A 56,372-nucleotide genomic window follows, 5' to 3' on the forward strand; every position below is an offset into this window, starting at 1 on the left:
CGCGAAAAGCGACATCGGAGCCCCATTTTTGAAAACCCGCTGGCAGCGAATCTCCGGTGTGGAAAAGGGTGGTCGTTCCCGCCCGGCAGGCATATTCCCACTCTGCCTCGGTAGGCAGACGATAGGGCCGTTTTTCCTTGGCAGAAAGCCAGTCGCAAAAGGCCACCGCTTCTTCCCAGCTTACCTGCGTGACGGCATCCTCCGCATTCCCCTTCCCTTTCAAATGCTCGGGTTTGAACTGGCGATACTGACCTAACGTGACCTCCGTTTCCCCCATGAGAAATCCCTGGCTAAGGGTGACCTTGTGGGCGGGTTTTTCATCGGCATCTGCATCGTCGAATTTCTCCGGATGCTTCAGCATCTGATGATCAGTCGCAGGTCCGTCTTGGCCCATGAGGAAAGTGCCTGCCTCAACCACCACAAGGCGCATGCCCAGCGAATTCACGAAACTCTCAGCCGCAGACAGTGAGACTGAGAAGAAAGTCACTCCGAGGAAGACCCCAACCCACCTTGAATGAAAAGCCCAATCCTGCATATCTTCTAAAGGCTGGTTTAATGAGAGTGTGGCGGTGTCCAAAACGTCCCTTCGATCGCACGATCATCTTCTTGGGGACCATTGTAATAATACACCGTGAAAAGCTTACCATCAGGTCGAACCAGTGCGCGGGGATAACCCAAGTCGCCATCGAAGCCATCGTCCCGAATGACGATTTCGGGCAACCAAGTTTTGCCTTCATCTGAACTGATGCGTGCGCGAATGCCAGCCGGTTGGTGACGGTAGCCGTAGGTCACACACACACGGCCATCCGGCAGCAACACCGTGGCAGGAGGATTGCCCCCGATGTTACCCGTCACCGCACTCACATGCGTCCAGTTTTGACCCAGGTCATCACTGCGCCAAAGTTCAATGCTAGCCTTCGGCTTGCCCATGCGAATGGTCGTTAGCAGAGTTCCATCTTTGGTCCGCACGGTGCTGGGCATGATCGCAAACCCACCGGGCTGAGGTTCTTCGCCGATGTAAGAAACAAACTTCCACGTTAGGCCGCCATCCGTGGTGCGAGCGCAGAAGACACGGCCTTCCTTACCATCGTTCTTTTTGCCGCAGCTCCCAAACATCAAGCAATCGCGAGGTCCTAAAACAATGAGATCCGTGCGAGTGCAGATGCCTTGGACACCCTCCACTTCAAAAGCATAAGGCCCATGCCAAGTCTTGCAGCGGTCCGCACTGGTGTAAAACCAAGAGGGCCCTGCATGCAGCCCACCGAAACAAAACTTGATGGCTGAATCCGGCGACGTGAAGTTCAGGGGTTCAGTCAATGGCGTCGGTTTCGCTTCTTTTTGACGATCTGCAAAAGGCACATTCTCCTCGGTCTTCCAAGTCTTGCCTCCATCCATGCTTCGGGCCTGGATTTCATAAGAAGGTTTCGTGCGGTCAATCCGGTGGTCTGTGGTGGTGGATTTATACCAAGTGGATGTGAATCCGACGACCATTTCATCTCCCCACTGCCACAGTCCATGATTAGCAGGCCAGCCGCCATAGCGACCTGGTTCTTTGTAGATGATCACATTCTCACGGGTAGCCGGGCTCAGAGCAGGTGCCTTTGATGTGGGTAAAACGGGCTTCAGAATTTCGAGTTTCGTATCGGCGAGAGTTATCGAGGCGATCGCCATCCAGGAGGCACTGAGAAGATATTTAATCATGAGTTGAAAGGGGGAAAGACCGTGAAGTACTTCATTGTTAGAAAGGGTTCGTGACGACGGAAACCCATCGGCACGCACGATGGTGAGCTTGCCGAGGCGAATTGAGCGATGTTGACACTTTTACTGCGGCCACTGGCCGTCCACGAGATCGCGGAGGACCAGCTTCGAAGGATCAATAACGGCGTGCTTCACCTTTTGACGTTTCCAGGTGTAGGTGACATGGACCAGACCGTCCTGCGTCTGAATGATGGAGGGGTAGCTGTATTCGCCGGGGTCGCTTTCCAGCACCAGGCCTGCCTGCCAGGTGCGCCCGTCCTTGGAACCGGAAATGTTCAGCGGGGTGCGCTTGCCACCCCATTTGCCGGGGGTGCCGCCGATGTGGTTGTAGATGATGAGGTGGGTGCCATCTTTCAGAGTCACGGCATCGGTGCCAGAGTTGTTGTTAGGCAGGGTGCCCAGACGCATCTCACTCCACGTTTTTCCATGGTCATCAGAAGTGACTTCAAAGACCTTGTCCTGACGGGAACGACCCAGGGCCATAAGCTTATCTCCCCCTAGAAAAAGAATGCTCGGCTGAATGGCCTGAATGGCCACGCCATCGTTCACTGGGCCGATGAGTTCCCATGTTTTTCCCAGATCACGGGTACGTTCAAAATGCACCGTCCACTTGCTGGGTTTTTCATGCGTTTCATTGCTGGTGGGGCAGAGGATGCTGCCATCAGGAAGCTGCACCGGCTTGTTCTTGATGGGGCCCAGGATGCCTTCGGGCAAGCGATGTGGCTGGTCCCACGTCTGGCCACCATCGGCAGAGGTGGTGAGCATGCCCCACCAGTTTTCAGGTGTGGGGCCGGCTTTATAAAAGAGCATCAGCGGTCCTTCCTTGGGCTGAAACAAAACGGGGTTCCAGGTGGGGTGGCGGACCACGGTGCCATCGGCCTTCGTGTATTGCACACCATTGGCCACCTCCACACTCGTCGTCCACTTGCCCTCGACAAGGCGGGACACCCAGATGCCAACGTCCGGATTCTTTTCATGGGTGCCGCCAAACCAGGCTGAAACTAGGCCCGTGGGGGTTTCCACAATCGTGGTGGCGTGGATCTGCGGATACGGCCCGGTGTCGTAGATGAACTCGGACTTAAGCAGGGCAGGCTGGTCGGCAGCAGAGAGGGACAACCACGGAAGACACAGCACACACGGAAGGAGGAGGAAGGATTTACGGAGCATGATTGGTTAGGGGATTTCGATGAACGTTTTGTTTCGGTCAAGTTGAGTAGATAAGCTCCAGGAGCAGACCTCGGGGCGTCCCGTGGTTTTACATGCCGGTCAGTGAATCAAGCCGAGGGCACTGAGTCTTTCACGGATCATCTCTCGTTCGGGTTCGCGAAAGCGCTGGAAGGGCTCCGCCATCTGGTCATCGCAGATACCCAGGAGAGAAAGACCACACTTGATGCCTTTGATGATGGCGCTCTTGTGACGACCTACGGTGTAGATGCTACCTGCCAGGCGCATGACCTCAGCATGGAGCTGGCGGGTGAGTGGAAGATCCTGCGCAGCGGCTGCTTCGTACATTTTCACATAGAGGCTGGGGTGCAAATTGGCCCCCCCATTGATGCCGCCATGCCCTCCCAGCAGCACGGCTTCAGCAGTGAGTTCTTCGGGACCGACGAGGATGCTCCACTCAGGCCGCTGACGGGCCACCTCGATAAGGCGGTGGAAGTAGATCATGTCGCAAGAGCTATCCTTCACCCCGCAGATGCCAGGCATGTCCAAGGCGCGACGGACGAGTTCGATGTCAAAGCTCACTTTGGTTAGGCCAGGCATGTTATAAAGAAACATGGGCAGCGGCATTTCAGCCACGAGGTCTTCGATGTACTGCTGGAGCTCTGGCGGCGCAGCGGGGAAATAATAGGGTGGTGCTGTGACCACGGCGCTCACGCCTTTTTCAGCGGAGTAACGGGCGAGGTTCACACTTTCGACAAAGGCCGTATCTGTGATGCCTACCAACACGGGGACGCGCCCTTTAACCAACTGGCAGGTGCGCTCGATCAACTCACGGCGCAGGCGATAGCTCAGACTGGGAGCCTCACCCGTGGTACCCAGGATGAAGAGGCCATGCACCCCGCCGGTGATGAGGTGCTCCACCAAACGTTCGAGACCGGCAATATCGAGGGTATCGCGACCAGACAAAGGAGTGACCAGGGGCGGGATGATACCGCGGAGAGGTTGGGGCAAGGACATGAGGGTTGTCTCACAGACTGGCGCAAAGGCCGCCTAAGAAGCAAGATTTTGCATGTGCCCATCTTTGGCAACCAAATGACGATTCTTGACTCTAGCCGCAAGAAGTCGTGAACTTCGGGCTTTGGTTTCCCTCTCCCATGTCCGCCACTGAACAAGCCGACTACTTTTCCACCCAGGTGATGCGCACCCGGCGCTTTTACCTGCCAGACTGGAAGGAAAGGCAGAAAGAACGCGGCGCTTTGTGCCTCACAGGAGGAGGTTGCGAATGGTGCGCCCCAGACTTTGTGGTGGATCGCCAGACCTTTCCATTTCTTGCTTTCGAGTTCGTTTCCCGAGGTCGAGGTCATGTTACCCTAGCAAACCGCATGCAGGAGCTAGGCACAGGCCATGCGTACTTTTTTGATCCTAACACCCCGCACGTTATCCGGTCGGATGCGGAAGATCCCCTGGTGAAATACTTCTTTAACTTCACCGGTCCACGGGCCGTGATATTGACGGAAGAACTGGGGCTCCATGCGGGGGCACTCATCCGGGTGCTGGATGCAAGCCGCGTCATCAGCCTGCTGGAGGAAGTCATCGACCACGCTCTGCGCGGGGGCCGACTCGGTCTGCGAGCTGCTAGCGCTGCCCTGGAACACGCACTCGTGCTGTGTGCAGACAGCCGCCAACCTGCGACGACGAAACTGGACCCCGCTTACGCCACCTACCTGCGCTGTCATGGCCACATTTTGAGGAACTACCCGGTGCTAGCGAACATCGAGGAAGCGGCCCGCCATTGTCATGTCTCCGCCGCGTATCTGACCCGTCTTTTTAAACGCTACAACGAAGAAACACCCCTGGCCTGCCTGACCCGACTGAAGATGTCTCAAGCAGCCATCAAGCTACGCCAGCCCGATGCCCAGGTGAAGGCAGTGGCCAGTGAACTGGGCTACAAAAGCGCTGCCCATTTTTCTCGGGCCTTCAAGGCCTGGAGTGGTCACCCACCCACTTCGCAGCCCGGCCGTTGAGAACAACAAGAGGGCAGCTTTTGCCGCATTCGGCGTGGTGTTTTACCTTTCGCTAAACGATGCTTCTAGACCATGATCAAAGTCGCCTTTTACGATACCAAATCTTACGACCATGAGGCCATCCTAGAGGCTGAAGGAGCTGCTGCCTTGCAGTGGACCTTTCATGACTACCGCCTCACCGCAGAGACGGCCTCCACCGCAGCAGGTGCAGATGCGGTGTGTGTCTTTGTGAATGACAAACTGGACCGTGCCTGCTTGGAAAAACTGGCGGCCACAGGGGTGAAGCTGGTGGCGCTGAGGTGCGCCGGATTTAACCAGGTGGATCTCTCTGCCGCCCGGGAAATGGGCATCGCCGTCACTCGTGTCCCGGCCTACTCTCCCCATGCCGTAGCGGAGCACGCCGTAGCTCTTTTGATGACACTGAATCGTAAGATCCACCGCGCCTACAACCGGGTGCGAGAGCATAATTTCTCGCTCGCTGGACTCGTTGGTTTTGATCTTTACGGAAAGACGGCGGGCATCGTGGGGACAGGCAAGATCGGGCGTTGCACAGCGGAGATCTTTCGCGGTTTTGGCATGCAGGTGGTGGCGCATGATCCCTTTCCCCAGGAGGCCTGGGCTACTGAACACAAAATACGTTATGCCTCACTGGGAGAGGTGCTGCAAGTGAGTGATGTGCTGTCCCTGCACCTGCCGCTGGTAGCGAGCACGCATCATTTATTGAATCAAGAAACACTAGCGCAAATGAAACCGGGAGCCTGCCTGATCAACACCAGTCGTGGCAAGCTGGTGGACAGTGCCGCGCTGATCGAAGCTCTGAAGTCTGGCCGCCTCGGCGGTGTAGCACTGGATGTGTATGAAGAGGAGGAAGGCATCTTTTTTGAAGACCACTCGGGCGCTGTTCTCCAGGACGATACCCTGGCCCTGCTGCTTTCACTTCCCAATGTGCTGGTCACTTCCCACCAGGCCTTTCTCACTCGCGAGGCGCTGAACGAAATCGCGCACGTGACAGTGACCAATCTAGGCATGGTGAATCAGGGCGTCTTTTTGCCGGAAACGTTGCTGACCTGAAGGTAGGCTTGGCAAAAGCCCATCACTGGGCAAGGTCCAGGCATGAATCTCAACGGACAAATTTGCGTCATCACCGGGGCTGCACGTGGCATCGGACTTGCCACCACCCAGGCCCTCATCGCCCATGGGGCTAAAGTGGCCCTGGTGGACCTTGACTTTGCGGCACTGACCCAGGCGCTGAATGGCCTGCCTGAAAGCCAAGCCCTGGCCATCACAGCCGACATCAGTCGGGGGGATGACGTGGCCCGCATCGTCACAGAAACGGTGGCCCGCTGGGGCAGCCCCACCGTGTGGATCAACAACGCTGGTCTAGCCCGCCATCGCTGGATCCCCGACTACACGGAAGGTGAGATTGACGTGATGCTGGACGTGAATCTAAAGGGCACGATTATGGGTTCTCAAGCCGCCTTACGTGCGATGATGCCCCAACGCAGCGGTCACATCGTCAACGTCATCTCCACCGCCAGCCTGCGCGGCATCCCCAGCGAGACGGTCTATTGCGCCGCCAAGTGGGGTGTGCGTGGTTTTACTCAGGGGCTGGCTGAAGAGGCCGCTGCCCACCGCATCCGCGTCACCGCCATCCTCCCCGGCGGGGTGGACACCGCCTTCTGGGACGATGCCTCCCAACGCGAAGCCCCCAAGCAACTCTTCCTCAAACCTGAGCACATCGCCGATGGCATCCTGCGCTGCCTGGAAATGGAAGATTTCTGCGTACCCCGCGAGCTGGTACTGCGCTCCCTGGATGATAGCGACTTTTCGGTGAAGCCGGAGTGAACCGGTTTGATGATGACGGCCTTTGCAAACCTACTCATCCAACCAATTTTCGAACCGCAGGCCTGGGACTTGAGCAAAGTCTCCCGTATTGCGAGTGAGCAAAACAGCATCATGGACGATGGCGATACTCGCGATCTTCAGATCCATTGTGCCAATTCTGATCCGTTGAGCTTTCATCCTCAAATAGACTTCAGCACTTTCAGCATCCCAGGGAAGAACAATCCAAGAAGCAAACAAATCGATACGATTGTTCAATTCCGAATACGCAGCAATCTGCTCGTGAGGATCCTGGAGACGATTGATCACTGCCATCCAGCCGCGCAATTGTTCTTCTACATTCACAATTGTCGTCGCAGTTTCTTGATTGGCTGCAAATAACCTGTTCCGCAAACGATCCCCTAGATCACCTGAATAACCAAGAGCAGTAATATGATTGGTATCGAGCACCAGCATTGGGCCAGATCAGTTATCCCGCATGGAACGACGATAATCTTCACCCAGCTTATCAGCTTCGCGAGAAACCGGGTTATCCTGAAATTTACCCACCGTGCGCTTCCAATCTTTTTTCTGAGGATTCAAGCGTAACAACTGCACAGTAAGTTGGGCAACTTGCTGTTCAAGTTGCTCCATCCGGTTTTCAAGTGCTTCCACCGTCATTTAATATAAATAATCTCAAATCTGGAATCTCTCAACTGCGAGATTCACCCCACCTTCCACTTCGCCATGCGCAGCACCGCGTGCTTCGGCTCCTGCATCTTTTCATACCACACGCTGAGGAAGCTGCCATCGGCCAGTTCCACAGTGCTGGGATAGCCTAAGTCACCTCCGATGCCATCGCCTGAGATGACCATGGCTTCACCCCAAGTCTGGCCGTTATCGCGACTTAAACGAGCTTGGTTGCCGAAGGGCTCGCGGCGGTGGCCGTAGGTCATCAGAAGGCCGCCATCGCGCAGGCGCAGGAGGTGGGAAGGCAGGCCCCAAACACCGATTGAGTGAGGCTCGCTCCAGGTCTGGCCGCCATCCTTGGACTCCGTCTGCAGCGTCTCCCCTTTGTTCGTGGCACTGTGATTTCGAATCTGCACGATGAGGGTGCCATCAGCCGCCTCCACGCCATGCAGTTCATGGTAGTCCTGCACGGCGGAGTCGCCTTTCCGGGTGGGTATTTCCGCCAGCCACTGCCAGGTGAGACCATCATCCTTGGATTCCGCCACACCGATCTTCTTCTCTCCCGTCCACAGTTGTTTGCCAGGGTAGAGCAGGCGGCCATCTTTGAGCTGGATGGGTCCGTGTGGGCTATTGACGACCGTGGGGATGGGTGCAGACCAGGAGATGCCGCCATCGGTAGAACGCAGCGCCCATTCACCCAATGCGGCTTTGCGTTGCTCGGGTGTCAGGAAATCCTGCGTGGCCTTCCACATGGCGTATTCACCCTCCGGCATCTTAGTGGTGCTCCAGCCTTTAGGGCCTAGCTCAGCAAACTTGCTCTGTTTTTCCAGGTAAGGCTCATAGGCCAGAGAGGTGAAGGTGGTGGCAATCAAGGAACCTTTGGCCGTCTCCAGGACTCCCGCATCGCGATCATCCATGGGCCCATCATGCAACACGCGGGCGCGGGTCCAGGAGGCACCCTCGTCGCGAGAACTCATAGCCACCACTTGGCCAAAAGGGCAGACATGCTCCTCTCGCCCACCGGAGCAGACCACCCAGAGCTCTCCGTTCTGACGACGAACGACCGTCGGCCAACCATGGTAAAACTGCGGCTGCCGGGTGATAACCTTGGTTTCCAAAACGGTGACACTCGGAGCGGCTGCGCTTGCCCCCCAGGGCGCTGCGGCGAGCACGGCACCAGCCTGGAGGGATTGAGATAGAAAGGACCGACGGCTGGTGGTGGGCAATGACTTCATAAGTAGCTGGGTGAGTGATGTCCTTCAATGTACGTCCCCATGAAGGTTTCTTTTGCCTGGTCTCTTTTTGGAACCACACGTTGCCCGGCATTGCCGGACTGTTGGCCATGTGTTTAATGCCCATCACCCGCATGCCATTTCGTACCCTTGAGATCTCTTTTCCAGAGTTTGCCCCGAAGGGCATCTCTTTCGTCACGGTCAAATCAGCCGCGCTGAAGCGCCGGGTAGATCTCAGCCTTTATGTGCCGCCATCCGCCCCCCAGGGACCGCTACCGCTCGTCACCCTGCTGCATGGGGTCTATGGCAGTCACTGGGCCTGGCTTTTCAAAGGTGGGGCACATCGTGTGCTAGATCGCCTCATGGCGGAAGAAGAACTGCCGCCCATGATGCTAGCGATGCCCTCCGATGGCCTCTGGGGGGACGGCAGCGCCTATGCGCGCCATGCCGAGGCAGACTACCATCGCTGGATCATCGAGGAGGTGCCTGCTGCTGCCACTCTCGTGGATCCGCGGGTCGCGCACGCTTCGCATTTCATCGCCGGTCTATCCATGGGCGGCTACGGCGCGCTTCGCCTCGGAGCGCTGCACCCCGAGAAATTCGCTGCCATCAGCGCCCACAGCAGTTGCACGGACATTGCTCACATGCAGGGGTTCGTTGAAGAAACCACCGAGCAGTTTCAGCTCACAGAAGAAGCCCCCATGCCCGTCATCGAGTGTCTCAAACAAAATGCTTCTCGCCTGCCTCCGCTGCGCTTTGACTGCGGCCAAGAAGACCTCTTAATTGAGCACAATCGCACGCTGCATCATCAGTTAGGCGAGGCCAACATCGCACACGTGTATGAAGAATTCCCGGGTGGCCATACCTGGGAGTATTGGAACGAGCACTTGGCGGACAGCCTGCGCTTTTTTGGAAAAACTCTCGGTTAGGTTAATACTGACCTGTCGCCAGCAGCACCAGCGTGCAGGCTTCCTCAGGTCGAATGCCTGCGGCCTGGAGCTTGTCTTGTAGATCGGGATTTTCGGAACCCGGATTGAAGATGACGCGCTTCGGCTTGAGCGCCACGAGCTTATCCGCTAAGCCCGCTGAGATGGCCGGTCCGACATACATGGTCACGGTATCCACCGCGCCCGTCACCGCGCCCATATCTCCCAGCACAGGACGACCTTCGATTTCTTTAAGTCGAGGATGCACCAGCACCACCTCATGACCGTGCTGCAGCAGGGCCGTCATGGCCTTGTGCGCATAGCGGTCAGGTTTATCACTGGCACCGAGGATCACCACACGTTCAGGAGTACTCATAAGATTTTAGAATCGTCTTCGTCGAGGTGGAACAGGTGCAGCGCACGGTGCGCTGCTGGGGCCAGCACAATGCCCATCACCGAGATAAACACTAGCCCACTGAATAGAGCATACGCACTGGCAAAGATCTTAGCGGCATCGCTCTTCAGTTCTCCCATGGGCCCCATGCCGCCGAGGATCATGGAGGCATTCAATAAACTGTCCACCCAGCTCATGTCGGCGATGTAACGGTAACCCAGGATACCGATCATCAAAGCCGTCCCAGCCAACACCTGCGCCATGAGGAAGAACCAAAACATCCGCCAAGCAAAGACATGACGGGGAGCGAGGGGCGATTCACGCGATTCAAACATCAAGCAAAATGCAGCGATGTCGGAACTTTAGCCAGCCGCCTTTTTTGAGTGAACATTTTAAGGCGGAAGTCATCTGACATCTGTCTTGAATGCAGACCTGGCCCTGTCTATGCTTAGTCTGTCTTCAATTCGGAAGCCTGCGTGCTTTCTTGCTCTTTGAAATGCCTTTCCCTGGGGGAAAAGACGGCCTCTTTTCTTCCATCACTTTCCTGCAGTGTTCGTCATCGGGCTGTTAGTGACCCGGCCCGTTTTTATGACACCGGGAGTCGCGTGACCTGGGATGTCTTGTCATGCCTTCACTGGAAGACAGCGCCCTTGTTCATGGATTCCCACCTCGTCGCCCTTGGGATACGAGGTCCTCAGACCGGACGGCACAACGTGGGACTCAAAGCGCTCTGGCTTTTGTCCAGGGCGCTTTCTTTTTAACACTGAGTAGCCTCAATCAAAGGGATTCAGCACTGTTACCCCACAGCGAGCAAAGTCATTGATATTGCGAGTAGCCACGGTCAGGCCATGGAGCTTTGCAGAAGCAGCAATCATCGTATCTTTGATCCCAACCGTGAAACCGCTACGGCGGATGTCCTGATGCAGTCCTGCCCAGACTATTGCTGTTTCATCGGACCATGGCAAGCAGGTCACAGAACCACGCAGCCGCTCAAACCATTGCTCAAGATCACGCTTTTTACGCCCTTCAGGCAATGCAGCGATGCCATCGCAAATCTCTGCTAATACCACGGCATCAATCACGATCTCTGCGTCATGTTCCTCCAACCAATGGCAAGCCTTTTCCGAAGCTCGTAACTTTGTGGGTTCGCAAATGAGATTAGCATCCGCTAGATAGGTCATTCCTCAAAGAGCTTCGAAGGTTCTAGGGAAGTGCGTTCCGAGCGATCCGGCTCCACCCACCAGTCCTTAACGGGACAACTACGTAGAACATCAATCAACCGAGGTTTTGGCCTGGAAGCTTGGGGCATGACAATCACATGATATTCACCCTGCCCAACACGCTCGATGCTAAAAGGCTGCCCCCCCTTCAAGGCATCCGTTTTACGAAATTGCTCAGGGATCTCAATCAGCCCGTTGGCGGAAAGTACCGTGGTCATGCAGTAAACTACCGTTTCATCGTTTCATCACAAGATGAAACTCAATGCAGATAGAGACTGTGAGGGCTCTTTCGCTTTCCCTTTTCAGGAAAAGGTCATTAACAGGATTACTCATTTATGCTAAACAGGCCACGCTATGGCCACCAGCTCTCAGATTCTCACCTCTTTTCTCACTGTAGCAGGCGGCGGCAGCCATTTCGGCCAGTTGTTCGATGAATTGCCGGGTGTGTCCTTCTTTGCTAAAAACCGTGATTTCCAGTTCGTGGCGGCCAATCGGCGTTTCTGGCGACGCTTTGGTTTCCAGTCCGAAGAAGAGTTGATCGGCAAAACGGATTTTGACATCTTCCCCCTTCAGCTCGCCCGCAACTACCGGGCGGATGATGAAGCCATTCTCGCCAGCGGTGAAGCCCGCAGACGCATCGTGGAGCCTTTCTTCAATCAACAGGGGCTGCCAGATTGGTTTTTCACCAACAAACTGCCCATGCGTTGCGCCCAGGGAAGCATCATCGGCATCATGGGCATCATTGAAAACTATGCGGCTGCGCATGCTGTAAAAACGCCCTACTTCCAGCTCGACCGGGCCGTGAACCACATCCGCGAGCACTTCCGCGAATCCATTGCTATCACTGACTTAGCCGCGCTGGCAGGGCTTTCGGTTCGGCAGTTCAATCGCCTCTTCCAACAGGTCTTCCAAAGCAGCCCTCGGGATTTCCTCATCAAGACCCGCATCCAGGCTGCCTGCCAGGAGCTGCGCCGGAGTGACCGCGATATCCGCGAGATCGCCCAGCATGCGGGCTTTTGTGATCAAAGCGCGCTGACCCTGCACTTCCGGCATCACATGGGAAGCACCCCCTCCCGCTACCGTAAGGATCACCGCCAACGCGGTTCCCAGACAGCAGACGACTGACTTTCGGCTACACAGGCCGTACTTTATGTGGTTTTGGCCACGAAGTGGCACGCGCCCTCGCTTTGCAGTTGTCGCCACAGCACCATGCACCAGCATCGCCGCCCATGAACCACGGCGAATTTTTCCCGAACATCCCCCGCATTGCCTTCGAAGGCCCGAAGTCCCGCAACCCGCTTGCCTTCAAGCATTACGACGCAGCAGAACTCGTGGGCGGTAAGTCCATGAAGGAGCATCTGCGTTTTGCCTGTGCCTACTGGCACACCATGCGCAACGGCCTTTCAGATCCCTTTGGTGGGGCCACCGCCCAGCGCCCCTGGGATGATGGCACGGACTCCGTCGCCAATGCTCAAAAGCGCGTCTGGGCCATGTTCGAATTCATGCAGAAGACCGGCATTGAGTACTACTGCTTTCATGATCGCGACGTCGCGCCTGAGTTGAATGATCTGGCCAAATCCAATGCCGCCTTCGATGCCGTGGCTGATGAACTGGAAAAGGCGCAGAAGCAGACCGGCTGCAAGCTGCTCTGGGGCACTGCCTGCCTGTTCTCCCACCCACGATACAATCAGGGCGCGGGCACTTCCCCTTACGCGGATGTCTTTGCTTATGGCGCAGCCCAAATCAAAAAAGCGATTGATGTCACGCACCGCCTGGGCGGTGAAGGTTACACCTTCTGGGGCGGGCGAGAAGGTTACGCCACACTGTGGAATACGAACATGAAGCGCGAGCTGGATCACCTGGCCCGTCTCCTGCACATGGCGGTGGATTACAAAAAGAAGATCGGTTTCAAAGGCGCCTTCTACATCGAGCCAAAACCACGTGAGCCTTCCACCCACCAGTATGACTCCGACGCCGCTGCCTGCCTGAATTTCCTGCGTGAGTATGGTTTGTTAGGCGAGCTTTCTCTGAACCTGGAGACCAACCATGCCACCCTGGCTGGGCACAGCATGATGCATGAGATGCGCGTGGCCCGTGAGGCTGGCGCACTCGGCTCTGTGGATGCCAACACGGGCGATGAACTCATCGGTTGGGATACCGACCAGTTCCCTACGGACATTTACCTCACCACCCAGATCATGATCGAGGTGCTGAAAATGGGCGGCTTCACCACGGGCGGCCTGAACTTCGACGCGAAAACTCGCCGTGAATCCTTTGAGCCGGAAGATCTCTTCCACGCCCACATCGGTGGCATGGATGCCTTCGCCCGTGGCCTGAAAATCGCCCATGCCATCATCACAGATGGGCGCATGGATGACTTCGTGAAAACTCGCTACGAGAGTTATGATTCCGGCATTGGAGCCCGTATCGAGGCAGGCACCGCTACCCTGGAAGAACTGGAAGCCTACACGCTGGGCAAAGGTGAGCCCACCACACGCAGTGGCCGCCAAGAGATGTTGGAAAACCTGATCAACGACTTCATTTAAGTCTGCCGCCACTCAGTGCCGATGCCGTCTTGGGGACAAGACGGGAAAAGATCCAAAGATGGATTTTCCCGCCCCAAGACGGCATTGCTTTGCCCCCATGACGAGGCAGACAGATGAAGTGCAAAGGGACAATCCATGACGGATTAGTTCCAACACCCATTTCAGTTGGCCCTTTCTTTTCGAAAGGTTTTTTGTTAGGCGAGCATGTCCCTAACGGCCAAAAAATGCACGGGCTACGATGAAAGGTACGCCGCTGGGAATCATGACGCCTGTGAGAGGACGTCTCTAGCCAGCCAACCGTAGCCTGATACCTTTATGCCTTCACGCCCTTCTTCCAAGCCTGCAAAAAACGCGGCGATCACTGAGCCTGCCGAAACTCATCAAACAACGGCTGATCTCAAGCAGACCCTCACCACCAATCATGGGGTGCCTATCTCGGATAACCAAAACTCTCTCAAAGCCGGAGTGCGCGGCCCCACGCTGATCGAAGACTTTGTGCTTCGTGAAAAGATCACCCACTTTGACCATGAGCGAATCCCCGAGCGCATCGTTCATGCCCGCGGTTCAGGCGCTCATGGTTATTTCCAGGTTTATGAATCCCTGGCAGACATCACCAAGGCAGCCTTCCTGCAAAACCCCAAGGTGAAGACAGAGGTCTTTGTGCGCTTTTCCACCGTCGCCGGCGGCGCAGGCTCTGGCGACATGCCGCGTGATGTCCGTGGCTTTGCCGTGAAGTTTTACACCACGGAAGGCAACTATGATCTGGTGGGCAATAACATCCCCGTCTTTTTCATTCAAGACGCCATGAAGTTTCCAGACCTCGTCCACTCCGTGAAGATGGAGCCAGATCGCGGCTTTCCTCAGGCGGCCTCCGCCCATGACAACTTCTGGGACTTCGTGTCCCTGAGCCCAGAGACGATGCACATGCTCATGTGGACCATGTCAGATCGCGCGATTCCACGCTCCCTGCGCATGATCGAAGGCTTCGGCGTCCACACCTTCCGCCTCGTTAATGCCGAAGGCGTCTCACACTTCGTCAAATTCCACTGGCGGCCCAAGCTCGGGACGGCCTCCGTTCTTTGGGACGAGGCCGTCAAAATCAATGGAGCCGATCCTGATTTCCACCGTCGCGATCTCTGGGAAGCAATTGAAAAAGGCGATTACCCCGAGTGGGAATTGGGGCTGCAAGTCTTCGATGAAAAAACGGCGGCTGGATTGGATTTCGATGTCCTAGATCCCACCAAACTCATCCCTGAGGAAATCATCCCCCTGCGCATGGTTGGCAAACTGGTGCTGAACCGCAACCCAGATAACTTTTTCGCCGAGACAGAGCAGGTGGCTTTCCTACCTTCAAACATCGTCCCTGGCATCGAGTTCTCGAATGACCCGCTTTTGCAAGGCCGTCTGTTCTCTTACCAAGATACTCAGCTTTCGAGACTGGGCGGACCTAACTTCCACCAGATTCCAGTCAATGCCCCTCGCTGTCCGATGCATAATTTTCAGCGCGATGGCCTACGCCAAATGCAGGTGCCGAAAGGCCGCGTGAATTATGAGCCTAACAGCTTCGATGGCGGCGCACCGAGAGAGAACCCCACGCGCGGTTTCATCAGTCACCCTGAAGAATTGGATGGAACCAAACTGCGCCAACGATCCGAAACCTTTGCAGATCATTACTCCCAGGCCCGTCTTTTTTTCCGCTCCATGAGCACGCCCGAGCAAAACCACATCATCAGCGCTTTCGCCTTTGAATTGGCCAAAGTAAAAACCAAGGCCATCCGGCTACGCATGCTCAGTCACCTGGCTACCATTGATGCGGATCTGCATGCGGGTGTCTCTGAGGCGCTCGGCATTCAAGAATTGGCCGAGGCCATGCTTCCTGCCATTCCCCCGCGTGATCTGAAGCCCTCCCCTAGCCTGAGCCTGGTGCACAAAGCACCCGTCACTTTGCAGGGGCGGAAAATCGGGGTGCTCATCACCGACGGGTTCGACTCCACGCTCCTCATGTCCTTGCAGCAACGAGCCAAAAAGGAAAAAGCGGTCGTCGCCATCATCGCTCCCAAAGTAGGCGGCGCTGTGGACAGTGAGGGTACCCTCTTTGAAGCTGATTTTGCGATTTCGGGCGGTCCCTCCATCTTCTTTGATGCGGTCGTAATTCTCGCCTCTGAAGCAGGGGCCCAGGATCTCGCCACTCAGGCTGTGGCCGTGAATTGGGTGGGCGATGCCTTTGCTCATCTTAAGGTTATCGGCCACACTCCCGAAGCACAGCCGCTTCTGGATAAAGCCGGTGTATTAGCGGTAGATGGCGTGCTGCCACTGCCTGCGGAGAGCGCCCTGACCCAATACATCTCCACCGCTAAAAAGGGACGTATTTGGGAACGCGAGTGCGCTTTGAGAAGACCGGGTTAATCCCCGCTCTGCTCCACTCGCTAGCCCCTATTAGAAATCTCTGGGCCCTCACAGGCCCCTGGGAGTCAAAAAGGTTACGCTAGCCGGGCGGCGGCTCCTTTGAAGCCACCGGCAGGGTCTTCTCCTGCCGGTGAGCACCCGGGATTTTCGATCCGCCAGTGCCGGGGAACTTCCCACGGAGCTAGGGTCGCACAGGCCTTGGACTTAAACTCACAGGTCAGTTGCTCCGGCGTCACGCCGATGCATGCCACCACATCCTGCACGCGTTCAGGGTCCCGGCTCGGTTGCCCGTGCACTCGCACGTGGCGCGCGCCCGTGGCTGCGCGGATTTTTTCTGCGATGGCCCCAGGGCTCAGTTTTCGGCTCGCCACATTGATGCCTGGCCCCTCACAGCTCACATACGAAAGGGCATCTCCATTCAATGCCACACAGTCCCAGGTGCGATGACGCCCCAGGGAAAAAAGTTCGCCCGGCTGTACGGTATCGTAGCCCAGGCCCACAGCAGGGCTTTCCACCCGCAGCCGCCCCTGCTCCACCGTCGCCCGCACCCCTGGCAGCAGTGTACCCAGGTCCCCCGCCTCCGTTCGTGGCAGTTCGCTAGCATCGTAGCTGATGGCCCCCGTCTCGCTGGTGCCATAGAGATTGTGCAGCTTCAGGTGAAAACTCTCCCGCACTCGCGCTTCCAGTTCCAAAGTCAGCGGAGACCCTGCGGAAACGGCCAACCGCACGTGCGAAAGATCCAGCCCTGACATCAGCCAGGCCTTCCACATCGCCGGCACACCGGGGAGAAAGACGCGCTCATGCATCGCCAGGGCGTCCACCATGCCCGTGGGAAAGGGTGTGGGCAGCCAGTGTGTGGGCAGGCCATGCAGCAGTGTCTGTAAAACCGTCGTCGTCAGGCCAAAGCTATGCGCCACACTCAGCGGGGCCAGCGCCACTGCACAGGTCCCTAGGTCCAGCGCGGCGTGGAGGCCATCCACATCCGCCGCCACCTGTTCCCAGGTGAAAAACTGGCAGCGCCGCAGGCCTGAGCTGCCCACGGTCTGCTTCACCAGTGCTGTGTTTCGCGGCACGCAGCAGGTCGGCACCCGGCGGCTGCGGTCTTTTTCCACCACCTGCACAGGTCGGCCAGTGAGAAACCCAGCCAGCAGGGCCACGGTGACGTCCAGTCCATCTCCCTGCGCTAAATAATACCGCCCCAGTCTGCCACAAGTCTGAGGCACCAGCGCCAGCGCAGCCGCCTCCAGGGCATGAAAAGACAACGCACCTCCAGGATGCCACAGGGCGGTTTCAGCGCCCTGTCGAGTCAGGATTTGTTTCCAGCGTTCAGCAAACATTTGAACTATCCGCCGCGCACGGCTAAACCAGACGGCGCGGTTGTTGAGCCAGGAGTGTGCCAGCCAGCCACCGTGAGTTCAAGCCTGGGAATCCATATCCCGGTCATCAGCGTTTCTTTTTCCAGTGGTCCACGTTTCTTCCCAGCGCATTCTTATCACCGGAGCCGGCATTGTCTCCCCCCTCGGCCTCGATTGGCTGGAAAATGAAGCTTCTTTTCGTGCCAATCGCACGGCCTTCCGCCCCGTGACGATGTTCGATGTCAGCCAGCGCATCGCCAAGACCGCAGCCCATGTGGACCTGCCCACAGAGCGGCTTTTTCTCAAAACTCCCATGCGCCGCCAGCACCTGCTGGATCGCGGTACGCAAATGCTCCTCCTGGCCTTGCGCGAGACCTTGGCCATGGCGAAGATGCCCGGCCTGGACGGCGTGGATGCCATTATCATCGGCACCTCCGCCGGGGCCATGGGCATCGGCCAGGAATACTTCCGCCACGCCGCAGGCAGCCCGGTGAAGCAGCCGGGCCAGATCTCCCGCCTGGAGTTTTACCAGCCCCAGCGCCAGCTCAATGCCATCGCCCAGGAATATGACTGGCATGGCCCCATGATCCTGGTCTCCAATTCCTGCGCCAGCGGGGCTAATGCCATCGGCGATGCCATGGCCATGATCCAGACGGGTAAAGCGAAACGCGTCCTCGCCGGCGGGTACGATGCCCTGGCCGAGCTCGTCTATGCGGGGTTCGATACCCTCCGCGCCCTCGCCCCCAGCGGCATCCCGCGCCCCTTTGATGCTGCTCGCGATGGGCTCGCCCTCGGTGAAGGGGCCGCCCTCGTCCTCCTGGAAAGCGAAGCCGCCGCGGCTGAACGCGGGGCCGAAGCCTTCGCCGTGGCCGCAGGCTACACCACCGCGACCGATCTCCACCACCTCACCCAGCCAGATCCTGAGGGCAAAGCCGCCATCCGCACCATGACCGGGGCCTGCACCCAGGCAGGCATCACTCCTGGCCAGGTCAGCTACATCAATTCCCACGGCACCGGCACCCCCTACAACGACGTGGCCGAAGCCAGCGCCGTCAAAGCCTGGGCTGGAGAAGACGCCGCCAAAATCGCCCTCAGTTCCACCAAATCCGCCATGGGCCACCTCCTGGGCGGAGCCGGAGCGGTCGAGGCCGTCATCTGCCTCATGGCCCTGCGCGGCCAGTGGATGCCCGGCAGCCTCAACATCCGCGAAACCGACCCCGCCGTCTGTTTCGACCTCGTCCACGCTTTCCGTGAAGCCCCCGTCAAGGTCGCCCTCACGAACAGCTTCGGCTTTGGCGGTACCAATGCTACCCTCGTCTTCACCGGCGTGGATGCCCCCACCTCTGGCGCCGCCGCCACTCCAGCACCGCATCGCCCCCTGCACATTCTCGGGGCCGGGGCCGTCTCTGCCGCCGGCTGGGGCACCGCCGCACTCGCCACCGCCATCACGGAAAAAGCCACCCTACCCACCCAGGAAAGCCCGCGCACCGTCGGCACCCGCGAGTGGGAGTGCCTCATCCGCCCAGCCCCTCCGGCCCCGGCGGATCGCCTGCCCAAATTTCCCCGCCTGCGCCGCGCCAGCCCCATCACCAAATTCAGCATGGCCGCCGCGCTGGAGGCCCTGGAACAAGCCGGCTACCCCCAGGCCCAAGGCATCGCCCCTGGTCGCCTCGGCATCGTCCAGCTCATGTTCAATGGCTGCGTCCAGTTCAGCGGTAAATTTTACCACGAAGTCATCGAAACACCCACCCTGGCCAGCCCGCTGATCTTCCCCGAGACCGTTTATAACGCCCCCGCCTCCCACATCGCCGCTTACCTGGGCGTAGATGGCCCCGCCACCACCCTCATTGGCGAATCCAGCGCCATCATCGAAGCCATCGCCCTGGCCCACACCTGGCTCACCCAGGGACTGGTGGACCACGTCCTTGTCATCGGCGCTGAGGAATGCGACTGGCTAGGCGCCGAAGCCACCAGCTACTACCACCCGCAGCTTCAGGCCTCCGAAGGTGCCGGGGTTTTGCTCCTTAGCCTCACTCCAGGCCCTGAGGGAAAACACCAGCTGCGCCTGCGCCACACCCCCGCCCTGGCCTACCACCACGAGGCCGGCAAAGCCGCCCACCTCCAGGCCCTGGCCACCCGCCCCGAATACAACCAGGCCCAGCACATCACCGGCCTCTCCGGCATCCCCCTCCTCGACCACGCCGAAACCGCCGCTCATCTCGAGATGAGCGCGGACACTCCTGTCCGCATCGAAAACCCAAGCGGCGAAGCCGCCACTCCTGGCCAAACCACCCGACTCCACCCTCGCCAAATCCTTGGCGAGACCATGGGAGCCGCCGGAGCCCTGCAACTCGTCCTTGCCGCCACCCTCGCCCGCCAGACCTCCCAGCCCGTCTCCCTCACCCTCCCCGGCAGCCTCTGCGCCGCCTACGGCGCCGTCGTGGAGGTGGAGTGATGGGGACAAAGCGCCCCTCTGGACCGTAGGGCGGGGTTGTTCTGCGCCCTAGGGCCAAGTTCTCTCCCCGTACTCCCTCGCAGAATTCCCCGCCTCTCTTTGACGCCGCCCTCTTTCTGCCGCGCTCCTTTGTCCCCCTCCCCCACCTTCAAAGAAAGGCGGGCAATCCGGCGTCGTCCCCTAGGGGCCAAACTGCCACACCCCGCCGGACAAGCCCGCCCTACGGCCAGCTTCGTCCCTCATCCTCCCCGGCAGCCGTTGCATCTTCGCAGGGGACCTCCGGACCGTAGGGCGGGGTTGTTCTGCGCCCTTTGGCCAAGTTCTCACCCTCGACTCCCTCGCAGAATTCCCCGCCTCTCTTTGACGCCACCCTTTTTCTGCCGCGCACCCTCGGCCATCGCCTCCACCTTCAATGACAGGCGGGCAATCCGGCGACGTCCCGCCAAGGGCCAAACTGCCACACCCCGCCGGACAAGCCCACCCTACGGCCAGCTTCGTCCCTCACCCTCCCCGGCAGCCGTTGCATCTTCGCAGGCGGACCTCCGGACCGTAGGGCGGGGTTGTTCTGCGCTCTAACGCCAAATTCTCTTCCCGGACTCCCTCGCAGAATTCCCCGCCTCTCTTTGACGCCACCCTTTTTCTGCCGCGCACCCTCAACCATCGCCTTCACGTTCAAAGAAAGGCGGGCAATCCGGCAACGTCCCCCCAGGGCCAAACTGCCGCACCCCGCCGGACAAGCCCACTCTACGAATGACCTCGTCCGTCCCTCACCCTCCCCAGCGGACTAGAGGCATTCAAAGGGAGCGCACATAAATCACTACTGGGATGTAGCTGACGACATTCATCCATAGGGACGTAACAATCAGCCGCCCCACTCTCACCTTGGGAACAAACAATCGGAGGACGGCATACTCCGTCACGCAGGACATGGCCCAGGCCCAGGCAACGAGTTGATAGTCACGAGTGGTCGCAGATACGTCTTCGAATCCCCGGATTCCCGATTCCGCCAAAGCCATACCCACGATCGCAGAAACGACATTGGCCACAAAAACGGCGGCCAACCCACGTTCCCCTGAAACCTCATTTCGGTGACGCAGCCGAAGAACAGCCGTCTCTAGGATCCAGATCAACGGTGACAGCCAGAAGATGGCAATATAGGGCCAGAAGCCAGGCAGGATGGAATTTCCCAGCATTTACTTCCCCAGCATGGGCAGATAGAAAAGCCGCCGCAAGCTTTAACCCCTCCGCCTTTCCCTCACTCCACGTCTGCATACTCCAGATTCGTGCACAGCCGGTTTAGGTGCCTCACCACCGCGTGAGTCTCCGCCTCGGTGAGGGAAGGCCGGAAGCGCTTTTCAATCGTGACCGCTAGCATTTTGTGCGCTGCCACAGTCACGGGAGCCAGCGTTGGGCCACCGTTCACATACCAGCCGGGGAAAGTCAGGACCGGGTGCACCACGGCATCCACCTTCTCCTCCTTCTTCAGTTCCTTGCGCAACCATTCCGCATTGCGCTGGGCCTGCTCCAGCTCGCCTGTGCTGGTTTTGCCGCCTGGCCACGACAGCGCTTGGCCGTTGTAGCTCACCTTGTGGCCTTCTTTGTCATCTTTAGGTTTCCGCCTCGTCTTGGTTTCTATCACCACCACTACGCCACGGCCCACCACTACATGATCCAGGTTAAATCGCCCGCTGCTGCCCTGGCACGGCACATCGTGGAACACCTCATACCCTTGTTGCTTCAGCCCCTCCAATTGGTCCGCCACCACCCGCTCGCCAAACAGACCGAGCTTGAGATGCATGACCTTCCTCATGCTCTTGTGAAGCCTCCACATGCCAAGCAACAGGGCGGTGACAGGAGCCAAAAGAATCACCATCAACCTTAAAACTGGAAACAGAGCAGGCACATAGCCGACTAGATGAACAGCCCCTACAAAAGTCAGAGCAGGCAGCAGCAACAGAAATACAAGGAAGTGAAAGAGAATAGTCTCCAAAGACTTGCTCATCTGCTGTCGCAAATGCTCCCCCGGCTGCCGTCTCAGCTTCACATCCACTCCCAGCGGATGCCTGGTGGTCCGCCGTCCAAGCGTCCAATGAAAGGACCCCAGGAAAAGGCCCCCGACCACTACGACATATCCCGCCAAGTAAATTACCTGCCATTGCATCCTGCTTTCTTGGCAAAAGGACTGATGGAATCAAGCGCTTTTGCATTAGGCGAAATACTGAATGTTGGCTACCGACTGACATACGTCCCAACAAACGTACGTCAAATATGACGTATGTTATGAATGGCCACACAGACGAGGAGGATGATCGGGACTGCGCGAGCAAAATCTCGTTGTTGGTTGCGTTTCCATAGGCCGCGCAACAACGAGAAGAGCTGACTCGTGCTGACCAGTCCGTCATCCGGTTCATTTCGCCTGTCCGTCTCTCTTTCCTGGCCACAGAATATTAAATCTGCTGTTTCTCGTTTCGCGCCTTTACCTGGGAAACGAGAAACGAGACAAGATGAATTAAGTGTCTAGAGCGAAAACCAAAAACATATTTTACGCCTGCTGGTAATACCACCTCAATTTGACAAACATGTTCTAATGAACATATTGAAATAATTTAAATATATGTTGGCTTCGCTTAAATTGTTTGTGGTATTGAAGTTTAACTCTTTAAACCTCATGCCTATTCCGGCTTTCGATCACAACGGAGTGATTCCACCCCACTTAGGAGATCCAACCGTTGCGTTGGATGTTTCGCCTTATCCATGCACCACCGTGGATTTGGTCAAACGATTTGCCACATCCACTGATCGATGCGCCATTCTCAATGGGCTGCTTCAATTTCGCAATCGCCTTCGCCAAGAGGGCCTCATAAACGCCTTTCAGTGGCTAGACGGTAGTTTCTTGGAAGATATTGAGGCCATTCAAAAACGTCCGCCTAGAGATTTAGACGTCGTCACATTTTACTGGGGATATGATCGTGCATTTCAACAAAAACTCTTTGGTTCCTTTCCCGAAGCTTATAAACCTGTGTTAGCCAAAGCATCTTTTAAGCTGGACCATTACTCGGTTGATGCAGGCTACCATCCAAAAGTAACCGTGGAGCAGACCCGCTACTGGTCGCAATTGTTTTCCCATAACCGCACTGGCGTCTGGAAAGGCATGCTCAAACTCGAGGTTGATACAGCTTTAGACGATGCTGCCGCGTTAACCCTTTTGAAAGGAATACACCCATGACCGTTCGCTCACAGAGAGATCAGCTCAAGTCACAGTTGCTGGATGCAGAGCGCATGTATTCGCTGGTGAAAGATCATGATTTCATGGCTGCAGGCTTTGCAGAGAAAATTTCTGAGCTGAAAGAGCGCATTGAGGCACTACCTCTAGGGACAAAAGAAGCACGCGCTCTTTTGCTCTTCTCAGGTGGTCCTGTTCAAGGATCGCTTGGCATCGATGCTCGATTTGCGGGCAGGGTTCTAGAGCCGTTTCAAAGCATGGTCATGGCTGACTACGCGGACCGTTGGCATGGGGTGGTAGGCACTCGTGGATCACGATTCGGTGAAGCCAATTCTCGACTGCTTTTAACATCCCTACCTCGCGGGTCTTTCGGAATGGAATTGGTCAGAGCTGAAAGCGATGAAATGTTTGAAGAAGAACAACTTGCAGACACGTTGACTCACATAACAAAGCTTGTGATCGCAGCATCTACGAGTGATGAAGACTTTGCTTCAGAACTTGATCAAACAGGCCCGCGTGTGATCGTTGGGTTGAAGAATTTTTTGGATGTTATCGAAAAAGGCAAGGCAGGGTTGAAGCTTGAAAGCGGCGATTCTCGTTGTGAAATGAATCCCCACCAAGCGTCTGAAGCATTTAGACGTGTTGCAGGCACTTTCACAAATGAAGAAAATATCCAGATTATTGGAGTATTTCGTGGTGCCTTACTTGAATCATGGAAGTTTGATTTTGTTGATAAAGACGGCTACAAAATCAGCGGCAAAATCAGTGACACGCTAACTCCTGAGCAGGCATTCAATCTGTCGAAAGAGTTTTATAACAAAGATTGCATTGCCACTATATTGAAAACAACGGTTACATTCAGAAATGGACGAATTAAGACAACCCATGAACTTAAGGACTTAACATCCTTCGATCATACTCAAGGGCAAGCAGACGGTTAACAGCCATATTGTCCTCCGCTGTCTAATAGTGACAGTTGCCGAGCCTTAGGTGTCGAGGAAGGTTCAGGAAAACTTCATGGCAGATACCCTTTCTCATTACTTGCTCAACCCTATGGTTGACAAAATTCTCCCTTTTCTGCTTCGTATCTCGTTTCCCAGGAACAAGAGGGAAAAACGAAATTGATAGGATGGGCTGGCCCCTAATCTCTAGGTGCAGCTCAGACAGGCCAGCACCGACGATTCTGAATAGTGATGTGGCAAGTTTTGACCAAGGCGGCTTCCATTCGGGAAACGGTGGCGGGCAATACGGACGTGACCTCCGCCAACTCGGTGGCTCGGGAGATTCCATCCCGGATATGCACCAGCATCGCGTCCTGATGTTCGTTGGACTCACACCCCAGCGTCAGCGGCGTGGTGGACGTGTCCAGGGTCCACAGGAGGGCGTGAGTGCCAGTGCAGTTGCGGCATTTGCAGAACTCGGTGCTAAAGGTAGTACGGTGCGGAGGCTGGCCGGGCTCTCCGGCTTCACTCAGGCTGAAGATCCAGTGGGCTCTACCCCAGCGGCAACGGCTGCCGTTCTTTGATTGTCCTAATAACGTGCCTTTGCCAGAATCTTGTTTTCCTATTTCCCTCATACTGAAAGCGGCCCGAGAACAACCCCACCCCCCTTCATTTCCCCTGCAATACTGCCCCGCTTCGCCACGTCATCTTGCTGCCATTTGACCAACCACGGCCAACTCACGCAAAAAACTCTGCCCACTTCCCCTTCCCATCCCATGCGTCTTCTTCCTTTTGCTCTTTTGCTGGCCCTGAGCGGCCTTTCTCATGCCCAGAAAGCGCCGACCAAGACACCGGATGTTTCCAAGCTGGATCCGGCGATGGGGGTCAACAAGAAGGCGGAGGACAATCTGGAGTGGCATGATGTGACGGCCTGGGGGGTGGAAGGGCGCATCCTGCCGGAGCAGAAGCGGTTGCGCTGGTTTGATCGCCTGCCTGCCAGTGCCGAGGGCAAGGTGACGTCGGCGGTGTGGAATCTGAGCCGCGACAGTGCGGGCATGATGGTGCGCTTCAAGACGAATGCCGAGGCCATCAGTGTGCACTACAAACTGAGCAAGCCGGGCATCGGCATGCCACACATGCCTGCCACGGGCGTCAGCGGGGTGGACCTGTATGCCCGCGATGAAAAAGACGGCGGCAAGTGGAAGTGGGTGCAGGTGACGAAACCCGCCGCCCAGGAAGTGAAGGCGGAGATCATCAAGGGCCTGGCCCCTGGCCAGCGCGAATACGCGGCCTACCTGCCGCTGTACAATGGCATCGAGTCCCTGAGCATCGGCGTGGCGAAAGGCAGCAAGTTCGAAGGACTGGCCCCGCGCTCAGCCAAGCCCGTGGTCTTTTACGGCACCAGCATCACCCATGGGGCCTGTGCCAGCCGCCCCGGCATGGTGCACACGGGCATCTTGGGCCGCCGTTTGGACATGCCGGTGGTGAACTTGGGATTCTCCGGCAATGGCCGCATGGATACCGCCGTGGGCGATTACCTGGTGCAGCTCGACGCCGCTGTGTACGTGATTGATTGCCTGCCCAACATGCAGCCTGCGCAGGTCACCGAGAAATGCATTCCGCTGGTGAAACAACTGCGCGCAGCCAAGCCTGAAACGCCGATCATCCTGGTGGAAGATCGCCGTTTCACCAATGACTGGATCACCCCCGCTAAGAAGCAATTCCACACGGATAACCACGCCGCGCTGAAGGCCGCCTATGAGACGCTGCAAAAAGAAGGCGTGAAGAACCTGCACTACATCCCCGGCGACAGCCTTTACGGCGACGATACCGAAGGCGCCACGGATGCCTCCCACGCCAGCGACCTGGGTTTCATGCGCCAGGCCGATATCTTTGAGCCCGTGATCCGCAAGGCTCTGGGCAGGTAAGGCAGAACGAGCCACTCTAAAACAAAACTGGCAATCCGCATCGCGCGGATTGCCAGGGTTGATAAAGAAACGAAGACTTCAATCACCGTGCGTTTAGCCACGGTGGGCGGCCTTCACACCACGCGCAGCGCCCGTTTGCTGGGCCGCTTTTTCCGCGTGGCGTTTGAGCACCTGGCGGACGCCTGCGCGCACGCCGATCAAGGCTTCGTCAAAAGTGTAACCATCCCCGTGGGCCTGGATGTCTGGGCCGGGGGCTTTCAAAGTCACGGTAATCCGATAGCGATACGGGGCATTCTGGGGCTCTTCCACACGGGCGGAGGCGTCGGACACAGCTTTGTGCTGACGTGCTTCCATGAACAAAGCCTGAAGTTTTTCATCCCACTCGGGACGGGCATCGCAACCGAAGTACTGAATATGTGTGATCATGGTGGATGTATCTATGTTAAGGTCTCCCAATGGAGCAGTATCAAAGGAACGACGAGGTTCCCCTTCTATGGTATTCCAAGGCAGATGCGTGTTTGTAACCCAGAGCGGTCTGTGCGTTGATCTTTGTCTTCGCAGAATCGAAAAAAACATCCAGCTTATCCCCCATGTCCTGGTTGCCTGAATCCAAAGACCACCTCCCCCTCACCTGGTGGAAGGGAAACCCGGTCTATCTCTCGGCCTTCCTCGCCCTAGGCGGTGTGGCCAGCATGATCCTCACCAGCCTCCTCATGGGCATGGCCCCTGGGTCTCTGGATGCGCTGATCTTCACCTTCAGTGACTGGCAGCGCCTGCACCTCTGGGCACCCTTCACCTACTTGTTGGTGAATCCGCCGAACCTCTGGCTGCTGGTCGGCTGTTTCATGCTTTGGCGCTTTGGCGAAGCGGTGGAACGCCACCTGGGCCGCACCAGCTTTGTGCGGCTGCTCATCCTCCTGCTCCTCATCACCCCCTTGCTGATCACTTTGGTCGGCCTCTTGGGCGCACCCTCCCGGGGCTGCATGGGCATGCGGGAGTGGGAGTTCGGCGTGTTTATCGCCTTCGCCACCCTGTATCCACGTGTGCAGCTTTCCATGATCTTCTTCACCGTGGAGGTGTGGGTCCTGGCGGCTATTTTTGTCGGCATCTCCATGCTGACCACCATCGCCTCTCAGGACTGGATAGGCCTGCTCATCCTGACCGGGCAAATCGGCAGCGCTATCGCTTACGTCCGCTATGAGCAAGGGGCGCTGACCCTGCCTAAAATCCCCACCTTCAAGGCCACGCCTCCAGCCTCCCGCAATGCCCCGAATCCTGCGCGCAGCAGCGGTGGCAAAGTCAGCCCAGCGCCAGCCGCACCCAAGGTGAAAAAGCACAGCCCTGCGGTGGATGACATCCTGGAAAAAATCAGCCGCGAAGGCATGCACAGCCTGACACCGGATGAACGACGGGTGCTGGACCAAGCCAGCGAAGACCTGCAGAAGCGCAATCGCTAACCTAGCCTCACGCTTTCAGCCGCCTCACAAAGTCTGTGAAGCCCACGGCCTGTTTGCGCAGCCGCTCCACCAGCTCCGCATCCTGGATCTGTCCCTCTTTGAGGACCTGCCCCACCCCAGGGATAAAAACCCGACTCGGGAACAAATGCGCGTTCCGATAACCGAGAATGTGCTGGAGCTGCTCCACGGAGCGCAGGGCGCCCCACATGCCAGCAGCGAGGCCGACGAAACAGACGGGACGATTTTCAAAACTGGCGGGAAAGGGCAGCATATCGATGAAGTACTTCAGCACTCCAGGGAAGCTGCCGTTGTATTCAGGGGTGACGATAACCACCCCATCACTGCCTAAAATAGCCTCCGCAAACGGCGCGAAAGCGGCTGGCTTTTCCGCATACGAGGAAGGCAGAAAGATCTCGGGCGGTAGATCCGCCAGATCCAGTACCTGACAGGGCACGCCTAACTGGAAGTACATGCGCTCAATCAGCGTCGTGACGAGGTGTGTATTGCTGCCGGGACGGTTCGTGCCGCTGAGGAGGGTGATCATAGGAGGAATGAAGCTGCGACTGAGCATCACGCCAGCAACTTCGGCACCAATTCCCCATGTACATTCGTCAGCCGCATGTCCAGGCCCTGGAACTTCACCGCCAGCTTCGTGTGCTCAAAACCCAGCAGGTGCAGCAGCGTGGCATGCAGGTCATGCACATGCACCGGGTCCTCCGTCACATTGAAGCCAAATTCATCCGTGGCGCCCAGGGTCAGACCCGGTTTCATGCCACCGCCGGCAAACCACATGGTGAAGGCATTCGGGTGATGATCTCGCCCATCGCTGCCCCCCTGCACCATCGGTGTGCGACCAAATTCACCGCCCCAGATCACAATCGTATCCTCCAGCAGGCCGCGCTGCTTGAGGTCCTGCACCAGGGCCGCGCAGGGTTGATCCGTGAGCCCGCACTGCTCTTTCAGACCTTTGGTTAGGCCGCCATGATGATCCCAAGCCTCATGAAAGAGCTGCACAAAACGCACGCCACTCTCGATCAACCGCCGCGCTAACAAACAGTTGTTAGCAAAGCTGGCCTCCCCTGGCTTGGCCCCATACATGTCCAGGATGTGCTGCGGCTCTTGGCTGATGTCCATCACCTCCGGGGCGGTTTTTTGCATGCGGTAGGCAAGCTCAAAGCTATTGATGCGAGAGGCGATCTCTGGATCTCCCATCACCCCCAGCCGCTCCTCGTTCATCTGCTTTAAAACATCCAGCGTGTTGCGCTGCGTGGCCTCACTGACGCCTTTCGGATTGCTGAGGTATAGCACGGGCTCGCCACTGCTGCGGAAGGGCACACCCTGGTACATGGTGGGCAGGAAACCGCAGCCAAAATTCGACATGCCGCCGCTGGGGCCTTTCTGCCCACTCTGCAGCACCACATACCCTGGCAGGTCCTGGTTCTCCGTCCCCAGTCCATACAGGGTCCAGGCCCCAAAGCTGGGCCGCCCAAAGATCTGCGCGCCGGTGCTCATGAGGATCTGCGCTGGGGCGTGGTTAAACGCATCCGTCTTCATGGACTTCACGATGGTGAGGTCATCTGCCATCCTCGCAGTATGGGGCAGTAGCTCACCGATCTCCGCCCCACTCTGCCCATGTTTGGCAAAGGCGTACTTCGACCCCATGAGCTTGCTGTTGGGATTGATGAAGGCAGCGCGGTAACCCTTTAAAAGATCCGCCGGGGGCAGCTTGCCATCCCACTTCGCCAGCTCGGGTTTATTGTCGAAAAGTTCCAAATGACTCGGAGCTCCACCCATGAACAGGTAAATCACGCGTTTGGCCTTGGCGGGGTAATGAGCCCGCTTGGGCAGCAGGGGATTCACCGCCGAGGGGGCCGCTGTGGCCTGTGGGGCCAGCAGATCCGCCGCCGCTAGGCCAGCCATGCCCACCCCGCATTCTTTAAAGAACCAGCGGCGGGTGCAGTAGCGGGCGTATTCCGCGTGTAGCTCACGTTCCAAACTCATGATGCAGAGAATAACGTCCGCACGGGCCTCCGGCTAGCAGGGCAGCGTTCAGAACATGGAATCGCGCCGGATCATCCATGGACGGTGACGAAGGAGTGCCCCCTTCTCTGCAAAGACGGTAGTTGAATGAAGTGCGGGTCTGTGTCTATTGCGACCGCTCGGTTAGTCGGCTTCAGGTCCCTGGATTGTCTGCCAGTGCTCTGCCGTCGCCTTCCACGCTTTTGCTTGATTTGAATGAAACCTTTCGGAACATCGCCCCATCCTGTTCCCGGCTAGTTAGCCTCTGAAGGCTTCATTCCTCAGGCCTCCGGCTGCTCCGGAGAATCCAAATGTCCGAACATAAACCGTCAAATAACTGGTCCCTCGCCCTGGTGGCTCTGGGAGTTGTCTTTGGGGATATTGGTACCAGCCCGCTGTATGCTCTGCGGGAATGTTTGGACCATGCAGGCTATGATCCCACGATCCATGGCGTCGAAATGGTGTACGGGCCCATTTCCCTCATGTTTTGGTCCCTGACCATCATGGTGGCAGTCAAGTACCTCAGCCTCCTGAGTTACGCCACCGCCCAGGGTGAAGGGGGCATGTTTGCTCTGCTATCCCTGCTGCGGTCCAAGAAGGAAGCCCTCTCTCCAAAAAGCATGTCGTTTGTGCTCTTGGTGGTCCTGTTTGGGGCTTCGCTTCTCTATGGGGACGGCATGATCACCCCGGCCATCTCGGTGCTTTCTGCCGTAGAAGGTCTCAAACAGATCAATCCCGGGCTTTCTCAATGGGTGGTCCCCATTGCCGTGACGATCCTTATGGGCCTTTTCGTCGTACAAAAACACGGGACGGATAAGATTGGCGTCGCCTTTGGTCCCATCATGATTGTCTGGTTCTTCGCCCTCGGGGGGCTAGGACTGTATCGGTTTCTCGAGCATCCCGAAGTGATCCAGGCCCTGTCGCCCCACTGGGGTTTCATGTATCTGATCCATCACGGTTATCACGGCATCGTCATCATGGGCATGGTGCTGCTGGCCGTCACGGGTTGTGAGGCATTGTATGCAGATATTGGCCACTTTGGTCACAAGCCGCTTCAGCAGTCCTGGTTTCTCCTGGTTTGGCCTGCCCTGACCCTGAATTACCTCGGCCAGGGGGCCCTGGTGGTGAATAACCCGGATGCCGTCGAGCATCCGTTTTTCAATCTCGTGCCGCAGGCATTGCTCGTGCCCATGATCATCCTGGCCACCGCTGCCACCATCATCGCCTCCCAGGCCATGATTACCGGGGTCTTCTCGCTGACCCAGCAGGCCGTCCAATTGGGCTACCTACCTCGCCTGAAAATCGTCCACACGAATCCCGACGTGCGCGGGCAGATTTACATGCCACAGGTCAACTTTTTGCTCATGGTGGCCTGCATCGCATTGGTGATCGGTTTCAAAACCTCCAGCGCTCTAGCTTCTGCTTACGGGCTTTCGGTCTCTTTAGAAATGCTGCTCACCAGCATTTTGTTCTTCTTCGTCGCACGGCGCATCTGGGATTGGCCCTTCTGGAAGGCCTTCCTTCCCGTGATGGTCTTCATGATCATCGAGTTTGGTTACGTCGCGGGCAGTTTGGTAAAATTCATGCAGGGAGCCTGGTTCCCTCTGGTGGTCGCCGCGTTCATTTGGCTGATCATGAAGACCTGGATGGATGGGCGTGCTTTCCTCTTCCAGGCCATGCAGCGCGGGCGCTTGCCCGTGAAACACCTGGTGGATGAGATTCAAAAGGACCGCATCGTTCGGGTGCCTGGTACCGCTGTTTTCATGTCTGCCAGTGCCGATGGCTTGCCCCTGGCCCTGCTGCATCATTTGAAGCATAACAAAGCCCTGCATAAGCAGGTGGTGCTGCTCACGGTGAAATTCGAAGACGTCCCGCATCTGCGCGGCCAGACGAGGCACGAGATCGAGCAGCACTGCGACGAATTTTACCGGGTAGTTTTGCGTTACGGCTTTGCCGAGTCGCCCCAGGTCTTTGACGACCTGTGTCACGCCCTCAGCGAAAAGACCAAGCTGAAGCGCGCGGGCATCACCTTTTATCAAAGCCGGGAGATCCTGCTGACGAACGGCCCTGGCAAGATGGCCCGCTGGCGGAAACGGCTCTTTGTCACCCTCAGCCGCCTGTCCAGGCCTGCCACGGGCTACTTTGACCTGCCGCCCCGCCAAGTGTGTGAGCTAGGCATCCAGCTAGAGGTGTAACGGCTGCCTCCCGCCCCCTGCACCATGTCAGAAAAAGACTTGCTCGAAAAGCTTCGCAAGATCGAGCGACTGTACGCAGGTGCAGCGACCGCAGGGGAAAAGATGGCCGCTGCGGATGCCCTGGCACGCATCCAAAAACGTCTGAATGAGGCCAAGCAGAAAGAAGCCGCCATCGAATACAAGTTCACGCTCACGGATGACTGGTCCAAGAAACTGTTTGTGGCCCTGCTGCGGCGCTATTCGCTGAAACCCTACCGCTACGCTCGCCAGCGCCGTACCACCGTGATGGTCAGGGTGCCCGTGACCTTCGTGGACCAGACCTTGTGGCCAGAGTTTCTAGAACTCAGTGCCGTGCTAAAGAATTATCTGGATGAAATGACCGAGCGCGTCATTCATGAAGCCATCCATGAGGATGATACGGATACAGACGTACTGGATAATGAGTGGTTGGAATGATGTAAAATACTTGGATTCCGCAGTAAATGAACGTGAATAGCACTTTGGATTTCCAAACCGCGAATCTAAAGCTTTTCTTGAGTCCCCCCGACAGTCATGCGCCAAAAAACATCGGATCTCCGCCAACTGTACGCTTCCACCATCCTTCACATCCGCAGTGGAAGAGCCACCTCGCGCACCACTCTGGCGAAGGCTTTGGGCATTTCCGCTTCCACCGTCGGGCTGTATGTGGATCAGCTCATCGCCACAGGCCACCTCAGTGAATCCGGGCTGGAACATGGTTTCATGGGCCGCCCAAAGAGACGCTTGATGGTAAAGCAGGAGCCCGGCTGGTTTGCCGGTGTCGAATTCAATGCCAACCGTATCCAAGTCATCGGGTTGGATTTTTCGGGCCAGATTTTATCTGGAGAAAAGGTGCCTCTTCCCGCAAATCCTTCGGCGGCAGAAGTCGAGGCCAGCATCCTTTCTAGCATCGCCCAGTTGCAGACCCGGCAATCCAGGCCCCTGCTCGGCGTGGGAGTCGGAGCCCCGGGACTGGTGAATTCTAAAGAAGGCATCTCCCTGCGTTACTCATTTGTACGCGGCTGGGAAAATGTACCCCTGAAGAGCCTGCTGACTGAGAAATTTAAAGTCCCGGTCGAGGTGGAGAATAACCTACGCAGCATCGCCCTCGCAGAACGCTGGTTTGGAGAGCACCGGGAAGAGAAGGACTACATCATCGTAGGTCCTCGCAGTGGCTTTGCCATCGCCTGTGTGCAAGCCGGGAAACTCGTCCATGGCGCTCACCATGCAGCGGGTGAGATCGGCCTGTGGCCTTGGCCGCTGAGTGGTGATGGCAGTCGGCGGGAGTTGCACCACTGGCTGAGTGCGCCCATGAGCTACCGCCGCCTCGCGGGCCTGAGTGAGACGGCCCCCGTGCCGGATGACCTCCACACGGCCATGGCCAGTCTAGTCAATGATCCCAGTACTCATTGGGATGAAGTAGCCGCAGACTATGCCCGCGTGCTGGGCTGTGTGCAGCTCCTTTTAGACCCCAAGCTCTGTCTCCTTCATGGTCCCTTGACGGCCCTGGGAGATCGCTTTTGCAAAGCGGTCATGCTCGCCTCCATCCAGGTAGCTCCCGCCCTCTATGAAGTGCCTCTGAAACTGGTACGCTCCCAGTTAGGCGACGATGCTGGTGCCCTCGGCGCAGCCAGCTTAGCCATGGAAGCCTGGCTGCCGACCTATGTTTGAGGGGTTGGCAAAACTGGGGTCGTGCTGTGACGATAAGCACGGGCGGTATCATTTGCCCAAGAGGCCACCCCCGATGCCTTCCAGCAGCTTCACCCCAGTTTCCACGGCCTTGCCGGTCGCATCCGTCGCGCCTCGTAGGACTTCATTGGGGAGAGCTCCCGCTTCCTTCCCCAAAACGGGTGTTAGCAAAAGCTCGCTGCCTTGATTGACCACCTGGCCAGGAACATCCAGCACCGCTTTGCCAGCGCCTGCGGCTAACCGTGCTGTCAGGTCTTCACGTGGGGCCTGCAACGTCCCAGTGATGCGCAGGGGCGTCCACAGCATGCCTGCCGGACCAGAGGGATTCGCCGCTGTAAAAACATGCTGTTGAGCCCCTGGGATCCACTTCAGCGTCTCAGGTGTCACTCCTAACAAAAAGTTTCCTTCGATCTGCTCTCCCTGCACCACGAGCTGCCCCTCCAGATGCAGCAGCCCATTCGATTTCAGGAGGATCTTTTCAAAGGTCTTGCGGCTGTCAGTGCTTGTCACTTCAGCACGGGCCTCGTCCAGCACCAACCGCTTAAATCGCTCCACCCCGGTGTATGCGGCCAATTGATCCAAGATGGGCAGCGCCGTGAGCACCCCTTCGCGAAGATTCAGACGACCTTTAACCGTGGGAGTCAGAACGGTGCTACCCAGCGCATTGAGCTCCCCCTCGACATTTCCACTCAAACGAATTTTCCAATCTTCGGTTAGGCACTCCTGAAGCGGAATGCCTTTCAAATGCGCCGTCGCTTCCCATGTACCTGCCTGAGGGCGCAGGTGCCCCCTTGCTGTGACCTCCCCAGCATCCAACCATTTCAAAGTGGCCTCTTTTAAATGCACGTCTTCACGGCTAATGCGCACGGAAGCACGCGTGAGATTCAACTTCACCGGTACCAACTGCGCAGGCAGCAGGATCGGCGTTTCGACCAAGCCGCCTTCCACCGTGGCCTGAAACGAAGTCTCTCCCTGCCGCCAGGTGCCAACCCGCACATGCATATCGCGAAGATTCCAGGGCCCGGGATGCAGGAGAGAAAAGCGCGAGACTTGCAGTCCATCCATCTCCGTTTCATCCGGCAAGTAGCGACGCAACCAAGCAGGGATGCTGCTGCTTGCAGTCCAGTCTTCACCCGCCACCGCTCTCTCAGCCTGGGGCGACGCAATCACGGGGGCCGCCAGACGCTCCAGCTTAAGACTGTCCACCCCAGCCCCCACCGTGCGCCATTTCCCCTGGCGAAAGGCATTCCAGTCCAGCGTGAGATGCAGCCCATCCAGCTGGGCCTGCCAGCCATTCGCCGTGGTCACACCGGCCTCCGTGCTAGTCACCTCATCCCCCGTCCAGCGCAGTGGGGCCAGCTTCACTTCTCCGCGCATTTGGGTGCCAAAGAGTTGCTCCATCCGCCCGCGAAAGGCCTCTTCCTGAAGATACCCTCGCACCCAATTCATCACCAGCATGGGCATCAGCAACACAAGCACGATGCCAGCGATGGCCAACGCGACCAAGACCAGGAGCCAGCGTGGGCTTTTGCCAGAACGACGACGGGAACGGGTGCTCATACAGAATGCATAACTGCCCAGAAGATGGCCGAACACAAAAAAATGCGTGCGCAGCATCGCTTTATCTTGCCATGCCATTCAGCTTTGACGGTATAACAACCGTTTATGCTGGAAGCTTTCAATGTCGGTCTTGAAGTGGATGCCCCTCCGGGGTCAGAGCAGGACAGCCTCTACCTCCTGCGTGAGGTGAACCTCCGCGTCCCCCAGGGCCACCTCATGGCCATCGTCGGTCCCTCCGGCTGCGGTAAAACCACGCTGCTGAAGGTCATCGCCGGGATCCAGGAACAATCCCAGGGGGAGCTCAAATGGGAAGGGCGCGACCTGCAAGAGGAAGAAGATCTGCACCCTGGGGAGTTAGGTTACGTGCCGCAATTCAGCGTCGCCCATGATCTACTTACCGTGGAGGAATGCATCGCCAGCAGCATGGCCCTTCGCACTCAGTTACCCGGCACGGATGACTTTGAACCTAAACTAGATCACATCCTCTCCGTCACGGGCCTCACCGATCTAGCAGACCGCCGTGTCAAAGTGCTGTCTGGGGGGCAAAAACGCCGCCTGGGCCTCGCCCTGGAGTTGGTCACGAATCCCTGCCTGCTACTCTGTGATGAAGTCACCAGCGGTCTAGACCCCAAATCCGAGACGGAGATCACCGAACTCCTGAAAGTACTGGCCCGGCAAAACCCGCGGCGGCTAGTCATCAATGTCACCCACAGTCTCGCCAGCCTAGAGGCCTTTGATAGCGTGCTGGTGATGTATCAAGGCCGCCTCGTTTATCATGGGGCACCGAAGCTCCTCACCCACTATTTCACCGTCGAACATGCCGAAGATGTGTACCTGCGCCTAACCCAGCGCGATGCAGTCGAGTGGCATGAGTCATGGCAGAAAAAGCGCAGCTATTACGAGTCCATGCTGTTTGAAGGCAAGGCTGAGAAGCTGGCCACCCCTGAAAACACCGACGCGGAAGAATCCGCTGAGGAACCCAACCCCATGGCCCCCGAGGAACTACCCAGCCTGTTCAGCCAAGTCTTCACCCTGCTGCATCGGCGCTGGACCATCTTTCGTCGAGATCGCGGCCAAGTCGGACTGCATCTGGCCATGCTCATCGGCTTTCCTTTGTTAGTCGTCATCTTTGCCCTGGATGGCATCAAACCGCTCAAGCAGCTCAACCAGCGGCAGGAGACAGACATCGTGTATGAAATGCAGCGGCAGGCCCAGCATCAGTTCGACCAATTGCAGGCTGGCGGCATCGTCAGCGGGCTCATCATGCTACAGGTCGTGCTGGTCACCCTCATGGCCAGCAACAACGCTGCACGTGAAATCGCCGGCGAACGCCTCATTTTGGAACGCGAGAAGTTAGGCGGCCTCAGCACCCTGGCCTACCTCATCAGCAAGGTGCTTTTCCTCGGCGTCTTTGTCCTCGCCCAAAGTGTGTGGATGGGGGTGTTTGTGGACATGATCGTGGGCGGGTTACCTGGAGATTTGCTGGTGAAACTGGTGCTGCTGGTCCTTTCCTCCGCCGCCATGACCAGCATCTGCCTGGGCATCAGCGCGCTGAGTCGTAGCCCGGAAAAAGCCACCATCCTCAGCATCTACCTCGTCGGTTTTCAACTACCGCTTTCCGGCGCGGTGCTCACGTTGCCCGATTGGCTAGAGGGCGCGGTCAATCCCTTCATCGCCGCTTTCTGGGCCTGGTCCGGCAGCCTACGCAGCATGAGCGACACCGCCTTTTACGACGCCGTGAAAAAGGTTACCGACACCTCCCTCGTCTCCCCTGAACTCGCCGCTTTCGTACTCCTCGCCCACATCGTCATCGGCCTCAGCATGACCTACGTGGGCACCAAGGGCAGCCAGTGGGAGTGATATCCGAAGCCCGGGCTTCAATCTACTTTAAACCATAGTGATTGATTTCATGAAACCCTGCGAAGAAATCGCCAAATTCATCGCCGAGGCCGCTGGCAAGGAAAAGCTGGCGGGGTTCCATCCATCGCTTTCGGCGGCAAGGCACTTGACTAAATTGCTCACGAAACAGAAAGCGGGCATCCTCAGTGCTAAAGAAAATGAAGAACTACAACTGCTTGTGAAGCTTGATCACGTGATGAGCTTAGCCAAAGCTTTTGCAACGCTTCGGATTAAAGATCCCATTTGATTAAAATGCTGCAGCAACATCACTGATACAGTTCAAGATTCTCCCTGACCACTTTCGCCAAGAGTTCAGCAAGATTTGGAGAAAGCTTAAAAAAGAGAGAATCTTGTCTGTCATATCTGTCCTCTTTATAGGTCCCTTGAAAAGACTCCCATGAGGCACCATTAGAGACCTCATAAAGTCCGGGTTTATAGAGAGTCATGACCTCAATGTAATTTTTCTCAAATTGGTCGGCTTGATAATATTTGAGGCCTTCAGCAACCAGACTTCGGTATGCCCCTTGTGAATTCCACAAGTATTGATGATGCCCGCCATTATTCACTTCGTTGTAGTAGCATAGCAGAGGCAAAAGATAGCGCCAATGCTCTGGCAAAGCCTTGAGCCGATTCATGGAGTCTGGAGTCTCATCCATCTCAATGTAATCTGCTACCATGTCTGCCAGTTTGAAGATGAAACGTCTATCTTGGACATCTAGACCTTGTGCTGAAAGTGGCTTTTTCATGACCTGTGTAGCATCTCTTGTCTGATTGCTACAGGCAAACAGGCTTCTGTTTTTTCATGATTGCAAAAATAGTTAGGCGGCTTACTCCACCTTCAACACGCCGTTCATGACCATCCAGTGGCCGGGGAAGGTGCAGAGGTAGGGGTAATCGCCTTTTTCTTTCGGAGCTTCAAAGTGGATGGTGAACTGCTCTTTCGGGTTCGTCATGTCGGTATAAACGAGGACGTCTTGGGAATCGGGCACGTAGTGTTTGGCGAGGCCTTTGGGGTCGGTGATCATGAGGTTCACCTGATCCCCAAGCTTCTGCAAAGAGCCGGGTTTGGCGAGTAGCCAGTTGTGCGGCACCACATCGGGATTTTTGAAGGTGAGGGTGAGCTTTTCACCGGCTTTTGCGGTGAGCTGCTTTTGCACGTATTGCAGACCTAGAGCGGCATCCACGATGATCTCGCGGCCCGGTTCGCCTTTGGCCCAAGGGTTGAGTTTAGCCGTGGTCTTTGCAGCGCCTTTCACCGGAGCTGTCCAGGTCTTGGCGACCTTTTGATAACCTGGAAAATCGGTGAACGCGGGGGCCAGGGCATGGGCGGTGAGGAAGACATCGTGAGCACGTTCGCCACTGACGCCGACCCGCAGATGTATCATGCTGGCGGGGACGAGTTGGGGGATCTCAAGGAACAGGGTCTTGCCACCTTCCAGCACCTGGGCGCTGCGGACTTCCAGGGGATCATGACCTGCCGTATCGGCATAACGAACGGACATTTCAGGCGAGCCGTAAGCGGCGCTGTAATTGTAGTTCCAGCATTGGGCGAAGTGGTTGCTGGCCTTCGCTGCGATGGCGGCATCTACGGCATGGTCAAAACGAATCCGCACGCCATTGTCGTGGGCTTCAAAGCCAATCGGCACGGCGACCTTGCCACCGGTATAACGTACTCTTTGGAAACAGCCATCCTTCGGCGTGTAGCTGCCCCAGCCCTGCATGCCCGTGACGTAAAGCTGGCCATCCAGGGAACGGAAGCGCCCGGTCTGCGAGCCGGAATCAAAACTGCCAGCGATGCGCACGGCGGCCCCCTGCCAGCGGCCCTCCACCTGCTGGCGCATGACCAACCAGCCTGTGCCCGTGCCCGGGGAAAAGTGGGCGAAGTTGCCTTCTCCCTTGAGCGCCGACCATGGCTGCCCCGTGATGAAACACTGGCCGCCGGACGAGTTGTCCTCCCCACGCGGTAGATACATCAAAGGCGGCTCCGGAGGCTGGCCATTTTTAGGACCTCCTGCGCCGAAATGGGCCCCTTCGTTCTTGCCCAACTCTACCTGACAGATGGAGGACGCCGGGGTCCAGTCCCCCTCCTGCACACTTGTGGTGATGAAACGACCATCAGGCGAAAGGCCGATGCCATTCGGATTGCGGAAGCCCGTGGCCAGCACGTTTACTTTCGCATCGGCAATGCGGATGATGCCTTGATTGCCGGAGGCCGTGATGAAACGACCTTCGGCATCGGTTTCCAGTCCCGTGATGTAATCATGCCCGCCGGGGGAGGTCTCCTGAGCATTTGTCATGCACTCATAAAAGTCAGCCTCGTCATCGTCATTGAGGTCATGCAAGCAGGTGATCTGGTCGCGGCCTAACACGTAAAGTTTGTCATTGACGATCTTCACTCCCAGGGGCTGGTGCAGGCCCGTGGCGTAGCGTTTCCAGCGCAGCTTTTCCAGCTTCTCATCAATGCCGCGCACCAGCCAGACCTCACCCGTCATGGTGCTGATCGCCGCCGTGCCATCCTTGAAAAAGTCATGGCCACTGATGAAGAACAGTGTGCCGTAGGGGTTCTCAAAAGGGATCGTTAGAGTGTCCGTGGCGAAGGGTTCACCTTGACCGATAACGCCCTTGGTTTCGATCCACTTCGGCCACTGAGTGGGGCCGCCTTTGAGGCATTCTTGCACAAGGTCCGCACTGGCAGTTTCCATACCCTTCGGCCCCAGATTAACAAAAAGTTTTTCTCCTGAATTTGGTTTCGGACGGCCCACAAAAACCACCTGGCTACCCACACGATAAAACCCCCGGTAAACTGGTGTGTCTTTGAAAGCGATCCGGTCAACATCCACTTTCTTGCCGTCCATCACCCCGCCGCCCATGAAACCGTGGCGGGCATCGCTGAGCTTGATGAAGCCACCTTTCCACAAGATCGGGAAGCTGAAGGACTCAGGATCAAAACACGCGGAGAGATCCCCCAGCCGCACGCAGACGCCTTTGTTCACGGTGACACCTGCGCCCTTGAAAACAGTGCTAAAGACGGAGCCCAAATCGGACGTAGCAAAGCGACCATCCTTCCAAGTGACGGCATCGTTTTGATTTCCCCAGTGGCCCTGCTGGCCGCCATCCAGGCCAGGGAACCCGGGCAGGAGATCTGGCAGGGGTTTGCCCATGAACTGCACGGCCTGTTTGGCGTAGTAATCGAAAACACGCTCACGATTCACCTCGGCCTGCCAGTGAGCATATTCGTCTTCGCGCAAAGGTTTGCGGTCGGGTTTGAACTCGGCAGGAGCCGGAGCTGCGACCGTGCCTTCGAGCAGGCTATCCAGATCATCGAAGTTCCAGAGACCGAGGGTATTATCCATGCGCTGGCGCGGGTGGTCACCTTTGCGCGGTTTCATGGGGCCGCGGGAAAGGCGCGCATCATCCAGCACGCCGTCACAGCCGACACCACCTTCCACGAGGTCGCCAAAGGACAAGTCCCCTGGTTGGGTGCTGCCTTGGAGCGGGGGCACGTCCTTCTCCAGCGCCAGTTTGCCGTCCACGTAAAGCATCACTTTATCCGTTTCGATGCTGGCGACAAGGTCATGCCATTGGCCATCGCAGATGTTGACCTTCGTCCGATATTCACCGCCGCGACCTGGCAGATACAGGCTGAAAACGCCGCTGTCTTTGTAGCTGTAAATTTCCCAATGCGTGGCAGAACTTTTCGGGTCATTCGCCACCAAAATGTTGAAGTTCTTAGCGCTGTTTAGCTTGGCCCGGCACTCAATGCTGAGGGGTAAGGTGCGGTAAGCTTCTTGCCCTTCGATGCGCAGGCTGCCTTTCAGGGCCTGACCAAAGTCAGGACTCAACGACGGCACACTCTGGCCCATCATCATGAGTTTGGCCTGCACTTCAGGCGTTGTCGCGGAGGTCTCTTTCCAGGTACGATATTTCGGCTTTTCACTGGCCGCTTTGCCTGCGATCTGAGGCAGCAGCCAAGCCAGGCCATCCAGATTATCCAGCAGGCGACCTTCAGCATCTTCGTTGGTGTGATTGAGGATGCCGATGACACCCTTGTAACCACTGGCAGCGATGATCTTCAGCACGCGCACATCTTCCGTGCCCATACCCAGGGGCAGGATCTTGCGGCCCTTGGCATCGCCCGCCACATCCATGCCATTGAGGTTCAGGCAGAGCAGGTGCGGCAGCATCTGAGGCAGCACTTTTTCCAGGCGATTCAGGTGGCCGTGGCCGTGGTGCAGATTGTAAACCAGGCCCGCATTGCTGAGACCCTGAGCCTTGAGCGCCTCGACGATGGCGATGGCATTCTCCGGCTCGCCGTACCAGTTGCCATGATTGTAGAGTGCGACCTGGCAGCCTAGGGGTGCTGCGGCTTCACAGATGGGTTTCAGCCGCGCCACCTCTTTAGCAATGCGGGCCTGCTGATCAGCCGCGTCTTTCACCTCGATGGGGCCGCCGTTGCCATTCACCCAAAGCTGGGGTTTCACACCGTGGCGTTTGAAAAGCTCCAGCGTCTTTTTCGCTTCCTCATTGTAGGAGGTAGGGAACCACCAGCCGAAGAGCTCGACATGATGTTTTTTGAGCGCTGTGAGTTCCTCATCCCACTGCGGGATGTGCTCCGCACGGTAGTCATAGACGAATTTTTTGACGCCCATCTTCTCCAACATGGCGGCACGTGCTTCCGGCCCCCGTTTTCCAGCATCAAAAGGCACGATGCACCAGGCGGCGAGGTTGCTGCGGTCAAACAAAGGCGCGGCATGGCCCAGGGTGGCTAGGCCGACGAGGAGCAAAAAAATACGGAAGAGCATCACAGGAAGGATTTAGCGTATCTCGGAGACCGTCTCTTTCAGCAAGGAGGAACACGGGCGGAGGAAGGCAGGGAAAAGAAAAAGACACTTTTCTCAAGGGTTTCGAGGCGCGGCGGTGTTGGCCCTGATGACAGGCATCTCCCGGCTGCCTGTCACCAACCCTACCAACCTAAAAAACCATTGTGAAATCCTACCTTTTGCTGACCCTCGCCGTCACCTCACTGTCCATGCTTTCGGGAACCGCCCTCGCCGGAGAGAGCCGCCCGGTGGCAGTCAAATCCCCACCACCGGCCCCAGCCCCCACCCGGGTGAACATGGGCCAGGCGCATAACCCGAACCAGAACACCATCCTCCTGGATCATCTGGGTCAGGTCATCGCCGTACTGCCTGCGACTTCACGCTGATCCGGCATGAGTTCTGCTGGCGTGAAGAGACGGCCTGTGAGGGCCCTTCTATGAATCCACATCCGCCCTTTCCCCGCTCTGGGGTGAGGGCGTTTTCTTTTCAGCCATGACAGATCCACAGCTCGATCATCTCTTGAACAGCGCGGCCACCCCGCCGGGTCTGTCGCCAGCCTTTGCCAGCCATGTGTGGCAAGAGATCCAGGCGAGGCAAAGCCTGCGGATGTCTGTTTGGAAGCGAGCCATTGCCTGGCTCTTCCAGCCACGCGCGGTGGCTTTAACGGGTGCCTGCGCAGTCCTGATCGTGACGATGTGGTGGGTGCAAAAAGAGACACCTGTTCAGCAGCCAACGGCGATACCCGAGACCCGCGCCAGCCTGGCCTGGATGCGCACGACCCTCGCTCTCAGTGAAGAGGAATTTGCCCGTGAATGTGCCCAGCATGAAGGGCAGCGCGCCGAATGTGCCCGGCTGTGTTCCCAATTACAAGAAGCACGCAAGCAGCTACGTCTGGCCCAGCAAACCCACGGGCCCGGGGCTGCCACCACGCAGACCCATGAGCTGCATGTCAAAAGCTGCGAGCAGACCGCACTGCAGCATTTGAAAAAAGTGGCCACCGCCATGAATCCCCAGGCCGCACAGGCCTACGTCCGGCAGATGTTACCTCACCTGCCCGCCGACCACGAAACCCTGCAATTCATCACCTCAACCGCTGGCAGACCTGACTGATGCCCGACGCTGACGCAGCGGCCATGCAGAGGCTGGCAAAGGGTGACGACCTGGCGCTGAATGAGATCATGGCCCGCTGGCAGGACCGTCTCGCCGCCTTTCTCTGGCACATGACGCATGACCACACGACTGCCGGGGACTTGGCGCAGGAGACCTTTGTGCGCCTCTACCAGCATCGCCATCGCTACCGCCCGCAGGCAGCGTTTTCCAGTTACCTCTTCCGCATTGCCCGTCACCTGCTGGCCAATCACTGGCGCTGGCAAAAACGCCATCCGGCAGCCTCGCTGGATTCACTGACAGAGGGTGGACTGGACCAGCCAGCCACCACCCAGGCCCCGGACGAAAGCCTGAGCCAGGCTGAAACGGCGCGCGAGGTGCAGCGTGCCATCGCCAGCCTGCCGAATGAGCTGCGCGAGGCCCTGGTGCTCTTCACCTATCAGGATCTGGGGTATCGGCAGATGGCAGATATTTTGGATTGCTCTGAAAAAGCCGTCGAGACCCGCCTCTACCGTGCTCGCCAACTGTTGAAGGAAAAACTGGCCAATCTGGCACAAGGGTGAGTGCGCCTCCTCTATCAGACCCCGTGAACGAAAGCGCTAGAGGCCGCGTTTAGCCCTGCATGATGAAACTGCTCCTGCCGTTTTCCCTGGCCTTCACCACCTTAGCCGCCGCCCCCATCCAAATCACCGTCCACGGCGGAGACCGTGCGCAGAAACGCACCATCGTCACCTTCACCGCGCCGAAGGAATGGCAGGGAGAACACACGCTTTCAGGCAGGGACGGCACCGTCGTTTCCACACTGCAAGTGAATGCTGAGGGGCAGGCGGTGATAATCGTGCCACAGATTGGCGCGGGGGAAAATCTTCGCTTTCAGGAAGCCCCGTCCAGCCCACCTGTCGCGCCCTCTGGCCTTACCGTGGAGAAGGCGGGTGACGCACTGCATTTCACCCATCTTCAGGAGGGAAAAAAGCGCCCGGTGTTTGATTACCAAATGGCGGCCGGGCCAGTGCCGAAAGGTGTTTCAGAGGTGTTTAAGCATGGCGCGCACCTGCATCCCGTTTTTACGCCTAACGGCAAGCTTGTCACAGGTAACCACCCGGCGGACCACCGCTGGCACCGCGGCATCTGGATAGCGTGGACAAAGACGGAATTTGAGGGTGGCCATCCCGATTTCTGGAATCAGGGCAAGGGGCCTGACGGCACCCTCACGGCTGAGGTTCAGTTTCAATCCCTGGTGAAAAGCTGGGGCGGCCCCGTTCAGGCGGGGTTCATCAGCCATCACCGCTTTGTGGACCGCCCCGCAGGGAAGGAAAAAGCCGTGTTGGATGAAACCTGGGAAGCCACCGCCTACGCCCTCACCAGCGGGGATTCGCCCGCTTTCATTCTGGATCTCACTTCTACCCAGACTTGTGCGGGTATTTCGCCCCTGAAGCTACCCACCTATCACTACGGCGGCCTAGGCGTGCGCGGCCATGCCCAGTGGGACCCCGTGGACCAAGTGACCATGCTCACCAGCAATGGCGATGACCGCAAAAAGGGTGACTCCACCAAGGCCAAATGGGTCCACATGGGTGGCGCGGTGGAGGGGCAAGCCGCTGGCATGGCCATTCTCATACACCCCAGCAATTTCCGCTTTCCCCAGCCGCTGAGGCTGAACCCCAAGAACCCCCAGCTCTGCATCGCCCCTTCCCAAGATGGGGACTGGTCCATCGAGCCAGGGAAGCCTTATGTCTCGAAGTACCGCTTTCTCATTACGGATGGCCCCGCCGAAGCGGCCTCCATCGAGGCAGCCTGGGAAAGCTACGCCCAGCCACTGAAGGTAACGCTGGAGTGAGGGTGATGCAGGCACTCCTGCCTGCACCGCTCTCAGAATCAACCTCACCTAGCCTTTGCACCGGGCACAGTGCCGTTGCGCACACTCCCCACCGCAAACCATTGCAAACAACAGCAAACCACCGCAAACTCTCCCTCTTTTCTCGGCCCCTCCCCCCAAATCATGCTTCTCAACCACGGCATCCATCTCGGCTACTGCACCAACATCCACCGTGGCGAAACCTGGGACCAAACCTGGACCACCCTGCGTGACTACACCCTGCGGGTGAAAGAACGCGTAAGTCCGGACAAGCCCTATGGCATCGGCCTGCGTCTGGGCCACCAAGCATCGCTGGAGCTGCTGGCACCAGGAAAGATTGCCGAATTTAAGGACTGGTTAGCCACCAACAACTGCTACGTCTTCACCATCAATGGTTTCCCCTACGGCTCCTTCCACGGCACGCGAGTGAAGGAGCAGGTCTTCCTGCCGGACTGGACCTCCAAAGATCGGCTGGAATACACCAAGCGCCTGTTCGACATCCTGGCTCAGCTCCTGCCCCCAGGGGCCAGCGGCAGCGTCAGCACCCTCCCTGGTTCGCACAAAACCTTTAACATCGGCGGGGACGAGATCAGCGCCATTTTTGAAAACGTTCGCCTCTGCCGCGAGCACATCGAGACCGTCTCTGCCGCTACCGGGCATGACCTCCACCTCGGCTTTGAGCCGGAACCCCTCGGGCTCTTCGAGACCAGTGGGGAGGTGTTGAAATTCTTCGGTCTTTATTACGACCGCCACCCGCAGGACAAAGACTTCTTCAAGTTCATCGGCCTGAACTACGACACCTGCCACCTCGCCATCGAGTATGAGACGCCCAAGCGTGCGCTCTCCCGCATCACCGGCGCCGGCATCCGCCTCAGCAAGCTGCACTTCAGCTCCGCGCTGAAGCTGAAACCCACCCCCGAGATGGTGACCAAACTGCGCGCTTTTGATGAGCCGGTGTACTTCCACCAAGTCATCGCCGACTACGGCCCCACCACCCCGCTGCGCCGCTTCAAGGACCTGCCAGATGCCCTCCAGTTCGCCCAGACGAATCCGGCGGAACTGGGAGACGAATGGCGCGTCCACTTCCACATTCCCCTGCACGCTCAGCCGACGGATGGCTTTGAAAGCACGCGCGACCACATCGAAGGAGCCATGGACTGGCTGTCCCAAAACCCAACGAAGTGCCAGCACATCGAGATGGAAACCTACACCTGGGAAGTCCTGCCCGGCGAAATGCGCACGGGTGATGTCGTGGACCAACTGGTGAAAGAATACGACTGGACGCTAGGCGAGATGCGAGAGCGGCAACTTGTGGGGTGAAAGCACCCAGCGGCGACTAAAACCAAAGGCCGTCCCGAAGGAAGGCTGCCTTTTTTCGGCAGCTTCATGCCCGTGAAACACTGGCAACCGGAAAACTCAACCTCCTTCAGGACGGTATGAAAGAACGGTGGCTCGGTGAGCTTTGCCCATGAGTAGGATTACTCATTTTGTATTTATACCGTGTTCACAGGCGCGGGTTACACAGAAAGTATTTATTTTGTGAAAAAAACGTTCCAACCCCCACTTTTGCCCTGTTTTAGCGCTCACACAGAGCGCTAACGGCCGCAGTGCGCGTCTCCACGCCAAGTTTTCGTAGGATCGAGTACACGTGATTGGTCACCGTCCGGTAACTGACGCCTAGAATGGTCGCGATTTCTCGATCTCGTTTTCCCTCGGCCATCCAGACGAACACCTCACTTTCTCGTTTTGTCAGGCCCGCACGACGCAGCGTCAGGTGATCCAGCATCGCCACCTTGGGCTGCTGCTTCTGGGCCTCAAGAAGGATCATCTCATTTTGGAGCGCCAGCACCAGATGCCGAGAAAAAATCCCCAGCAGTTCCAAATCTTCCGCCGAAAAATCCTGACTTCCGCCTTTATTAACCGTGACGCCCCCCAGGTGCTGCGGGGTCAAAATGGGCAGCGCCACTTGATGCCGAAGATCCACCGGTTTAAAGCCGACATCGAACAACTCCGTCTTCGCAAACTCACGCTGAGTGGTCAGGTCTGAAAGCCTTAACACCTCCTTCTCACCCGCCATGATCAGCGGGTAACCGGGGTGCTGCAACGGCACCAATTCCCCCACCCGTTGAAACCTTTCCAGCAGACTGTTTTCATCATAAGGAACATCCGTTCCGCCTGTGTGGATGCCCGTCAGACGGTCCCAAAGCTGAAAGCCGCTGAAGCTTTCTGGAAACAGGTGCCGACAGGCCTGCAAGACGCGATCCTGAAACATCGGCTGCTCCCTTCGATTCAGGATCTCCACTGCTTCCAGCAGTCGCTTCAGCCGCGCCTCCATCGTCATAACCATGGAAAACGTATCGTGGCATCTAAGGCAAAACTCCAGTTAAAATCCAAGGATCGAAAACCTAACTTCAGCGATCCGTCTTTTTAGTTCAGCACCAGACTATCTCTCGTCTTCAAACACAGCCCGCGCTCTTGCTTCCCACTGTCGCAACGAGACAGCCCTTATTTTACGACGCCTCCGGCCAATCGTCATGGCGAATGGCGTTGATCAAAAAATCCGATTCCTCCCGCTTTCCGCTAGAGTCAGGGTTGGTATTTTTTCGAGCTGTTAAAGAGTCAGCTCACCCAGCATCTCACCTGCGAATGAAGGGCATGATTGACCTGTGCAGGTGGCACGTTTACAGCCTGCGCGGCCTCGGTCGATTCATCATGGAAAATTTGCTCTATCTCGTCGTCCGTGCATTCCTGGCCTTCATTCAGGCGCTGCCCGTCCGCTGGGTGGCTCGTCTAGGCCGCTGCGGCGGTGCGATCGCTTTCTGGCTGGATGCACGGCATCGCCGCGTGGCCCTGAAAAATCTGACGATGTGCTTTGGCCACGAAAAGTCGCCTGAGGAAATCCGCGCCATCGCCCAAGAGAACTTCCGCCGGCTCGGCGAAGTCTATGGCTGCGCCATGAAAGGCATGGTCATGAACGATGCGGAGCTCCTCAAAATCTTCTCTGTTAAAGGCGCGGAAGGCGTGCGGGCGGTGGATGCTGAGGGGCGACTGGTGAACCGGGTTTTTACTGGCGGCCACTTCGGCAATTTCGAACTGGCCAACCGGATGTCCGCTTTGATCCCTGGGTATCAAGCGGTGGCCACCTATCGCGGCATCCGCCCGCCGAAGCTCGACCAACTCGTTTACCGGATGCGCACGGTCTCAGGCAATATTTTGGTGGATCGCCGCACAGGTGCAGAGGATTTAAAACGGGCGATGGCCGAGGGGGGGAAGTTGCTCATTCTGGCCAGTGATCAGGCAGATCGCAGCGGCGGCCTTGAGTTGCCCTTTCTCGGTTATTATGCCTGGACGACACGCGCCCCGGTCATCCTCGCCATGCGCTACAAGTGCGTCATCTTTGTGCCGATCTGTTACCGAGTCGGCCTAGGGCAGTGGGTCTTGGAAATTGGCGAGCCCCTTCGCATGGAAGAAAACGGCAAGCGCCGGAGCGTCGAAGACCTGATGCGCGATATCAACGCCGCACTGGAAGCTGGCGTGCGCCGGGATCCCGCCAACTGGTTCTGGGTACACGACCGCTGGAAAACCAAGAACCGCCAGCCTCCGCGTGCGGTGGAGGAACCCATGGCGGAGTGACCCTAGTCACCCATTCGTTCCATCCAACGCCACCATCTTCTGCTGCTGCACGTCCCAGACCTTCAGGCGCAGGCAGCGGTAGATATCCAGAGGACTTAACGTCGTCACCTTCGGGTTCCTCAGTTCGGGGATGGCCTCCAGCACCTCAGGCAGGCGATAAAAGGGAACACGCGCATTCAGATGATGAATGTGGTGGTAGCCGATGTTTGCCGAAAACCAAGCCATCAGGGGCCCCATCTTGAGGTAGCTGCAGGAATCCAGCGCGGCGCGGTCATAGGTCCATCCCGATTTGTCGTAAAAGGTCACGCTGGGAAAATTATGCTGCGCGTAAAAGAGGTAGGAGCCGATCGCACTGGCGATGAAGTGCGGAATGATCTGCGTGAGCACCCATGCCTGCCAGCCCGCGAAGCGGATGAGGCAGCCCGCGATCACCGCGTGAAGCACTACGGCGATGAGACAATCCCAGTGCTGGCGCGGCTTCATGGCAAAGGGCCGGAGGCACATGCCGTGCATGAAAATCGTCAGGTAGCCCAGCAGGATCGTCAGCGGATGCCGCATGAAAAGATACAGCCAGCGCGCCGACTTCCGCGCTTTTTCAAAGTGCTCCCGAGTCATGATGGGAAAGGAGCCAATGTGGGAGCCCTTGATCTTCGAATTGTGATTGTGATGATGATTGTGCGAAGCCCGCCAGATGCTGCTCGGGCTTAGGGAGAGGATGCCAAAAACCCACATGAACCCCTCTGCCACTTTCGACTTCGGCAAAATAGCGTGGTGCTGCTGGTCATGATAGAGAACGAACAAGCGCAGCAACAGCAGCCCTGACAAGACACTGGCACCCAGCTTCAAAAGGCCATGGGGAGCTAGCAGAGTACCAGCCACGGCTGCGGCCAGCAGTGCAGTGGTCGAAAGGACGTACCACCAGCTTCTGGCAGTGCTGTCCACAGCAAAGGGTTTCGTGGCCAGAATAAGCTCAGGACCAGACCTGCTCACCGAGCCACGAATGAGGAAATCCGCCGTAGCTTGTCCATCAGTCATGGGCTGCCAAACAGCCTCAGTATCAGCCACTTCGCAACCCTTGATTCCTTAGAAAAAAAGGCCGCAGCGCACGATTTTTATGCATCCAGAAACGCCAGCAATGCCTGCGTTTTAGCTTTTCAAGTCCCCCTTTTTGTCTTTCCCTAAAGCCGCATGAATTCTGAGCCGCCTCCCTTTGGAGATCCCACGAACATCCAGCGTGAGAACAATGCCGCCATCGGCAAGGGCGTGGCAGTGGGCTGTGGAGGTTGTCTCATGATCATTGCCTCGCTGGCGTTCTTCTTGGTCGCGATTTTCGGTGTGGTGATGCTTTTCCTCCGAAGTTCTGAACCCTGTGCGGAGACGCTGCGGACCGCCCAAAGTTCCCCTGCCCTGCAGCAAGCCCTGGGAGAGCCCATGAAGATGGGCTGGTTCTTCGTCGGCAGCGTCAGCACCACGAACATGTCTGGCAGTGCGGATATCTCCATCCCCTTTTCGGGCCCCCGGGGCAGCGTGCGCATCCGCACCCGTGCTCTGAGACAAGACCGGGTGTGGAGCTACCAGGAAATGAGCACCCAGCTCCCCAGTGGCGAAGCGGTGGACCTGCTACTGACTCTTCCCTAACGGGACGCGCCAGCCCCCTGAGCAAAAGCTTTAGCCCTTGATGCGGCAGCCCTCGCGTTGACTGCGAAAGGGCACAATCGTATGTAGAAAGGTGATGCTTGGTAAGATCCTTTTCCCGCTGATCGCGGCCCTCCTTTTCGGTGCCCTCCAGGCCCCGGCCGCTAGCTTGCTGGTCTATTATGACGGCACCGCCTCTGGCAATGATCTGCTGGACCAAAGCGGCAATGGGCGGAACGCGATCTATGATGCAAATGGATCGGCGACGACACCGGTGATCCTCACCACCACGCCGGCCAATGGCAACAGCGGGGCCTACGCCTCCCTCACGGCTAACGGGAGCAACCAAAGCGGGCGCTACTCCGTGACGCCAGCCAATGGGTTCAGCTACAATTTTAATAACGAAAGCTGGTCTGCCTCAATGTTTTACAATCGGCAGTCTGTCGCCACCAATGACACCCTCTTCCACATTGGTGCAGGGGATGGATTCGGCGGCGAAAACGAGCTGTATGCCTGGGCCACAGCAAACAGCACCAACCTCTCCTTTCAGCATTACCCAGAGGTGGATGTGAACCTCACCGCCACAGGCAAAATGAACCTGAATGCTTGGCACCACCTGGCCGTGACTTTCAGTGCCTCGGGACTGAACGATGGCATGGGCACCCTGAGCCTGTATGCCGATGGCGTGCTGGTGGGCACGGATAACTCCTTCCTCCTGGGAACGAACAACACCTTCTTTTTTGGTGGCCAGGGCAGCGGTACGTCAGACCGCAACTTCATCGGCTTTTTGGATGAGATGGCTCTCTTCAGTGGGGCCCTTTCCGCTGGGGAAGTCGCCAGTCTGGCCAATGGCAGCCAGACGCCTATCAGCCTCGTGCCTGAGCCTAGCCGCGTCCTTCTTTTGGGTCTCGGCCTGTTCGGTTTGCTGATGCGGCGGCGGCGGAAATAACTCGTTGCCCCTGATTCATGGGTCTCAACGCTGAATAAATAGGGTTTCCACCCAAGAAGAAAGACTCTGGCTCGCCTCCTGCTGAATTTTTCACAGGCGCGCCGCACGCTCTGTGCTAGACATCTCCCCCGCCGTCCCCGGCGGACTTCATTTACCCTCCAGAATCATGCCCAAAAAGACCATCCGCGACATCGAACTGAGCAACAAACGCGTCCTCGTCCGTGTGGACTTCAACGTGCCTCTCGACGAAAAAGACGGCGCGATGGTGATCACGGATGCCACCCGCATCCAGGAAACCCTGCCGACACTGAAGTTCCTCATCGAAAAAGGTGCCAAAGTCATCCTTTGCAGCCACCTGGGCCGCCCGAAAGGCCAGCGTGATCCGAAGCAGTCCCTGGCCCCTGTGGCCCCGGCCCTGAGCGAACTGCTGGGTACGAAAGTCGAGTTTTCCGACGAAACCATCGGCGAAGCTGCCAAGGCCAAAGCCCTGGCGCTCCCAGCCGGCGGCGTGCTGCTGCTGGAAAACACCCGCTTCCACGCGGGTGAAGAAAAGAACGATGCCGAGCGCGCCAAGGGCCTCGCTGATCTGGCAGAAATCTTCGTCAATGACGCCTTTGGTTCTGCTCACCGCGCCCACAGCTCCACCGCTGGCGTGGCCGATTACCTCCCAGCCGTCTCCGGTTTGCTCATGGAAAAGGAGCTGACCTACCTGCATGACGAGCTGGAAAATCCTGAGCGTCCCTTCGTGGTCATCCTTGGCGGAGCCAAGGTGAATGACAAGATCGAGGTCATCAATCGCCTCCTGGAAAAGGCCGATACCATCATCATCGGTGGCGGCATGGCCTACACCTTTCGCAAGATCGTCCAGGGCATCACCATCGGCAAAAGCCTCTACAAACCCGAGTGGGAGCCGATCGCCCAGGCCGCCATTGATAAGGCCAAGGAGCGTGGCGTGAAGCTGCTGATCCCGGTGGACGCAATGATCACCGATGCCTTCGACTTCGATGCCAAAAAACTGGGCACCACCAAATACACCGGCGTGAATGAAAACATCCCCGAAGGCTGGGAGGGTGTGGACATCGGTCCTGAGTCCGTGAAGCTTTTCTCCGAAGAAATCGCCAAGGCGAAGACCGTCATCTGGAACGGCCCCATGGGCGTGTTCGAAATCAAGGAGTCCTCCAAAGGCAGCTTCGACGTGGCAGCCGCCATCGCCGAAAACACCAGCGCCAAGACCATCATCGGTGGTGGTGACAGCGTGAAGGCCGTGAAGAAGGCCAAACTGGCCGACAAAATGACCTTCATCTCCACCGGTGGCGGTGCCTCCCTGGAACTCCTCGAAGGCAAAATCCTCCCCGGCGTGGCCTGCCTCCAGGAAAAATAAGACTCCCGGTTTGCTGTTGTTCGCAGTGGCTGGCGATTGTTGGCGATGGTTTGCCTGAACTGAAATCGCCCGCACTACTGCCCCAAAACAATAGCAAACAACTGCCAACAATAGCAAACAACTGCCACCTCCCTATGATTTACTTCCGCAAGCCCATCATCGCTGCCAACTGGAAGATGCACATGACGCCCCAGGAGACGGACGATTTCCTCCGTTCCTTCTCCCGTCTGGTGCCTGAAAAGTGCCCCGTGCAGATCGTCGTCGCCCCGCCTTTCGTCAGCCTGGCCAAGGCGCAGGACGTGCTCATGAATGCCCGCGAAGAAGTCGTGGAATTGGCTGCCCAGAACATGAGTCAACACGCCGGCGGCGCCTACACCGGTGAGATCAATGCACGCATGGTCAAGGAGTGCGGTTGCCGCCACGTCATCCTCGGCCACAGTGAGCGCCGCAGCATCTTTGGTGAAACCAACGCCACCATCAATGCCAAGGTCCTCGCCGCTCTGGAAGCCCGCCTGCACCCCATCCTTTGCATCGGTGAAACCCTGGAAGAACGCGACGGCGGCCTCATCGAGAAAGTCCTCGAAAGCCAGCTTCGCGAATCCCTGGCCGAAGTCGGTGCCCGCCGTGTGCTGGACTGCGTCATCGCTTATGAGCCCGTCTGGGCCATCGGCACGGGCCGCACCGCCAGCCCTCAGCAGGCCCAGGATGCCCACGCCTTCACCCGCAGCGTCCTCACCGACATGTTTGGCGAAGACACCGCCCAGAAACTGCGCATCCAGTACGGCGGCAGTGTGAAGCCTAACAACATGGCCGAGCTGATCAGCCAGAAAGACGTGGACGGTGCCCTCGTCGGCGGTGCCAGCCTGGAAAGCGGTAGCTTCTGGGAAATCTGCCGGGCAGCGATTGACTGGGCCAACGCTCAGTAAGTCCCCGAATCTCCTTCCAAAGGCGGCATCGTTCTCCACGATGCCGCCTTTTTCATTTGCCCGAAGGACTGGCGGGCGGTTACACGTAAAGACGATCATGAAGTTCGTCCTCGCTCCCTTGCTCTCTCTTGTCCTCGCCCTTGGTGCTGCCGCACAGGCTCCCGAGGCAGAAATCCTTTCGGTGCAGAAGGTCTGGGACAAAGCCCCCCACCAAGCCTTCACGGACCTCATCCGCTTCAAGAACCTGTTCTTCTGCTGCTTCCGCGAGGGAGATGGCCATGTCGGCGGGGATGGCGTCATCCGCATCATCATCTCCGCCACCGGTGAAAACTGGGTGGACTACGCCACCATCGCCGAAAAAGGCGTGGACCTGCGCGATCCGAAGCTGGAAATCACCCCCGATGGCAAGCGGCTGTACCTGCTCTGCGGCGGCTCCATCTATGAAGGCAGCGAGCTGAAAGGTCGCCGCCCACGCTACTCGACCTCCATTGATGGCAAGGTGTGGACACCCCCGCAAAAGCTCCTGGCCGAGGGCGACTGGCTGTGGCGCAGCACGGTGAATCCCACCGACAAAAAATTCTACGGCGTGGCCTACAACTGCTACCCGACCACCGGCGGCCCCAAATTTGAGCCCGAGTGGTCACTGAAATCTTACACCAGCAACGACGGCAGCGTGTGGCAGCTTTCCTCTCTCATGCAGGTGCCCGGCCAGCCGAATGAAGCCACCATGCGATTTCTGAAAGACGGCAGCGCCGTGGCCCTGGTGCGCCGTGAATCGGGCGACCGCAAAGGCGCTATCGGCGTCGCGACCGCACCCTATCGCGAATGGAAGTGGACTCAGCTCCCGGTGCCTCTCGGTGGCCCGAATTTCATCGAGCTCCCCGATGGCAGCCTCATCGCAGGCTCACGTGGCTTTGGCAAAACCCCCGGCCCCCACATGGTGCTCTATAAAATGACCCCCACCAGCCTCGCTCCCCTGCTGGAACTGCCCAGCGGCGGCGATTGCAGCTACCCCGGCCTAGCCTGGCATGAAGGGCACCTTTACGTCAGCTACTATTCCAGCCACGAAGGCAAGACCAGCATCTACGTAGCCAAGGTGAAACTGCCAGGAGTGAAAGCCCCGTGATGCCCTGCCCCCGCCTCATCGCCATCGTCGCCATGGCCAGCAACCGCGTCATTGGTCGCGCCGGCACCCTGCCCTGGCATTTCCCCGAGGACCTGAAGTTCTTCAAACGCACCACCCTGGGCCATCCCATCCTCATGGGCCGGACCACCTATGAATCCATCGGCCGCCCCCTGCCGGGCCGTCAAAACATCGTCCTCAGCCGCACGATGGAACCCCGCGAAGGCCTGACTGTCATCCGCGATGTGGCCGAACTGCCCGGCGTCTGCCCGGAGGCAAAAACCCTCTTCGTCATTGGCGGAGCCCAAGTCTATGCCGAGCTCCTGCCCCAGTGCGATGGCCTCTACTTGACCCTCGTTAAAGAAGCCCACGAAGGCGATACCTTCCTGCCGCCCTTTGAGCACCTGTTTGACCTCAAAGAAGTCCTCGAAGAAACCGACGCCCTCGAGTTTCGCTACTATGAGGCAAAGCGGTAGGACCGCTTCCCAAAAAGTACTCCCGAGCTTTAGCTCGCCTGATCCTGCTGCTGCGACACCTTCCGACCTAAAGCTCGGGAGTACTTTGCAGGCAAAGATCCTCATCGGTGGCTAACACGAACCCCGATTGGATCTCGACAAACCATCGTCCGCAGTGCTGGAATGGGCTCACCCCCCCGGTGATGAATCCAGAAACCCACACGCCTAGACAAGGTTCTCATCGGTCTTCCAATTCGAAAGTCCAAGAGGTTCAAGACGTGATGGCGTCCCGCCATCATCCCTGGGACCGGAGTTACTTGCAGCGCCTGATGCGTTGTTTCTCGCCATATCCCGCTCACAATTCCAGCATCTTCAAAGCCCAGGCGATGAGCACAGGAGCCGTGGCTAGGCTGACCACCGTGGTGGCGAGCACGCACTGCACAGCGGTGGGCGCATGGCCGCCGTAGTGACGCGCGATCATGATGCTAAACACGGCACTGGGCATGGCCCCCTGGACGATGAGGATGCGTTTGAGCTGAAGCTCCAACGGCAGATAAATGGCCGCCGCCAGGAAGGCCAGCGGGATGATGGCCAGCCGCAGAACGGGGGCCATGACGGCGATGGACCAACGCATACGCTCCTGCCCCCAGATGTCCGCAATGGAGGCCCCAATGATCATGACCGCCAGTGGCACAGCACAAGCCCCCATCATGCCAAGGGTGAGATGCACCACCTCCGGAATGTAACCATGCAGGCCACTGAAGTTCAGCAGTAACGCGAGCAAAATGGTGATGACGGGCGGGTTCAGCGCCAGTTTCCACGGGGCCTTATCCAGGCCGGTGAGCAGGCCAACACAGGCGGTCCAGCAGGCCAGTTCCACGCCTAACGTGAAGGTAAACATAACGCCCAGTGTGCCCTTTTCTGGAAACAGGGCGGTGACGATGGGGATGGCCACGAAACCGTAGTTCTGCAGGCCGCAGGACACCGCAAAGGTACGACGGCCCTCATGCAGCTTCAAGCCGATGAGCGGGGCGACAAAATAAGAAATCGCGAGGCCTAGTACGACGAGGCCAAAACCCAGGCTGGCGGCCACGATGACGGGCCCGGGTTTCATCACCGCCTCGTTCCCCACCACCCGCTCCAGGATGAGGCAGGGCGTGAGGATGGTGATGGCTAGCCGCATCAGCCCGGCATCCGCCTCCTGGGGCAGGATGCGCAGCTTTCTCGCCGCCGCGCCTGTGACCATCGTGAGGTACACGGGCAGGACGACGGTGAGGATGCTGGCAAAGTCGAGCATGTGGAGGGGAGGCGCGGAGGTGCCCTGCGGCATCGGATTTACTCAGCCGCAGGGGTCTCTAGGCGAGGGAAGAGCGGCACAGGCGTGCCGAGCTGGTGACCGTCCTTGAGCATGCCCCACTTCAGGTCGCTGAACAGGAAACCTTCTGGCATCTGCCAGCCGATCTGCGCCCGGGCAGCGGCCATGGCATCGGGCATGATGGGGTTCAGCAGCACGCTCACGTGCACCCAAGCCTCAGCCAGGTGATAAAGCACGCTGTCGAGGCGGGCGG

At 57.8% G+C, this 56,372-nt stretch carries 54 protein-coding genes (2 of these 54 running past the window's edge); 30 read left to right on the forward strand and 24 right to left on the reverse strand.

Features of this window, described 5'->3' with window-relative positions; all coding sequences use genetic code 11:
• The 4 genes from HNQ64_RS21980 to HNQ64_RS21995 form a co-directional block, all read right to left on the reverse strand.
• Nucleotides 1-487, reverse strand: the 5' end (the start) of a protein-coding gene (locus HNQ64_RS21980) for an SUMF1/EgtB/PvdO family nonheme iron enzyme (protein ID WP_184212801.1). Its footprint begins 1,532 nt before the window's first position; 487 of the gene's 2,019 nt are visible here — the first part of the coding sequence; it begins with the start codon at nt 485-487; its stop codon lies beyond the left edge, outside the window.
• A gap of 65 nt (nt 488-552) precedes the next feature.
• The gene (locus HNQ64_RS21985) at nt 553-1,701 is read right to left on the reverse strand and encodes a sialidase family protein (protein ID WP_184212802.1); all 1,149 of its coding nucleotides are present in this window, start codon (nt 1,699-1,701) and stop codon (nt 553-555) included.
• A 120-nt stretch (nt 1,702-1,821) separates the two neighbouring features.
• A complete protein-coding gene (locus HNQ64_RS21990; protein ID WP_184212803.1) occupies nt 1,822-2,925 on the reverse strand; it encodes a sialidase family protein in 1,104 nt (367 codons plus the stop codon).
• Nucleotides 2,926-3,024: 99 nt separating this feature from the next.
• Nucleotides 3,025-3,939 carry a dihydrodipicolinate synthase family protein gene (locus HNQ64_RS21995; protein ID WP_184212804.1) on the reverse strand — a complete coding sequence of 305 codons (915 nt, stop codon included), beginning with the start codon at nt 3,937-3,939 and terminating at the stop codon, nt 3,025-3,027.
• Nucleotides 3,940-4,076: 137 nt separating this feature from the next.
• Here HNQ64_RS21995 and HNQ64_RS22000 point away from each other — a divergent pair, with 137 nt between their 5' ends.
• From HNQ64_RS22000 to HNQ64_RS22010, 3 genes are all read left to right on the forward strand, one after another.
• A complete protein-coding gene (locus tag HNQ64_RS22000; protein WP_184212805.1) occupies nt 4,077-4,946 on the forward strand; it encodes a helix-turn-helix transcriptional regulator in 870 nt (289 codons plus the stop codon).
• Between the two features lie 72 nt (nt 4,947-5,018).
• The gene (locus tag HNQ64_RS22005) at nt 5,019-6,017 is read left to right on the forward strand and encodes a 2-hydroxyacid dehydrogenase (protein ID WP_221305534.1); all 999 of its coding nucleotides are present in this window, start codon (nt 5,019-5,021) and stop codon (nt 6,015-6,017) included.
• Between the two features lie 42 nt (nt 6,018-6,059).
• Nucleotides 6,060-6,791, forward strand: coding sequence for an SDR family oxidoreductase (locus tag HNQ64_RS22010; RefSeq protein WP_184212806.1), 732 nt, complete (start codon nt 6,060-6,062; stop codon nt 6,789-6,791).
• A gap of 30 nt (nt 6,792-6,821) precedes the next feature.
• On the opposite strand, the gene HNQ64_RS22015 is transcribed toward HNQ64_RS22010, so the two are convergent.
• From HNQ64_RS22015 to HNQ64_RS22025, 3 genes are read right to left on the reverse strand one after another with little or no spacing between them, the layout of a single operon-like run.
• Nucleotides 6,822-7,244, reverse strand: a complete 423-nt coding sequence (locus tag HNQ64_RS22015) for a type II toxin-antitoxin system VapC family toxin (protein ID WP_184212807.1) — start codon at nt 7,242-7,244, stop codon at nt 6,822-6,824.
• A gap of 9 nt (nt 7,245-7,253) precedes the next feature.
• Nucleotides 7,254-7,448: a hypothetical protein gene (locus tag HNQ64_RS22020; protein ID WP_184212808.1), complete on the reverse strand. Its 195-nt coding sequence runs from the start codon at nt 7,446-7,448 to the stop codon at nt 7,254-7,256.
• A gap of 44 nt (nt 7,449-7,492) precedes the next feature.
• Nucleotides 7,493-8,692 (reverse strand): sialidase family protein, encoded by a 1,200-nt coding sequence (locus tag HNQ64_RS22025; protein ID WP_184212809.1) that lies wholly within the window; start codon nt 8,690-8,692, stop codon nt 7,493-7,495.
• A 131-nt stretch (nt 8,693-8,823) separates the two neighbouring features.
• Here HNQ64_RS22025 and HNQ64_RS22030 point away from each other — a divergent pair, with 131 nt between their 5' ends.
• Complete coding sequence (locus HNQ64_RS22030; protein ID WP_184212810.1) at nt 8,824-9,618, forward strand: alpha/beta hydrolase; 795 nt, start codon at nt 8,824-8,826, stop codon at nt 9,616-9,618.
• Between the two features lies 1 nt (nt 9,619).
• Here HNQ64_RS22030 and HNQ64_RS22035 read toward each other — a convergent pair whose 3' ends face one another.
• The 4 genes from HNQ64_RS22035 to HNQ64_RS22050 form a co-directional block, all read right to left on the reverse strand.
• Nucleotides 9,620-9,991, reverse strand: coding sequence for a CoA-binding protein (locus tag HNQ64_RS22035; protein ID WP_184212811.1), 372 nt, complete (start codon nt 9,989-9,991; stop codon nt 9,620-9,622).
• Nucleotides 9,988-10,344 (reverse strand): hypothetical protein, encoded by a 357-nt coding sequence (locus HNQ64_RS22040; RefSeq protein WP_184212812.1) that lies wholly within the window; start codon nt 10,342-10,344, stop codon nt 9,988-9,990. Before HNQ64_RS22040 ends, HNQ64_RS22035 begins: the two co-directional genes overlap by 4 nt.
• A gap of 438 nt (nt 10,345-10,782) precedes the next feature.
• Entirely contained in the window at nt 10,783-11,190 is a 408-nt protein-coding gene (locus tag HNQ64_RS22045; RefSeq protein ID WP_184212813.1) for a PIN domain-containing protein, read from the reverse strand.
• Entirely contained in the window at nt 11,187-11,447 is a 261-nt protein-coding gene (locus HNQ64_RS22050; RefSeq protein ID WP_184212814.1) for a hypothetical protein, read from the reverse strand. Before HNQ64_RS22050 ends, HNQ64_RS22045 begins: the two co-directional genes overlap by 4 nt.
• A 136-nt stretch (nt 11,448-11,583) precedes the next feature.
• Here HNQ64_RS22050 and HNQ64_RS22055 point away from each other — a divergent pair, with 136 nt between their 5' ends.
• The 3 genes from HNQ64_RS22055 (at nt 11,584) to HNQ64_RS22065 (ending at nt 16,181) form a co-directional block, all read left to right on the forward strand.
• Nucleotides 11,584-12,354 (forward strand): AraC family transcriptional regulator, encoded by a 771-nt coding sequence (locus HNQ64_RS22055; protein WP_184212815.1) that lies wholly within the window; start codon nt 11,584-11,586, stop codon nt 12,352-12,354.
• A gap of 104 nt (nt 12,355-12,458) precedes the next feature.
• The gene (xylA, locus tag HNQ64_RS22060) at nt 12,459-13,775 is read left to right on the forward strand and encodes a xylose isomerase (RefSeq protein WP_184212868.1); all 1,317 of its coding nucleotides are present in this window, start codon (nt 12,459-12,461) and stop codon (nt 13,773-13,775) included.
• Nucleotides 13,776-14,090: 315 nt separating this feature from the next.
• Complete coding sequence (locus HNQ64_RS22065) at nt 14,091-16,181, forward strand: catalase (RefSeq protein ID WP_184212816.1); 2,091 nt, start codon at nt 14,091-14,093, stop codon at nt 16,179-16,181.
• Between the two features lie 74 nt (nt 16,182-16,255).
• Here the strand turns inward: HNQ64_RS22065 and HNQ64_RS22070 are convergent, their stop codons facing one another.
• Entirely contained in the window at nt 16,256-17,518 is a 1,263-nt protein-coding gene (locus tag HNQ64_RS22070; RefSeq protein ID WP_184212817.1) for an AMP-binding protein, read from the reverse strand.
• Between the two features lie 124 nt (nt 17,519-17,642).
• On the opposite strand from HNQ64_RS22070, the gene HNQ64_RS24410 reads away from it, so the two are divergent.
• A complete protein-coding gene (locus HNQ64_RS24410) occupies nt 17,643-19,991 on the forward strand; it encodes a beta-ketoacyl synthase N-terminal-like domain-containing protein (protein ID WP_184212818.1) in 2,349 nt (782 codons plus the stop codon).
• A gap of 794 nt (nt 19,992-20,785) precedes the next feature.
• On the opposite strand, the gene HNQ64_RS22080 is transcribed toward HNQ64_RS24410, so the two are convergent.
• Nucleotides 20,786-21,184, reverse strand: a complete 399-nt coding sequence (locus tag HNQ64_RS22080; RefSeq protein WP_184212819.1) for a hypothetical protein — start codon at nt 21,182-21,184, stop codon at nt 20,786-20,788.
• Nucleotides 21,185-21,246: 62 nt separating this feature from the next.
• A complete protein-coding gene (locus HNQ64_RS22085) occupies nt 21,247-21,993 on the reverse strand; it encodes a nuclease-related domain-containing protein (RefSeq protein ID WP_184212820.1) in 747 nt (248 codons plus the stop codon).
• Between the two features lie 666 nt (nt 21,994-22,659).
• Here HNQ64_RS22085 and HNQ64_RS22090 point away from each other — a divergent pair.
• The 4 genes from HNQ64_RS22090 (at nt 22,660) to HNQ64_RS22105 (ending at nt 26,083) form a co-directional block, all read left to right on the forward strand.
• Nucleotides 22,660-23,217 (forward strand): DUF6932 family protein, encoded by a 558-nt coding sequence (locus HNQ64_RS22090; protein WP_184212821.1) that lies wholly within the window; start codon nt 22,660-22,662, stop codon nt 23,215-23,217.
• The gene (locus HNQ64_RS22095; protein WP_184212822.1) at nt 23,214-24,155 is read left to right on the forward strand and encodes a hypothetical protein; all 942 of its coding nucleotides are present in this window, start codon (nt 23,214-23,216) and stop codon (nt 24,153-24,155) included. Before HNQ64_RS22090 ends, HNQ64_RS22095 begins: the two co-directional genes overlap by 4 nt.
• Before the next feature lie 254 nt (nt 24,156-24,409).
• Nucleotides 24,410-24,739, forward strand: coding sequence for a hypothetical protein (locus tag HNQ64_RS22100; protein WP_184212823.1), 330 nt, complete (start codon nt 24,410-24,412; stop codon nt 24,737-24,739).
• 192 nt (nt 24,740-24,931) lie between these two features.
• Nucleotides 24,932-26,083: an SGNH/GDSL hydrolase family protein gene (locus tag HNQ64_RS22105; protein ID WP_184212824.1), complete on the forward strand. Its 1,152-nt coding sequence runs from the start codon at nt 24,932-24,934 to the stop codon at nt 26,081-26,083.
• 93 nt (nt 26,084-26,176) lie between these two features.
• Here the strand turns inward: HNQ64_RS22105 and HNQ64_RS22110 are convergent, their stop codons facing one another.
• On the reverse strand, nt 26,177-26,509 hold the full coding sequence (locus tag HNQ64_RS22110) for a hypothetical protein (protein WP_184212825.1): 333 nt from the start codon (nt 26,507-26,509) through the stop codon (nt 26,177-26,179).
• A 164-nt stretch (nt 26,510-26,673) separates the two neighbouring features.
• Between HNQ64_RS22110 and HNQ64_RS22115 the strand changes: the two genes are divergently transcribed.
• Nucleotides 26,674-27,540: a rhomboid family intramembrane serine protease gene (locus HNQ64_RS22115; RefSeq protein ID WP_184212826.1), complete on the forward strand. Its 867-nt coding sequence runs from the start codon at nt 26,674-26,676 to the stop codon at nt 27,538-27,540.
• A 7-nt stretch (nt 27,541-27,547) separates the two neighbouring features.
• Here HNQ64_RS22115 and HNQ64_RS22120 read toward each other — a convergent pair whose 3' ends face one another.
• Both HNQ64_RS22120 and HNQ64_RS22125 read right to left on the reverse strand, forming a co-directional pair.
• Complete coding sequence (locus HNQ64_RS22120) at nt 27,548-28,084, reverse strand: NADPH-dependent FMN reductase (RefSeq protein WP_184212827.1); 537 nt, start codon at nt 28,082-28,084, stop codon at nt 27,548-27,550.
• Nucleotides 28,085-28,110: 26 nt separating this feature from the next.
• Nucleotides 28,111-29,541, reverse strand: a complete 1,431-nt coding sequence (locus tag HNQ64_RS22125; protein ID WP_184212828.1) for a DUF1501 domain-containing protein — start codon at nt 29,539-29,541, stop codon at nt 28,111-28,113.
• Nucleotides 29,542-29,870: 329 nt separating this feature from the next.
• Between HNQ64_RS22125 and HNQ64_RS22130 the strand changes: the two genes are divergently transcribed.
• The 3 genes from HNQ64_RS22130 (at nt 29,871) to HNQ64_RS22140 (ending at nt 33,443) form a co-directional block, all read left to right on the forward strand.
• Entirely contained in the window at nt 29,871-31,754 is a 1,884-nt protein-coding gene (locus HNQ64_RS22130; protein ID WP_184212829.1) for a potassium transporter Kup, read from the forward strand.
• Nucleotides 31,755-31,778: 24 nt separating this feature from the next.
• The gene (locus HNQ64_RS22135; protein WP_184212830.1) at nt 31,779-32,210 is read left to right on the forward strand and encodes a hypothetical protein; all 432 of its coding nucleotides are present in this window, start codon (nt 31,779-31,781) and stop codon (nt 32,208-32,210) included.
• 96 nt (nt 32,211-32,306) lie between these two features.
• Nucleotides 32,307-33,443, forward strand: a complete 1,137-nt coding sequence (locus HNQ64_RS22140) for an ROK family protein (RefSeq protein ID WP_184212831.1) — start codon at nt 32,307-32,309, stop codon at nt 33,441-33,443.
• A 48-nt stretch (nt 33,444-33,491) separates the two neighbouring features.
• On the opposite strand, the gene HNQ64_RS22145 is transcribed toward HNQ64_RS22140, so the two are convergent.
• The gene (locus HNQ64_RS22145; RefSeq protein ID WP_184212832.1) at nt 33,492-35,021 is read right to left on the reverse strand and encodes a translocation/assembly module TamB domain-containing protein; all 1,530 of its coding nucleotides are present in this window, start codon (nt 35,019-35,021) and stop codon (nt 33,492-33,494) included.
• A 105-nt stretch (nt 35,022-35,126) separates the two neighbouring features.
• Here HNQ64_RS22145 and HNQ64_RS22150 point away from each other — a divergent pair, with 105 nt between their 5' ends.
• Complete coding sequence (locus HNQ64_RS22150) at nt 35,127-36,881, forward strand: ATP-binding cassette domain-containing protein (protein WP_184212833.1); 1,755 nt, start codon at nt 35,127-35,129, stop codon at nt 36,879-36,881.
• A 49-nt stretch (nt 36,882-36,930) separates the two neighbouring features.
• A complete protein-coding gene (locus tag HNQ64_RS22155; RefSeq protein WP_184212834.1) occupies nt 36,931-37,167 on the forward strand; it encodes a hypothetical protein in 237 nt (78 codons plus the stop codon).
• Between the two features lie 19 nt (nt 37,168-37,186).
• Here HNQ64_RS22155 and HNQ64_RS22160 read toward each other — a convergent pair whose 3' ends face one another.
• Nucleotides 37,187-37,666, reverse strand: a complete 480-nt coding sequence (locus HNQ64_RS22160) for a DMP19 family protein (RefSeq protein ID WP_184212835.1) — start codon at nt 37,664-37,666, stop codon at nt 37,187-37,189.
• 81 nt (nt 37,667-37,747) lie between these two features.
• The gene (locus HNQ64_RS22165; RefSeq protein ID WP_184212836.1) at nt 37,748-41,722 is read right to left on the reverse strand and encodes a LamG-like jellyroll fold domain-containing protein; all 3,975 of its coding nucleotides are present in this window, start codon (nt 41,720-41,722) and stop codon (nt 37,748-37,750) included.
• Nucleotides 41,723-41,904: 182 nt separating this feature from the next.
• Here HNQ64_RS22165 and HNQ64_RS22170 point away from each other — a divergent pair, with 182 nt between their 5' ends.
• The 5 genes from HNQ64_RS22170 (at nt 41,905) to eboE (ending at nt 46,022) form a co-directional block, all read left to right on the forward strand.
• Complete coding sequence (locus tag HNQ64_RS22170) at nt 41,905-42,126, forward strand: hypothetical protein (protein WP_184212837.1); 222 nt, start codon at nt 41,905-41,907, stop codon at nt 42,124-42,126.
• Between the two features lie 106 nt (nt 42,127-42,232).
• Entirely contained in the window at nt 42,233-42,850 is a 618-nt protein-coding gene (locus tag HNQ64_RS22175) for a hypothetical protein (RefSeq protein WP_184212838.1), read from the forward strand.
• Complete coding sequence (locus HNQ64_RS22180; RefSeq protein WP_184212839.1) at nt 42,850-43,410, forward strand: RNA polymerase sigma factor; 561 nt, start codon at nt 42,850-42,852, stop codon at nt 43,408-43,410. The genes HNQ64_RS22175 and HNQ64_RS22180 overlap by 1 nt, the downstream gene beginning before the upstream one ends.
• A 59-nt stretch (nt 43,411-43,469) precedes the next feature.
• Entirely contained in the window at nt 43,470-44,684 is a 1,215-nt protein-coding gene (locus HNQ64_RS22185) for a DUF6807 domain-containing protein (protein WP_184212840.1), read from the forward strand.
• Nucleotides 44,685-44,846: 162 nt separating this feature from the next.
• A complete protein-coding gene (eboE, locus tag HNQ64_RS22190; RefSeq protein WP_184212841.1) occupies nt 44,847-46,022 on the forward strand; it encodes a metabolite traffic protein EboE in 1,176 nt (391 codons plus the stop codon).
• A 256-nt stretch (nt 46,023-46,278) separates the two neighbouring features.
• Here the strand turns inward: eboE and HNQ64_RS22195 are convergent, their stop codons facing one another.
• The gene (locus HNQ64_RS22195; protein WP_184212842.1) at nt 46,279-47,049 is read right to left on the reverse strand and encodes a helix-turn-helix transcriptional regulator; all 771 of its coding nucleotides are present in this window, start codon (nt 47,047-47,049) and stop codon (nt 46,279-46,281) included.
• Nucleotides 47,050-47,357: 308 nt separating this feature from the next.
• On the opposite strand from HNQ64_RS22195, the gene HNQ64_RS22200 reads away from it, so the two are divergent.
• Complete coding sequence (locus tag HNQ64_RS22200; protein WP_184212843.1) at nt 47,358-48,335, forward strand: lysophospholipid acyltransferase family protein; 978 nt, start codon at nt 47,358-47,360, stop codon at nt 48,333-48,335.
• 6 nt (nt 48,336-48,341) lie between these two features.
• Here HNQ64_RS22200 and HNQ64_RS22205 read toward each other — a convergent pair whose 3' ends face one another.
• Nucleotides 48,342-49,370, reverse strand: a complete 1,029-nt coding sequence (locus tag HNQ64_RS22205) for a fatty acid desaturase family protein (protein ID WP_184212844.1) — start codon at nt 49,368-49,370, stop codon at nt 48,342-48,344.
• Nucleotides 49,371-49,523: 153 nt separating this feature from the next.
• Here HNQ64_RS22205 and HNQ64_RS22210 point away from each other — a divergent pair, with 153 nt between their 5' ends.
• From HNQ64_RS22210 to HNQ64_RS22235, 6 genes are all read left to right on the forward strand, one after another.
• Complete coding sequence (locus HNQ64_RS22210) at nt 49,524-49,973, forward strand: cytochrome c oxidase assembly factor Coa1 family protein (protein ID WP_184212845.1); 450 nt, start codon at nt 49,524-49,526, stop codon at nt 49,971-49,973.
• A gap of 94 nt (nt 49,974-50,067) precedes the next feature.
• A complete protein-coding gene (locus HNQ64_RS22215) occupies nt 50,068-50,919 on the forward strand; it encodes a LamG domain-containing protein (RefSeq protein WP_184212869.1) in 852 nt (283 codons plus the stop codon).
• Nucleotides 50,920-51,085: 166 nt separating this feature from the next.
• The gene (locus tag HNQ64_RS22220; RefSeq protein WP_184212846.1) at nt 51,086-52,300 is read left to right on the forward strand and encodes a phosphoglycerate kinase; all 1,215 of its coding nucleotides are present in this window, start codon (nt 51,086-51,088) and stop codon (nt 52,298-52,300) included.
• A gap of 134 nt (nt 52,301-52,434) precedes the next feature.
• The gene (gene tpiA, locus HNQ64_RS22225) at nt 52,435-53,226 is read left to right on the forward strand and encodes a triose-phosphate isomerase (protein WP_184212847.1); all 792 of its coding nucleotides are present in this window, start codon (nt 52,435-52,437) and stop codon (nt 53,224-53,226) included.
• A 97-nt stretch (nt 53,227-53,323) separates the two neighbouring features.
• Nucleotides 53,324-54,352, forward strand: a complete 1,029-nt coding sequence (locus HNQ64_RS22230) for an exo-alpha-sialidase (RefSeq protein WP_184212848.1) — start codon at nt 53,324-53,326, stop codon at nt 54,350-54,352.
• On the forward strand, nt 54,352-54,825 hold the full coding sequence (locus HNQ64_RS22235) for a dihydrofolate reductase (RefSeq protein ID WP_184212849.1): 474 nt from the start codon (nt 54,352-54,354) through the stop codon (nt 54,823-54,825). The genes HNQ64_RS22230 and HNQ64_RS22235 overlap by 1 nt, the downstream gene beginning before the upstream one ends.
• A gap of 334 nt (nt 54,826-55,159) precedes the next feature.
• Here the strand turns inward: HNQ64_RS22235 and HNQ64_RS22240 are convergent, their stop codons facing one another.
• The gene (locus HNQ64_RS22240) at nt 55,160-56,101 is read right to left on the reverse strand and encodes an AEC family transporter (RefSeq protein ID WP_184212850.1); all 942 of its coding nucleotides are present in this window, start codon (nt 56,099-56,101) and stop codon (nt 55,160-55,162) included.
• A gap of 38 nt (nt 56,102-56,139) precedes the next feature.
• Nucleotides 56,140-56,372, reverse strand: partial view of a methionine--tRNA ligase gene (metG, locus tag HNQ64_RS22245; RefSeq protein WP_184212851.1) — the 3' portion only. 1,339 nt of this gene lie beyond the right edge of the window; 233 of the gene's 1,572 nt are visible here — the last part of the coding sequence; its start codon lies off the right edge, out of view — the gene reads right to left on this strand; the stop codon is at nt 56,140-56,142.

The sequence above is a fragment of the Prosthecobacter dejongeii genome, from assembly GCF_014203045.1.
In the GTDB taxonomy this organism is placed as follows: domain Bacteria; phylum Verrucomicrobiota; class Verrucomicrobiia; order Verrucomicrobiales; family Verrucomicrobiaceae; genus Prosthecobacter; species Prosthecobacter dejongeii.

Bases quoted from the DNA above. Each gene is read 5' to 3' on its own strand.
- HNQ64_RS22215 (WP_184212869.1), top strand. From the start codon at position 50,068: ATGCTTGGTAAGATCCTTTTCCCGCTGATCGCGGCCCTCCTTTTCGGT.
- HNQ64_RS22065 (WP_184212816.1), top strand. From the start codon at position 14,091: ATGCCTTCACGCCCTTCTTCCAAGCCTGCAAAAAACGCGGCGATCACT.
- HNQ64_RS22010 (WP_184212806.1), top strand. From the start codon at position 6,060: ATGAATCTCAACGGACAAATTTGCGTCATCACCGGGGCTGCACGTGGC.
- HNQ64_RS22030 (WP_184212810.1), top strand. From the start codon at position 8,824: ATGCCATTTCGTACCCTTGAGATCTCTTTTCCAGAGTTTGCCCCGAAG.
- HNQ64_RS22205 (WP_184212844.1), bottom strand. From the start codon at position 49,370: ATGACTGATGGACAAGCTACGGCGGATTTCCTCATTCGTGGCTCGGTG.
- HNQ64_RS22070 (WP_184212817.1), bottom strand. From the start codon at position 17,518: ATGTTTGCTGAACGCTGGAAACAAATCCTGACTCGACAGGGCGCTGAA.
- HNQ64_RS22105 (WP_184212824.1), top strand. From the start codon at position 24,932: ATGCGTCTTCTTCCTTTTGCTCTTTTGCTGGCCCTGAGCGGCCTTTCT.
- HNQ64_RS22110 (WP_184212825.1), bottom strand. From the start codon at position 26,509: ATGATCACACATATTCAGTACTTCGGTTGCGATGCCCGTCCCGAGTGG.
- HNQ64_RS22000 (WP_184212805.1), top strand. From the start codon at position 4,077: ATGTCCGCCACTGAACAAGCCGACTACTTTTCCACCCAGGTGATGCGC.
- HNQ64_RS22235 (WP_184212849.1), top strand. From the start codon at position 54,352: ATGCCCTGCCCCCGCCTCATCGCCATCGTCGCCATGGCCAGCAACCGC.
- HNQ64_RS22220 (WP_184212846.1), top strand. From the start codon at position 51,086: ATGCCCAAAAAGACCATCCGCGACATCGAACTGAGCAACAAACGCGTC.
- HNQ64_RS22210 (WP_184212845.1), top strand. From the start codon at position 49,524: ATGAATTCTGAGCCGCCTCCCTTTGGAGATCCCACGAACATCCAGCGT.
- HNQ64_RS22025 (WP_184212809.1), bottom strand. From the start codon at position 8,692: ATGAAGTCATTGCCCACCACCAGCCGTCGGTCCTTTCTATCTCAATCC.
- HNQ64_RS22135 (WP_184212830.1), top strand. From the start codon at position 31,779: ATGTCAGAAAAAGACTTGCTCGAAAAGCTTCGCAAGATCGAGCGACTG.
- HNQ64_RS22200 (WP_184212843.1), top strand. From the start codon at position 47,358: ATGATTGACCTGTGCAGGTGGCACGTTTACAGCCTGCGCGGCCTCGGT.
- HNQ64_RS22160 (WP_184212835.1), bottom strand. From the start codon at position 37,666: ATGAAAAAGCCACTTTCAGCACAAGGTCTAGATGTCCAAGATAGACGT.
- HNQ64_RS21990 (WP_184212803.1), bottom strand. From the start codon at position 2,925: ATGCTCCGTAAATCCTTCCTCCTCCTTCCGTGTGTGCTGTGTCTTCCG.
- HNQ64_RS21985 (WP_184212802.1), bottom strand. From the start codon at position 1,701: ATGATTAAATATCTTCTCAGTGCCTCCTGGATGGCGATCGCCTCGATA.
- HNQ64_RS22050 (WP_184212814.1), bottom strand. From the start codon at position 11,447: ATGACCACGGTACTTTCCGCCAACGGGCTGATTGAGATCCCTGAGCAA.
- HNQ64_RS22090 (WP_184212821.1), top strand. From the start codon at position 22,660: ATGCCTATTCCGGCTTTCGATCACAACGGAGTGATTCCACCCCACTTA.
- eboE (WP_184212841.1), top strand. From the start codon at position 44,847: ATGCTTCTCAACCACGGCATCCATCTCGGCTACTGCACCAACATCCAC.
- HNQ64_RS22020 (WP_184212808.1), bottom strand. From the start codon at position 7,448: ATGACGGTGGAAGCACTTGAAAACCGGATGGAGCAACTTGAACAGCAA.
- HNQ64_RS22130 (WP_184212829.1), top strand. From the start codon at position 29,871: ATGTCCGAACATAAACCGTCAAATAACTGGTCCCTCGCCCTGGTGGCT.
- HNQ64_RS22185 (WP_184212840.1), top strand. From the start codon at position 43,470: ATGATGAAACTGCTCCTGCCGTTTTCCCTGGCCTTCACCACCTTAGCC.
- HNQ64_RS22180 (WP_184212839.1), top strand. From the start codon at position 42,850: ATGCCCGACGCTGACGCAGCGGCCATGCAGAGGCTGGCAAAGGGTGAC.
- HNQ64_RS22005 (WP_221305534.1), top strand. From the start codon at position 5,019: ATGATCAAAGTCGCCTTTTACGATACCAAATCTTACGACCATGAGGCC.
- HNQ64_RS22155 (WP_184212834.1), top strand. From the start codon at position 36,931: ATGAAACCCTGCGAAGAAATCGCCAAATTCATCGCCGAGGCCGCTGGC.
- HNQ64_RS22120 (WP_184212827.1), bottom strand. From the start codon at position 28,084: ATGATCACCCTCCTCAGCGGCACGAACCGTCCCGGCAGCAATACACAC.
- HNQ64_RS22165 (WP_184212836.1), bottom strand. From the start codon at position 41,722: ATGCTCTTCCGTATTTTTTTGCTCCTCGTCGGCCTAGCCACCCTGGGC.
- HNQ64_RS22140 (WP_184212831.1), top strand. From the start codon at position 32,307: ATGCGCCAAAAAACATCGGATCTCCGCCAACTGTACGCTTCCACCATC.
- HNQ64_RS22040 (WP_184212812.1), bottom strand. From the start codon at position 10,344: ATGTTTGAATCGCGTGAATCGCCCCTCGCTCCCCGTCATGTCTTTGCT.
- HNQ64_RS22035 (WP_184212811.1), bottom strand. From the start codon at position 9,991: ATGAGTACTCCTGAACGTGTGGTGATCCTCGGTGCCAGTGATAAACCT.
- HNQ64_RS22115 (WP_184212826.1), top strand. From the start codon at position 26,674: ATGTCCTGGTTGCCTGAATCCAAAGACCACCTCCCCCTCACCTGGTGG.
- HNQ64_RS22045 (WP_184212813.1), bottom strand. From the start codon at position 11,190: ATGACCTATCTAGCGGATGCTAATCTCATTTGCGAACCCACAAAGTTA.
- HNQ64_RS22145 (WP_184212832.1), bottom strand. From the start codon at position 35,021: ATGAGCACCCGTTCCCGTCGTCGTTCTGGCAAAAGCCCACGCTGGCTC.
- HNQ64_RS22150 (WP_184212833.1), top strand. From the start codon at position 35,127: ATGCTGGAAGCTTTCAATGTCGGTCTTGAAGTGGATGCCCCTCCGGGG.
- HNQ64_RS22080 (WP_184212819.1), bottom strand. From the start codon at position 21,184: ATGCTGGGAAATTCCATCCTGCCTGGCTTCTGGCCCTATATTGCCATC.
- tpiA (WP_184212847.1), top strand. From the start codon at position 52,435: ATGATTTACTTCCGCAAGCCCATCATCGCTGCCAACTGGAAGATGCAC.
- HNQ64_RS22015 (WP_184212807.1), bottom strand. From the start codon at position 7,244: ATGCTGGTGCTCGATACCAATCATATTACTGCTCTTGGTTATTCAGGT.
- HNQ64_RS21995 (WP_184212804.1), bottom strand. From the start codon at position 3,939: ATGTCCTTGCCCCAACCTCTCCGCGGTATCATCCCGCCCCTGGTCACT.
- HNQ64_RS22230 (WP_184212848.1), top strand. From the start codon at position 53,324: ATGAAGTTCGTCCTCGCTCCCTTGCTCTCTCTTGTCCTCGCCCTTGGT.
- HNQ64_RS22195 (WP_184212842.1), bottom strand. From the start codon at position 47,049: ATGGTTATGACGATGGAGGCGCGGCTGAAGCGACTGCTGGAAGCAGTG.
- HNQ64_RS22240 (WP_184212850.1), bottom strand. From the start codon at position 56,101: ATGCTCGACTTTGCCAGCATCCTCACCGTCGTCCTGCCCGTGTACCTC.
- HNQ64_RS22175 (WP_184212838.1), top strand. From the start codon at position 42,233: ATGACAGATCCACAGCTCGATCATCTCTTGAACAGCGCGGCCACCCCG.
- HNQ64_RS22125 (WP_184212828.1), bottom strand. From the start codon at position 29,541: ATGAGTTTGGAACGTGAGCTACACGCGGAATACGCCCGCTACTGCACC.
- HNQ64_RS22095 (WP_184212822.1), top strand. From the start codon at position 23,214: ATGACCGTTCGCTCACAGAGAGATCAGCTCAAGTCACAGTTGCTGGAT.
- xylA (WP_184212868.1), top strand. From the start codon at position 12,459: ATGAACCACGGCGAATTTTTCCCGAACATCCCCCGCATTGCCTTCGAA.
- HNQ64_RS22085 (WP_184212820.1), bottom strand. From the start codon at position 21,993: ATGAGCAAGTCTTTGGAGACTATTCTCTTTCACTTCCTTGTATTTCTG.
- HNQ64_RS22055 (WP_184212815.1), top strand. From the start codon at position 11,584: ATGGCCACCAGCTCTCAGATTCTCACCTCTTTTCTCACTGTAGCAGGC.